Origin of the sequence: Neobacillus vireti (assembly GCF_036962345.1) — a bacterium.
In the GTDB taxonomy this organism is placed as follows: Bacteria; Bacillota; Bacilli; order Bacillales; family Cytobacillaceae; genus Neobacillus; species Neobacillus vireti_A.
This window is the reverse complement of the sequence record NZ_JBALNB010000014.1, coordinates 57,672-115,342: the sequence shown is the minus strand read 5'-3', so window position 1 is coordinate 115,342 and position 57,671 is coordinate 57,672. Positions and strand designations below refer to the sequence as shown.

Sequence of the window (57,671 nt, the reverse complement as noted above, 5' to 3'; positions counted from 1 at the left end):
TGATCGCTATTGTTCGATAGACGTTGTACGTGCCGTTTGTCATTCTCCTCGTAATGAAGAAATTGCCTTGTACACTGGTAATGACGATAACATCATAAATGACTTGCTTACAACTTTTCAATTCAATATTGGAAATCAAAAAGTGGAAAAGAAAATCGTCGGCGGTCTACTTGGACACTGGTCCGTTTGGACAAAACGAGTAGTTGAGATTTTTGATCAAGTAAAAGAAGTGCAAAATCACGATTTGATTCCAAAAGAGCTGCTAACTCTTGGTCAAGAGATTACAGATGCAAATGCAGCAATTTTTGATTCTAGAAATAGTTTTAAAGGAAGTATTGCTGGAATTAATGAAATTTTAGCAAGACAAGGATTGTTACAAGGGAATTGGTGTTTGCTTGATCGTGAAGTATTAAGTCCGGGGCAGGCAGAAGAGCTGAATCGGGTTTATGCTAGCTATCCACACTTGCACGATGATGATTTTGTGAAAGCAAATTTATCAAAGTGGTTCGCTAAATAATAGACGAAAGGCAGAGTTCAAATGAAAAGAATTGTAGCCCACAACAAGAAGGTTGAAATTATTGAAGACGAGTTACCGCAAATAGAAGGAAAGCCTTCTTATATATTAGTTAAAACGTTATATTCTGTCATTTCGCCAGGAACTGAACTTACGATTCTTTCAAATAGTGAAAATAAACAGATTCATCTTGGTTATAGTGCGATGGGTGAGGTTGTTGAATGCGGAAGTGAAATCACCGATGTGAAAAAAGGGGATTTGGTAGCGTGTTATGGAGCTCCATATGTTCATCATGATGAATATTTGTTAGTTCCGAAAACTTTATATGCGAAAGTTCCTGAATCAGTTGATCCAAAAGAAGCGGCTCTTGCTGGACTCGGTGCTATTGCCATTCATGGTCTGCGTATTGCGAATCTACATTTTGGTGAAACGGTGGTTATCGTAGGATTAGGCGTTCTCGGACAATTAATTGCCAAAATTGCTAATGCTGCTGCCTACAATGTCATCGCCTATGATCTTCACGAAAGCAGAGTTGAAATGCTGCAGGGAGAAAAAATTAAATCCTTTTCGACAATTGAAGAGATGGAAGAGGCCATTCGGGTTGAAACGAAATCCCATGGCGCTGATGCGGTTCTATTATGTGCGGGAGGCAAACGTTCACCACTAACACAGGAATGTTTGAAATGGATCCGCAATAAAGGAAAGGCTGTAATTGTTGGTGATATTGAACCAGATTTCCCGAGAGATTTAATGTTTGCTAAAGAAGCACAGCTGCTTATTTCTCGAGCAGGCGGACCTGGCAGATATGACAAAGTATATGAATATGAAGCAATTGACTATCCATATGAATATGTTCGCTGGACGGAAGGTAGAAACGTAGAAGAATATATTCGACTTGTCAAAGAAAAACGGATTGATGTTCGAGCATTTATTACTGAAGTAGTTGAATTTGATGAAGCACCACAAGAATTTGAAAAATTGTTTAATAAGGAATCTACGACACTTACTAAACTAATTCACTATAAGTAAATAAATAAAATTCACTTTTTGAAGGAATAGATTTGACCCATTGTATTTATGCAATGGGTTTTATCTACACCGTACTTACTGAAATTATGAAATTGGTGAAATGAGGTATGACCATATGCAAATAAATTTAATGGGCGAATCTAATTCGATTTTAACAGGATTACAGCTTTTATCGGATGAGTTGAACATTCAATTACATGAAAAAGGGTACCCGATTTCTGTCACACAAAGGGTCGGTCCTATTCAAGTTAGTAATAAAGGTGGCAAAGGTGAAATCATTTATCAGGAAAAAATTCATTTCTTTCGAGCCATTGGTTTATGGTTGGAAAACTACCGGAAGAATGGTGAATTTGAACTGAAAGAACACCCTCAATTTCAAACCAGTGGTGTGATGCTGGATGTTTCTAGAAATGCTGTTTTAAAAGTAGAGGAAGTAAACGGACTGCTTAGGAAAATGGCAGTAATGGGTTTAAATGTCGTTATGCTTTATACAGAGGATACATATGAAGTTCCAGATTATCCGTATTTTGGTTATATGCGTGGAAGATATACAGAAGCAGAACTGAAAGCTTGCGATGAATATGCTGATACCTTTGGCATTGAAATGATTCCTTGCATTCAAACCCTAGCCCATTTAATAATGGCTTTAAAGTGGGGCTATGCTTCAGATATAAGAGATACAGCTGATATATTACTAGTCGGTGAACCGAAAACCTATCAATTTATCGAAAGTATGATCGAAGCTGCCTCGAGACCATTTAAATCGAAACGAATTCATATTGGGATGGATGAAGCCCATCAGCTTGGGCTCGGGCGTTATTTAGACTTAAATGGTTATGAAAATCGTTTTGAGATTATGAACAAACATTTAAGTCAGGTTGTTTCCATCGCGGAACTTCATGGTTTAAAGCCAATGATTTGGAGTGATATGTACTTCCGATTAGGCTCAAAGCATGGGGAATATTATGATACAGATGTTAGTATTCCAAAAGAAGCGATTGAATCCATTCCAAAGAATGTTCAGCTTGTTTATTGGGACTACTATCATGATGATGAAGACTTTTACCGCGCTTATTTTGAGAAACATAGAGAGTTGGGAACAAATACTGTTTTTGCTGGCGGCGCATGGACGTGGAATGGGATATCACCTAATTATGGAAGAGCGTTTGCGACAACGGAAGCAGCTTTAACGGCATGTAAAAAAGAAGGTATTCAAGAAATTTTCACTACATTATGGGGTGACAATGGAGCAGAAACACCACTATCTACTGCATTACCCGTCATTCAGCTTTTTGCTGAACATACCTATCATGAAAAGGTTGGGAAAAATCAATTAGCAGACCGATTCCATTTCAGTACTGGTAATCATTTAGAGGATTTTCTTTTATTAAATCAATTAGATGAAACCCCAGGTGTAATGGAAAAAAATCTACATTCATCAAATGCTTCAAAATTTTTGCTGTGGCAGGATTTACTGTTAGGTTTATTTGATGAAAATATCCGCGGGCTGGGAATGAATGAGCATTTTCAAAAACTAGTTCCCCAATTAAATGCTGCCAAGGATAGAAACCCTAACGCATTGCTTTTATTTGAGTTCTATGAACAATTAGCTCGTGTTTTAAGTGTAAAGGCAGAAATGGGAATACAGTTAAAGTCTGCCTATGACCAAAAAGATAAGGAGAAAATGACATCTCTTTTAGAAGAAAGTAACGAACTGACCAAAGAGGCCGGGTTTCTTCGACACAAGCATAGAGAAGTATGGTTTTCCTTATATAAACCATTTGGATGGGAAGTATTGGAACTTCGCTATGGTGGTCTAATTGCGCGGATGGAAACTGCACAATTCCGTATACAGCAATGGCTAGAAGATAAGATTACAATCATTGAAGAATTAGAAGAAAAGAGATTAATACATGATGGTCCAAATGGTATTGAAGAAGGTTCTTTAGGAAACCACTTCTATCATCGGATTGTCACAGCGGGCAACTTAATTTAGGAGGTCAGACATATGCCAATTATTCAGTTTCCGAAAGATATGAAGTGGGGAAGTGCAACTGCTGCTTATCAAATAGAAGGGGCAGCATTCGAGGATGGGAGAGGGTTATCCATATGGGATACCTTTTCCCGTACCCCGGGAAACGTGAAAAATGGAGATAACGGTGATGTCGCATGTGATAGTTATCATCGTTATACAGAGGATATTGAACTATTGGACCAATTAGGGGCGAATGTGTATCGCTTTTCAGTTTCCTGGCCAAGGATATATCCAAACGGAAAAGGAGAACTCAATCCTAAAGGGTTGGAATATTACCATAACCTTGTTGATCATTTAGTGGAAAAAGGGATTGAACCAATGCTTACCCTTTACCATTGGGATCTCCCACAGGCTCTACAGGATAATGGAGGCTGGGCAAACCGAGAAACCGTTGAAGCCTATAGTCAATACGCTGAAACGATTTTTAAAGAATTTAATGGGAAAGTAAAGTATTGGCAAACAATTAATGAACCTTTGTGTGCAGCCTTTTTATCCAATTATCGAGGTGTTCATGCGCCCGGGTTTAAAGACCTGCAGCTAGCTGTTGATGTTTCCCATCATTTAGTTTTAGCACATGGAAGAGCAGTCAAGTTATTTAGAGATATGGAAATAGAAGGTCAAATTGGCACAGCAACCAATACAACGTGGAGAGAACCATTTAGCAATAAGCGGGAAGACATTGAAGCTTGCAGAAGAGAAATTGGACATAATATTGACTGGTTTCTAGACCCCATTTTAAAGGGGCGTTATCCAGACTATTTGGTGGAGTGGTTTAAAAAGAAAGGCGCAGAACTCCATATTGAAGAAGGGGATATGGAAATCATTCATCAGCCGATTGATTTTATAGGTGTTAACTATTATTCAGGAAATATTGCACGTTATAAAGAAAATGCTGGATTATTGGATATTGAAAACATTGAAATCGATTATGACCAGACCTATATTGAATGGCCAATCTATGCAGACGGCTTTTATAAAGTGTTTCAATATCTTGCAGAGCGCTATGGCAATGTTCCATTATTTATTACAGAAAACGGGGCATGTTGTATTGATGAACTTGTTAATGGAAAAGTGATAGACCTAGATAGGATCAAATATTATAAACAGCATTTAACAGCGGTAAGCAGAGCAATTGATTCAGGAATCAATATTATAGGTTATCTGGCATGGTCATTACTCGATAATTTTGAATGGGCAGAAGGATATGGAAAACGATTTGGTCTTGTTTATGTAGATTTCAATACAGCGGAACGGATAAAAAAAGATAGTTACTACTGGTATAAAAAAGTAATTTCTAATGGCTGGATGGAAATATAAATTGGCTGACAGAATCCTGAATATATCGAAAGAGGGATTAATCGTATGCAAAAGATAGTATTGATTGGTGCAGGAACGATGGGGATGGAACATGCCACTTCCTATTATTCTATGGAAGATGTTCATGTAGTCGGGATTGTTGATTTAAGGAAAGAACAAGCTGAACTAATTATTGGTCAACATGATACAAAGATTTTTCAAACCTTAGAGGAAGCAGTTGATAATCTAGATCATATTGATGTTATCGATGTTTGTGTTCCTACTTTTTTACATAAAGAATATGTGATGAAGGCAGCGGATTATGGAATTGATGTAATCTGTGAAAAACCGTTAGCGTATACACTTCAAGATGCACGAGAAATGATTGATTATTGTGAAAAGAAAGATGTGAGATTATTCGTTGGGCATGTTGTTCGGTTTTTCCCTCAATACTCAAAAACAAAAGAACTCGTATCGAATGGAACGATTGGAGATATAGGTGTCGTTCGAACGAAAAGGGGAGGGAACTTTCCTGCAGGATGGAGCGATTGGTATGCCGATCATACGAAAAGTGGAGGAGTGATTCTTGATTTAATTATTCATGATTTTGATTTCTTGCGCTGGACCTTTGGAGAGGTTGAGAGAGTGTTTGCAAAAGGCCTTTCTGAACGGAACATCGAACACCTTGATTATGCGTTAGTGACGGTAGTTTTTAAATCAGGAATTATTGCTCATGTAGAAGGAACATGGGCACATCAAACCTTTTCTTCACAATTTGAATTTGCAGGAAAAAGCGGCATTCTCGAATATGATAGTTTAAAAGAAGAGCCCGTTTTACTTTCAGTTAGAAAATCAAATGAGGAAAATAGCGGTGTACCCGTACCTCAAAGTCCTTTGAAAAAGTCACCGTATTATATTGAACTTGAACATTTCTTAAAATGTTTACAAACCAATGAAACGCCTATTGTAACAGCAGAAGATGCCTATAAAGCTATGGAAATCTCAGTGGCTGCACTAAAGTCTTTAAAAACAGGTTTACCTGTATCACTTGATACAGAAAGGGGCGATCTGAAATGAAAATTGGAATTATCAGTTTTGCCCATATGCATGCACATAGTTATGCATCCGTATTGAAAGGTATGGAAGGTGTGACACTGGCAGGAATAGCCGATGATAATGAAGAAAGAGGCAAAACGTATTCTCAGTTTTTTGACACGACCTATTATCAAAACTATCAAGATTTGCTAAAAAGCGATATTGAGGCTGTGATCGTTACATCAGAAAACAGTTTACATCATCAACATGTACTGGCAGCAGCCAAAGCTGGCAAACATGTTCTGTGTGAAAAACCATTAGCAACGAATTTAAACGATATGGAAGAAATGATTACTGTATGCGAAGAAAATCAAGTTTTGTTAGGGACAGCTTTTCCAGTTCGATTTAACACTCCCATTCAACAGGCTAAAAAGATGATTGAACAGGGCGTGCTAGGAGAAATTTTAGCGATTAAAGGAACCAATCGTGGAACTAATCCTGGAGGCTGGTTTATTGAAAAAGAGAAGTCGGGTGGTGGAGCTGTGCTTGACCATACTGTTCATGTTGTCGATATTATGAGATGGTTCACAGGTGCCGAAGTGACGGAAGTATATGCGGAAATTGGTAGTGTTTATACGAATCATCCCATTGATGATTGCGGAATTATTACGATGGAATTTACGAATGGGATGTTTGCCACTTTAGATTGCAGCTGGTCTAGGAATAGCTGCTATCCTACATGGGGCGATGTAACGCTAGAAATTATTGGAACGAATGGAACGTTAAAGGTGGATGCCTTTTCACAAAAGCTTGATTTATATTCTGATCACGATGGTGTCAAATGGATTGGCTGGGGTGATGATATGGATGCAGGGCTTATAGAAGATTTTGTTAACAGTGTAAGAGAAGGGAAGTCTCCGCTGGCAACTGGCTTTTCTGGTATGAAGGCAGTTGAGGTAGCACTTGCAGCCTATCAGTCTAATGAAAAAAAGACCCCAATAAAACTGAACTAATAATGATAGGAATCAAGGGGGTTACTTGATTCCTTGATTGCTTTTACATGAACAAAATGAAGGGGTGAATACATTGAAAGTTTCACAAGAAATATCTGCGGATCTTGTCATTATTGGCGGCAGTCTGGGAGGTTGTGCAGCTGCACTTGCTGCACTGCAGACTGGAAAAACGGTAATTTTAACTGAAGAAACAAAATGGATTGGTGGTCAAATTACCAACCAAGGGGTACCGCCAGATGAACATCCATGGATTGAAAGTTTCGGTGCAACAAGAAATTATCGAACATTCCGAAGAAAAATTAGAGACTACTATTTTACTAACTATCCAGTGAAGAATAACCAACGAAACAATCAGCAATTTAATCCTGGTAATGCATTAGTTAGTACTATTAGCCACGAACCAAGAGTGGCATTAACTGTTCTAAATGATATGTTGGCTCCTTTTTTAAGTAGTGGGAAGCTCACATTGTTAATCGAGTACAAAATAATTTGTGCTGAAACAGAAAAGGATCAGGTGCTTGCTTTAACCGTTAATAATCCAATAACAAAACATTTGCTTCTACTAAAGGGAAACTATTTTTTGGACGCAACGGAAACAGGTGATGTATTGCCTCTTGCGAATGTTGAGTATGTAACTGGAGCCGAATCACAAGCAGAAACCGGTGAAGACCATGCGGTTAGTATGGAAGCAGAACCTTTCAATATGCAGGCTTTTACGTATTGTTTTGCAGTTGATTATGTTGAGGGGGAAGACCATACAATCGAAAAACCTGCCCAATATGAGTTTTGGAAAGACTACCAGGCGCACTTTTGGCCTGCAAAGCAATTAAGCTGGTGGGGTCTAGTACCACATACATTGGAACCCATTGAGTATTCATTTTTTTACGAGCCAAACCGTTTTTCATTATGGAATTACCGGAGAATTATTGATCAAACAAATTTTGAACAAGGAACATTTCAAAGTGATATTACCATTGTAAACTGGCCGCAAAATGATTATTGGTTAGGTCCTATTATTGATGTATCGGATGAAGAAAGGGAAAAGCATATATTTAATGCAAAACAATTAAGTTTATCGTTACTATATTGGATGCAAACCGAAGCCCCGCGTCCAGATGGAGGCAGCGGGTATCCTGGTTTACGGTTAAGAAAAGATGTTTTAGGCACAGAAGATGGTTTGGCGATGTACCCATATATACGGGAATCAAGAAGAATTAAAGCAGAGTTCACGGTGAAAGAACAGCATATTAGTGGTGAAATCGATGGAAAGGATACTGCCACTTTTTTTGAAGATAGTGTAGGGATTGGTTGTTACCGTTTAGACCTTCATCCAAGCACAGGAATGAATAGTTACATTGATATAGCAGCCCATCCATTCCAGATTCCACTTGGCAGTTTAATTCCGATTCGAGTTCGAAATCTTTTGCCTGCTAGTAAAAATATCGGTACCACTCATCTAACCAATGGTTGTTACCGGCTTCATCCCGTTGAGTGGAATATCGGAGAAGCGGCGGGGCAATTAGCCTCTTATTGTATAGATAAAAACATAGTTCCACATGAAGTGAGAAATAAAGAATCATTTTTAAAGGATTTTCAGTCACGATTGGTACAAGCAGGAATTGAATTAGAATGGCCAAAAATTCATAAAGTCTGATTCCTATTTTAGAATGGAGTGGATAGCTTTGATCGCTCTTGTTGACAACAGTAAGCAAATGAAACCGTTTGTGGATGTTACAAACTACTTTTCAAGTATTGAAGAGTTACAAGAAAAAAATCTGTTAAAGTATGAGTTTATTATCATCAATGGTAACGACAATGGGATACCAATGAAATTGCCTTATGGAATGATAGAAAAGTTATGGGAATTTATAGAGCAGGGCGGGACCTTATATGGAGAATTAATTAATTGTGAGGAATTCCCAACATCAAGACTGTTTGGATTCAAACAAGATTTTGCTGTGACCAATCGCCGTCTTGAGAAATTAGTCATTTCCACCGATAACCTCTATTGTAAAAAAGGTCAGCTGCTCGAATGGCAAGGTCCCTTTTTAACTGGGTTTACATTTGATACGGAAAGATTATTGGATATCGGTCATTTTAAAGAAACCCATAGGACAGAAGAGGAAGGGGCATATCCTGGGATAATTGTAAAAAGTCATGGTAAAGGGAAAGCTATTTTTTCTACTTTTTCCTTTTTAGGAAATGAACAAATCTGGACGCTGCGACCTAATTGGTTATGGAATGATGTTATAAAATGGCTGATAAAGGATTATCAAATGCCACTGAAGATGATAAATCCGGTTATTCAGCTATCAAAACAAGGTGATTTTGAAAAAACCATTGAAAAGGGTGTGCAGTGGTTTTTACATTCAGGAATTTTGCCGAAGGCTGATGGAAGTCTCGGGGTTTATGAAAATGTTCATTCGATTCGAAGTGATATTAGCAATGATTTACGGCCTGATTGTCATGCTCATACCGCTTTAATGTTTTATTTGTATGGAGAATATACCAAGGATAGTAAATGGGAAAACATGTCTGCAAACTTGCTAACTTACTTATTCGAAGCAGGCTATCAGGACGTTGTCCCAAATTCGATAACTTATGGTTTTTGGAAGTGGTATCAAAGTCCTCGAAGCAAACCTGATCAAATCTTTTCAGATGATAATAGCTGGGTGGCACTTGTTCTATTATATCTTTATCGAAAAACGGGTATTGAAGAATACAAAAAAAGAGGTCTGTTAACAGCTTATGCTTTATTAAACACTCAAAATGTAAATGGTCTACGACCAGAATGTATCCGAGAACAAGAATTAGTAGATAACGGAAAGGCTTATTTTCAAACTTCAACGGAAGCCAGTATGAATCCGCATTTCGAAGCAATTGTTCATGCTGCATTTATACAAGCCTATCTTGTTTCAAATGATGGTGAATTTCTACAGACTGCCTCTAAGGGTACGTTAACTTTGTTGGAAAATAAAGAGAAACTGAAGTTTATGTATAGCAAAACAGCAGGATACAGCAGATTCCTATTATCATTAGCGCAATTGTATGCCATAACAAAAGATGAAGAAATCCGTAAAGGTCTATATGAAGTTACTGATTATTTAACTAGACACCAACATGAACTCGGAGCTATTGAGGAAGCGGATAATCCTGATCCAGAACGATATGGAACGGAAGATACCGGTGTTTTTCGTTTGAATCAAGAAGGTATTGCTGATCAGTTATATACTAATAATTTCTTATGTGTAAATGCCTGGGAAGCCGTGAAAGCAACTAGAAATTCTGATTTAAAAGATTTCCATGAAAAAATAGTCCATTTTATCTCTTCCATTCAAATCTCCGCTCCGAAATGCGAATTTGATGGCGGTTGGATGCGTTCTTTTCACCTGGAGCGTGGCGAGTATTATGGCAATAATGGCGATACAGGCTGGGGTGCTTATGTAATGGAGAGCGGTTGGACGAATGCTATCATTGTGTCAGGATTATTATTGAAAGAATTGGATCAGTCGCTACTAGATTTTTGATGTAAAGCTAAAGCAAGGAGATGTTTATATGTCTACCATTAACTGTACAATTTTAACGGATGAAACCCCTGTTAAATTTGCGAAAGAAGAGTTACACAAATATGCAGAAGAAGTTAAACAGCCCATCCATTATTCATTTGTATTAGGGGTGGAAAAAGATTTTCTTCAAATTGGCTTCATTGATCAACCATTATTTCAAGATGGCGCATCAATCGATGCATTTCAACTGATTCAAAAAGAAAGTGTAATTTATATTGTTGGTGCAAACCCACGTTCAGTCCTATTTGGTGTTTATCATCTTTGTAAAAATCTTTTTGGTTATAAGTGGGTTAGTTTTTTTCCAAATGAAAAAATCACATTTGATGATCAAAGAATCCTTGTTCCTGCTATATCTAAAGGAAAAATGAAACGGAGAGGGTTGGTTGTTGAAAACTATGATGAACCTGATTTTCTAGTACAGTTAATCGACTGGGCAGCCAAACATTATCTAAATGAACTATTTTTTACATTCATGTTATGGGATAAAGTGAAACATATTGTGGTAAAAGAGATTGAAAAACGTGGATTGTCAATCACTTTGGGCGGTCATAGTATGCACTACTTATTAAAGGAAACTTCTGTTATAGAAAAACAACAGATCAATTTTGCAGATGACAGTTGGAAGGACTTGATCATCAAAAAAATAAAGGATTATTGTGCTGAAACCAGCTCGATAGAAAGAGTATCATTATGGCCTGCTGATATTGGAGTAGAAGATGACCAACCGTTTTTAGCTCATTATATCGCGTTTACTGAACAAATCCAAAGTGAACTTCCCAAAATTCACGTTGAACATATTGCCTACAATGCGGGTCTATCGTGGAAAATGTTAGAGTTAACGGACGATGTGGAAAACTCAAAATCTGTGAATACATTATTCGCCTATTGGGGTAGAAACTATCAGCAATCTTTCAGAAATGAAGAAAGGGCAATGGATGTACTACAAAAATGGTGTGATGCAACAAAAGCATGGAATAAGGAATTAGCCGTTTTTGAATACTATAGTGATCATTTTATGCTTGGTGATTTATTTCCACCATTATTCAAACGGATTCATGAAGATATCGAGTCTTTTTATCAGCTAGGAATAGAAAATATTGTTAATTTGATTGTTCCTTATCTTCCAAAAGAACATGCAACTGAACTAGATTTTTTGTATCCATGGAAATCAACTCAGTTAATGAATGGTTATTACTTTGCTCGATTAAGTTGGGGAGATGTTTTTGAAGATGTAGAAACAGACTTTTTTTCCGTTTTTGATGAACATGAAGCTGAAGTCAAACATGCGTTAGGAAAGATTGAATCTATACTATCGGAAGTCTCTAAATGGAATGTGCCATTATTTCCAAATCGGATTATGGATCCAGAAAAAGTAGTAGGTCATAAAGACTTACAGTTAGTTTGTAATGATTTATTAAAATGGAAAAAGGATCTTGAACAATTGAAGGGCAATGCTGTACAAGAAATTGTCGATCCTTATAGTATGATTTGCTTTTATATACAGTACTTAAACGAAAAATTAGCAGAGTACCTATCTGAGTGGAATGATAAGTAAAAATGAGATATGGAACGGTGGGAGTAAGAATATGAAACAACGAATTGTCTTTATTGGGGATAGTATTACATGGTGGGGAATAAGTGAAGATGATCCAATAGGTACTGGCTATGTGCGTTTGCTTCATGATTATTTAAAGGTTACCTATCCAAATCGGAATTTGGCCATTTTTAATAAAGGTATCAGTGGGAATCGTGTGACAGATTTGGCCAATCGCTGGGAGAGTGATGTTATTTCCTTAAATCCGGATTTTGTTTCTATCTCAATCGGTATTAATGATGTATGGCGACAAGTCGATTCTCCTGAGATAGATCAAGTATATCCAGAGCAATTTGAAAAAATTTATGATTCTCTCCTTACAAGCATTACAACAAAAACAAAAGCCTCTATTGTACTAATGGAGCCAACGATTATTGAAGAAGATGTTCACTCTTTAGGAAATAAATTGCTCATCCCATATATTGAAGCTATTCATCGATTAGCAGATAAATATAATGCAACTGTCGTCCCAACACACCAAGCGTTTATTGGATTTTTGGAGTCTAGTAATGATAATCCTCTTACAATAGATGGTGTCCATATGAATTCGTTGGGGAATATGCTGATGGCAAAAGCATGGGTAAAAGCAACAAAGTTAGTATTAGGGTAGAGAAGGAAGACTTACTACTTCAACTTGAAACCTATTGCATTATGAAGGTAATGTTTATTTAAATGTACCAACCTCGTTTAGAAAATAAACGAGGTTTTTTATGCTATAAAAACAGGAAATCAACCTAAGATAAAGGTAGTCTCTCAGGATTCCATGTTTTTTATATACTTTTAGCTTACTAGTTATGGTATAGTACCAGTGTGAAAATATCGTATTTAAAGGGGCAATTATGAGAAAAGAATGGATTTGCCGCTGGTTTTTTTTATTTTTGGATTAATCGTATTTGGGTTGGGCATTGCCTTAACAGTCGGAGGAAAGTTAATAGGAATAGGTCCTTGGGATGTGTTTCACTATGGATTGTTTTTGCGAATCGGGCTAACAATCGGAACATGGAATATCATTATGGGCTTGCTATTATTAATGGTTTCCTTTATTGCAACGAAAAAGCTGCCTAAAATTGGTGCGTTTTTAAATATGCTGTTGATTGGCTTATTTACAGATTTCTTTATCTGGCTTTTGCCAAGTACCAATAGTTTAATAGGAGCTGTAATTTTCTTTAGCATAGGTGCAGTTCTCATGGGGGTTGGAACGGGAATCTACATGTCGGCTGATTTGGGCTCTGGACCGCGTGATGGAATCATGCTATTGATTATCGGAAAGACAGGCTGGAGTATTCAACGGGTTCGTAGTGAATGGAAGTACTCGTACTAATACTTGGTTGGGCATTAGGAGGTCCAGTTGGTGTCGGAACAGTAATTATTGCCTTCCTTTTAGGACCAATTGTAGGAATTTCTTTACCACAGTCTAAAAAACTGCTAAGGTTTTTACTCGAGGAAAAAGCAGATAATAAACTAGCAGTTTAACGGACATGTTTCCAGCGGAACCAGGATGATTAACTAACTATCAGTTAATCATCCTGGTTCCGCACTTTGTTGATAAAGATAACAAGAGTGTTAAAATAAAATAGGTATAGGATAATTTGAGTCCAGGAGGATCCATGGATGGTAACCATTAAAGAAATAGCCGAAAGGGCAAATGTTTCGCGTACTACCGTTTCAAGAATCATAAATAATACGGGGTATGTTAGTGAGGACGCGAAAAGAAGAGTATTAAAGGTAATTGAAGAAACCGGATATATCCCTAGTGAAAATGCTAAATCATTACGGACGAAAAAGACAAAGGTTATTGGTGTGATTCTCCCTAAAATCAGTACGGAAACATCGAGCCGGCTTGTAAGTGGATTGGACGAAATTTTCGCAAAAGAGGGTTATCAAATCCTATTAGCCAATACCAATCTCAATCCGGAAAAAGAGATTGAATACTTAAAGCTGTTAAAAAGCAGACATGTCGATGGCATGATCCTGTCGGCGACCAATATTAACCCGCCATTAGTGGAAGAGATTTATCAGTTAAAAATTCCATTTGTTACTGTTGGGCAGCCTATCTCCGGTTTGGCCAATGTCCTGTTTGATGATTATCAGGCATCTAAAGATATGATTTATTACTTGATTAAAAAAGGCTATAAAAATATTGCTTTTATCGGCGTAACGGAGGAAGACTATTCAGTTGGGTATTTACGGAAGTTGGGTTACCTGGATGCGATGAAAGAGAATCAGTTAGGTGTTGAGGAAAGCTGGGTGCAAACAGGAATTTTTAATGTCGATTCGGGTTATGATTGCATGAAGACCATCATGGAAACCTCCAAACGAACACCTAATGCGGTGGTGGCTGTGACGGACCGGCTTGCGATAGGTGCGTCCCATTACATTAAAGATAAAGGACTTTCCATCCCAACGGATATCGCTGTTACTGGAATGGGTGCCTCAGAGCTGGCAAGACATATTTCTCCTCCTTTGACCACAATTGATTTTTCAGTGGAAGAGGCAGGGCGCGAGGCTGCCAGTTTATTATTGGCGCAAATAAAAGGTGAAAATTATCATGAAACCGTTAAGACAATTAAGTATAGACTTCTGGAACGTTCCAGTATATAATTAGTGTGTAATCGATTCCACAACGGTTGCACTTTATTTTTTCAAAAAAGGGAATCGATTCCACAAGGTATAAATGTAGGATACATTCCACAAAATAAGAGAAATTTTTTTTTTACTATCTGGAATCGATTCCATACTAAAAACTGAGGTGAATACGATGTCAGAAAATCGCAAAATTGCGCAAGATGTGATCGAAGCTGTTGGGGGCGAGGAGAATATCCAATCAGTAGCCCATTGTGCAACACGACTAAGAATCATGGTCAATGATAAAGAAAAAATCAACCAAGAACAGGTAGAACAAATCAATAAAGTAAAGGGAGCTTTCTATAATTCCGGTCAATACCAAATTATCTTTGGCACCGGTACAGTAAATAAAATTTACGAAGAAGTATCCAACTTAGGACTCGATACAAAGTCCGCAACTGATCAGAAAAAAGAAGCAGTAAAAAGCGGAACAAAATTTCAAAGAGCAATCCGTACTTTTGGGGACGTATTTGTACCGATTATTCCGGTTCTAGTGGCAACAGGTCTCTTTATGGGTCTTCGCGGTTTGGTGATGCAGGACCAACTATTAGCTTTATTTGGAATGAAGCCGGAGGATGTATCACAAAACTTCTTGCTCTTTACACAGGTGTTAACGGATACAGCCTTTATCTTCCTGCCGGCTCTTGTTGCCTGGTCAACGTTTAGAGTATTTGGCGGAACTCCAATTATTGGATTGATTCTCGGACTCATGCTGGTTTCACCTGCCTTGCCTAATGCCTATGCAGTTGCAGGCGGCAGTGAAGAAGCGCTACGTTTCTTCGACTTTATTCCGGTAGTTGGTTATCAAGGTTCTGTGATCCCAGCCTTTATTGCCGGTATTATTGGAGCGAAGCTTGAAAGAGCGATTAGAAAACGTGTTCCTGAAGCATTGGATTTAATTGTTACTCCTTTTGTTACGCTACTTGTGATGAGTGCTCTTGCACTATTAGTCCTCGGCCCAATCTTCCATACAGTTGAGCAAGGTATCTTAAATGTTGCGACCAATGTCCTTTCATGGCCATTTGGATTGGCGGGTCTATTAATTGGCGGATTAAACCAGCTGATTGTAATCACAGGTGTTCACCATGTATTCAATATGTTAGAAATTCAACTGCTGGCTGAATTCAAAAACAACCCTTACAACGCGATTATAACGTGTTCGGTTGCGGCACAGGGCGGTGCTGCCCTGGCAGTAGGATTAAAAACAAAATCTGCAAAATTAAAAGCACTGGCTCTGCCTTCCTCATTCTCAGCATTTTTAGGAATCACTGAGCCAGCCATCTTCGGGGTAAATCTTCGTTACGGAAAACCATTTATTATGGCACTGATTGGCGGTGCTGCAGGAGGATTTTTAGCTTCCATTCTTGGACTAAAGGCAACAGGTATGGCGGTTACCGTTATTCCTGGAACCCTGCTTTATCTAAATGGGCAGATTTTACAATATATTTTAGTAAACGTCGTTGCAATCGCCGTAGCCTTCATTTTAACTTGGATGTTCGGCTATTCAGATAAAGAAGTGGAGAAATAGGCAAGGTTAACTTGCCTTTTCTTTTTAATTGGAGGTTCTGAAATGACAGAAATCCTTGTTCAAACAGCGTACAATGAAGTAGAAAAATATAAGAATAAGGTAATAAACGATCATTACCGGTTAGACTATCATCTCATGCCGCCTGTTGGATTGTTAAACGACCCTAATGGATTAATTCAATTTAAAGGGATTTATCATGTTTTTTACCAGTGGAATCCATTTGATACAACGCATGGTGCTAAGTTTTGGGGGCACTTTACGTCCGAGGATATGGTCCATTGGCGGGAGGAGCCGATTGCCTTGGCCCCAAGTGAGTGGTATGAAAGAAACGGCTGTTATTCTGGCAGCGCCGTAGAAGCGGATGGAAAACTGTATCTCTTTTATACAGGGAATGTGAAGCAAGAAGATGGAACTCGAGAAACGTATCAATGCCTTGCGGTGTCTGAAGATGGAATGCTTTTTGAAAAGCATGGCCCGGTATTACAGCTTCCAGAACAGTATACAGCCCATTTCCGCGATCCAAAGGTTTGGAAAAAAGATGATACCTGGTATATGGTAGTCGGGGCGCAAACCTTGGATGAAAAGGGTATAGCGGTATTGTTTCACTCAAAAGACTTGTATCATTGGGAGGAAGCGGGCCCGATTGCAGGCTCCGGTATGAATGGACTCGGGGACTTTGGCTATATGTGGGAATGTCCGGACTTGATTCATTTAAATGGTAAAGATGTCTTGTTGGTTTCGCCGCAGGGGCTTGAGCCAGAAGGGGATCTCTATCATAATTTGTTTCAATCTGGATATTTTATTGGAGAGTTAAATAATAAGAGCATAAAGTTCCAGCATGGCCCGTTTACCGAACTTGACCGCGGCTTTGACTTCTATGCACCGCAAACCTTTAAGGATGAGTCAGATAGAACGATTCTATATGCCTGGATGGGAATAACTGATGAGCAGGAAGCTTATCAGCCGACCATCGCGAATCATTGGGTCCATGCCCTAACCATCCCAAGAGAATTACAGCTTCATAACGGGAAAATTTTTCAAAAGCCAGTGGACGAATTAAAGAAGCTGCGAAAGACTCAAGAAGTTGTGGAAGGGAATACATGCGAAGGGACTTCAACAGAATTACTTGTGGACTTTGTAAAAGCCGGTCCATTTGAAATCTCATTTCGTAATGAAGCTTACCTAAGCTTTGATTCTGATAAGCTTACGTTAAAAAGAAGAAGTTTAAAGACAGGAGAATTCGAAAAAAGATCCTGTAAAATAGATTCAGTTTCTACGTTGCAAATTTTTATGGACCATTCCTCTCTGGAGATTTTCATCAATGACGGTGAAGAGGTATTTACGGCACGGTATTTTCCAAAACCGAAAGATACTATGATTAGCATTGAAGGGGAAGCAGAATTTAAATGGACCAAGTGGAATCTTGGTTAGACAGAGGTGACGATGATGAACGGAGTTTTATGTTTAGGCGAAGCCCTTATTGATTTTATCCCGCTTGATTCCGACAATTTAACATATCAAAAAGCTCCGGGCGGTGCACCGGCTAATGTTTCTGTTGGAATTGCAAAGCTTGGAGGGAAGGCAACTTTCCTTGGCAAGGTCGGAAATGATGTCCTAGGGCATTTCCTTAAGAAGACGTTGATAGATTACGGTGTCAATACACAATCGATGAAGTTTACAGATGAAGCCAGAACAGGGCTTACGTTTGTTACATTGGAGTCTTCCGGAGAGCGGAGTTTCAGTTTTTATATCAATCCGAGTGCGGACCGATTTTTAAGAAAAGAAGAATTGGATCCGTTACTATTTGAACAGCATCAGATTTTTCATTTCGGTTCAATCTCATTAATCAGCGAGCCGGCTAAATCAGCCACACTTCGGGCGATTGAGCTGGCGAAGGAAAAAGGTATGTTGATTTCGTATGATCCGAATCTTCGGTTGGGTTTGTGGGATTCTGAAGAACAGGCGAAGGGGACCATCCTTGCTACTCTTTCCCATGCAGATATCTTAAAAGTTTCCGAGGAAGAGCTTATCTTTTTAACAGGCTGCAGCCATTTAGAAGAAGGGATGGGGCAATTACCTGATTTGCCGCTGGTTTTGGTGACATTAGGCGGAGAGGGTTGTATGTACCGATTTAAAGGCCAGATTGGAAAGGTGCCTGCATTGGAATGCAAGGTGGTTGATACAACTGGGGCCGGTGATGCATTTGTTTCCGGAATTCTTTATTCGGTGAATGAAGCTGGAAAAGCCTTAGATAAGTTTTCGGAACAGGAAATAAGTGAAGTTATCCAATTTGCAAGTGTTTCCGGCGGTTTAGCCACGACCAAAAAAGGCGCCATGACGGGTCTGCCTGCACTAGAGGAAATCAAAGACAGATTAGCAAGGGAAAAAGCTTAATACATGGTATGGAAAAGGTGTGTACTTTTTATTAGTATGCACCTTTTTTGTTCTTGTTGAGTTCATTATGCCGATGATGAACAGAATTCCTAGGAAAGTCGTGGAGATGGTCATCATAACATCGCTTGAGGACTTATCACCAAGACAGGTCAGAAGGATTTGTCCTCAATGCGGGGTCTTGAGGACAAATCAGTAAGAGCAGCCGGAAGGATTAGTCCTCAATCCGGGGTCTTGAGGACTAATCAGTAAGAGGAGCCAGAAGGATTGGTCCTCAATCCGGGGTCTTGAGGACCAATCAGTAAGAGGAGCCAGAAGGATTAGTCCTCAATGCGGGGTCTTGAGGACAAAACGAAACGAGCAGCCAGAAGGATTAGTCCTCAATCCGGGGTCTTGAGGACCAATCAGTAAGAGGAGCCAGAAGGATTAGTCCTCAATGCGGGGTCTTGAGGACAAATCAGTAAGAGCAGCCAGAAGGATTAGTCCTCAATCTGGGGTCTTGGGGACAAAACAAAACGAGCAGCCAGAAGGATTAGTCCTCAATGAGGGGTCTTGAGGACAAATCAGTAAGAGTAGCCAGAAGGATTAGTCCTCAATCCGGGGTCTTGAGGACAAAACCAAACGAGCAGCCAGAAGGATTAGTCCTCAATGCGAGATCTTGAGGACAAAACGAAACGAGCAGCTAGAAGGATTAGTCCTTACTCTAATTTTCAAAAAAATAATTGGAAATATCCTACATAATATTCAATTAGATTAATAGATTTTTATAGGACATGAAAAAATAAGGAGGAGATAGCTTGAACAATGTTTATTTTGAAGGTAAGGAATTTGCAAGGTCCTACATACTGCCTTATACAGAAATGATTGACAAGGAGTCGATATTTCCTGAAGAGTCATTTAAAAAGCTAAATGAAAAGGGTTTTTTAAAACTGCTCATACCTAGACAATATGGCGGACACGGGAAAGGGCTTGAAGAGCATGCACAGGCCTGTCTGGCATTTGCAGAATCATGCGCCACTACAGCTCTTTGCTATATGATGCACAATGTTGCGGTGATGTGTGTTTTAGCTCATGGCAGTGAGGAGTTAAAGGAGAAAATTTTTACCGACATTATAGAAAATGGGAAATTCATGGCACTGGCATACAGCGAGTTTGGAACAGGGACAAACTTTTATATTTCAGGCATGACTACGGAAATTAACGGAGATTACACAACATTTAATGGAAGTAAGAGCATGGTAACCTCTGCTACATATGCTTCCTACTACCTCGTTCTTGCACCATCTGTGGAAGAAGGAAAAATTAATAACTGGGTATTTCCTCTGGAAACAAAAGGTCTATCGTTTGAAATGGCCAAATGGAATGGTCTTGGAATGAGAGGTAATTCATCCTGTCCAATGAACATTGATCATGTGACATTGGACTCATCCTTGCGGATCGGCGAAGAAGGTTCAGGCGAAGAGCAGGTATTTAACGTAGTAGCTCCATTTTTTGTTACAGGGCTTGGAGCAGTTTACAGCGGTACCGCATTGCATATGTTTGAAATCGCCAGCAATCATGTTGTTGATAGGCAATATCCTGATGGAAGGACACTTTCAAATATTGAAACAGTCCAGGTGCATATTGGAAACATTTATAAACATGCAGCTGCTGCCAAAGCTATCACGCTAGATGCTGCCAGAGCAGGTGCAAATGGGGAAGCCGACGCGCTCGCAAAGATCCTGGCTGCAAGAATCGTGGCATCAGAAGCTGCAATCGAATGTGGAAGACTTGCCATGAGAGTGGGAGGAGGGAAAGCATACAATAAGGCACTCCCTACAGAAAGACTTCTGAGAGATGCATATGCCGGTCAAATTATGGCCCCAAGTGCCGACGTTCTGGCTGTTTGGCTAGGAAAAGCACTAACTGGTCAGATGATTCCATAAGGAAAGGGTGAGCGCATTGAGTAATGATACAATAAAAGTCAGTGCAGTTATTTATGATCCGAGAGTTACAGTGATCTGGGGCATTATCGCAGATTTTTTCAAAGAGGAAGGGCTTGAAATCGAATGTATCTTCTATAAGGATTATGAAAAACAGGTTGACGGTCTAATGAACAGAGAGATTGATATCGCCTGGAATTCGCCCTTAGCATGGCTGGATGCGTATACGAGAACCAATGGCAAATGCCAGATGGGATCCATGAGAGATACGGACAGAGACAGAAAGTCCTGCTTTATTGTTAGAAAAGATAGCGGCGTCACCAATCTTGATGGACTTAGGGGCAGGACGATTGGTTTTGGAGCGATTGACTCTCCGCAAGCAAGATTGATCCCAATCAACCATTTGTATAAAAATGGACTTGAGTATGGAGAAGATTACACAGAGATAAGATTTGATATTGGCATCGGCCTCCATGGAGACCATATCGGAGGTGAGCTAGAGGCTATTAAAGCATTGTTGGAGGGAACAGTAGATGCTTCTGTCACGCTGGATTTGAACTGGGAAGCTTGGAAGAAGGATGGAAGTATTGATGAAAATCAATTGGTATGCATAGACACGACGGATTTGTATGACCACTGTATTTTCGTCGCTCATCCTGAGTTTTCACATGAAAGGTTTAAAGAATGGCAAAAGGTGCTCCATCGAATGGACTATTCCAATGAAGCCCATCAAAAGATGATGGATATGGAAGGGTTAAAGGAATGGGTTGAAGGCAGAATCACAGGATTTCAGCAATTATGTGAAGCTCATGACTATCTTAAAAGGGTGCTTACTAGATAAATAGAGGACTAATGAAATCGGTAATAAAAAAGAGAAGCGTGTGGTTTTTCCGCTGCTTCTCTTGTACTTTACATTGAGTTTTGGAGTTGAATGACATGATAAGGTCATTACCGCTATTTCCCACTTCGTTAATAGGAAGTATGCCAAGATCAAAAGAGGTTCTAAAAGCCCTTAGAATGAATAGAAGAGGAACGATTGGACGAAACGACTTCAACAAGCTTATTGAGAGTGAAACGCAAAAGGTCGTCAAGCTTCAGGAGAATTTAGGGATTGATATCATTACAAGTGGAGAGATCGGACGGGATAACTATGTGTCCTTTGTTTCCGATAAAATTGGCGGAGTAAGAATGATGAGCATGAGTGAAATGCTCGATTATATTGAGGATAAAAAAGCTTTTGAGAATATTTTAACCACGCTTGATGTTCCAGCAGTCAGTATTAAAAATGCTATTTGTGTTGGTAAGTTGAACTACAATGGTGATATTGTTGCAAATGAGCTTATGACGATGAAGAAGTTCACCAATAAACCCATTAAAATTACCATGCCGGGTCCCTATCTTCTTACCAGATCAATGTGGCTTCCTACTCTCTCTGGTAAGATTTATGGGAGCAAGGAAGAACTAGGGCAAGACGTAATAAAAATCATGAAGGAAGAGATAGACCATCTTATGGACATAGGGGTTGATGTGATTCAATTAGACGAACCAGTTTTGACTGAGGTTGTTTTCACAGAGGGAAAGCCAAGGTCATTTATGTGTGCTGCTCTTTCCGAGAGAAAGGATCCTAAAGAGGAGCTCGAATTTGCCTGCTCCTTGATTGGTCAAGTTATGGGGCATATAGATAGGACAAAGACAGTTGCTTCTTTACATGTCTGCAGAGGAAACTGGAGCAAGAATGAGAGCATTTTATTATCAGGATCCTATACTCCTTTGCTTGATTTATTTGCAGAGGTGAACCCGGACCTTTTAACACTTGAATTTTCAACACCAAGAGCAGGGGAGTTAAGCTCATTATTGACTGATTCAAGAATCAGAGAGCTCACAACACTTGGTTTAGGTGTGATAAACCCACGTACAGATGAAATTGAAACATTGGACTCCATCCTTACTAGAGCGGAAGAGGCAATAAATTATCTTCCAAGAGAAAAAGTGTGGCTGAATACGGATTGCGGTTTTGCAACCTTCTCAAATAGTCCCGTTAACATACTTGAGAATATCTCTAGAAAAATACGCTCATTAACAGAAGCAAGTTCCATACTCAGGAGCAAATATGAATAAAAAGTCGAAAGCTGAATTAAACACTTTATATGAGTCTAGGATTTTTGACATGAGCTTTAGGGGAACGTCAAATGACCTTTCAACTGTAAAAATTTTTACAAGTAAAAATAGCTTTGAAATCGAGAAGCAAATCAGCTTTGACTCAGAATACCAACAAATTAGTAGTATTGAATACTTTGCTGGTTCAGTTTTAAGCAGCATACTATTGACTCTACTGCAGCAGTCGGAAAAAAGGGGTTCCAAGATTGAAGAAATAGAAGGGGTTTTGAACCTAACACTGGAAAATCCTCTGTACTTGGTAGGTGTAAAAGGATATGATCAAGAACCGTTTATCAAAAAAATAACCGTTACCGTTTTTTTATTTTTAGATCTTGAGGACAAAGATTTTAATGACTTGTGCTTCAGGGCACTTAAAAATTCCCCTATTTACAATACGTTAAAAAAATCAATGGAACTTGAGGTCTTTTTTAAAAAGCTTTTATAAGTGCTCAATTCAAATGGTAAGCAGCCATTGAAATGGAATTATTCTGTTCCTGGAAGAACCGAAAAATTCAGGCAGGATATCTATTTTTATATTAAAATAGATAAACAATTTTACAATTTCAGGGTTTTTCTGGTGGATAGCTTGATATTCTTACAAAAAAGGCTGTCCCTAAATTATTCGAGACAGCTTCTTCACTCTAAAATCAATTTTTTTATTTGTTCTTCAATTTCCACTCCAGCAACAGGCTGTATATAGACTATTTTCACGCCTTCGACGGTTTCTGGAGTGGTGAGCCAAACACCGTTTTCACCGTGAATAAAACTTAAATCCGCGGTATCCCAGTTACCTCGTTGATCATCCCATGTGATGACCTCGACTTGTCCTGCTAATTTCCGTGTTTTCAAACTATAAAGGAATGCTTCTATTTCAGGGCCCATATCAACGGGCTGACTCTGTAACAATTGGTTAAAGGTATCCCTCGATAAATAAATGCTCCTAGAATCTACTTTTTCCACATGAGACAGAGAAAACCGCTCCACGATTTCTGTAAATGCCTCGAGAGGGGTTCCGATTAATTCAATCTTATGTATATCTGCATCGGGAGCTTTAGTTCTTTTTACTACAAGCTTAGGTGTAAAGTAATAATGGGTGTCCTCCTGCTGATGTTGCTCAATCCTACTCAATCGCAGGTAAACTGACTGTGGTCGCATCGCATTGATCAGAATCGCAACCCTTCGTTCGATTTCAAAGGTTTCTTTTTCAAAAAGAATTTCTTTTTCGATCAAATCCTCTTGTATTTGAAAAAGAGCTTCCTTTAACTCGCTTTGGGTATTTCCTGCAAAAGGATCCGTCATTCCTACAATTACTTCTATATGAAGCAGCTCACTCAAAAAATAAATTTCCTTTGATGATAACCTAATATCCATAAATAGTGACACTCCCTTTTTTGGGACGTTTATCTTTGAACCGAATAAGTTCGGATTCTTGTGTTAAACTCATACGTTAAATCCTTGGTAATCGTTTCGGTATCCGCTGTGACGCTTACGTTTATAGCAACGGTAATCATGCTGTTATCGGTGAGATTTAAATTTTTATTGCCGTTTATTTTTTCAAAAAGAACATTATCGCTTAGCTGGATAGATGGAAGTTCTTCATCCGCAGTAAACTCCAGAGGAAGTGCTAAATCCTTCGTTATTTCTTCGAAATTAACATCTTTAGTTCCAACGATTTTAATGCTATTTATCAAAATAGTATTCATATTATCCTGCTGTTTATAAGCGGCTAATTTCAGCGTGAAATTGGTATAATCATTGCCTTCCTCATCCTTTTCAAAGCCAGCATGTCTCATGTAGGGCATGAAGAGTACCTCTCCCACAACATAAGGCTTATAGGCATCGTCAGAGAAAACTTCTTCCGAAATCTTCATCTTTTCCGTGTCAGCATGAATCAGATCGATGATTGAGTCCTTTTGACAGCCGGCCAGACTAATAGAAAGCACACCTATACTCAGAATTTTAAGTAATCTCTTAAACACACTTCAGCCCCCTTAAGAAATTACTGTTGAACCGAATAGGTTCGGGATCTTGTTTCTAATTCAAAGGTTAAATCCTTTGTAATGGTTTCTCCATTTTCTTCTACACTTACGTTGACTAAAACCGTAATAATACTGTCGTCCGTTAGTTTCATATTTTCTTCGTTTATTTCTTCAAAAAGAAGATTGTCACTCTTTTGAATGGAGCCCTCCCAGTCGGAAAACTCCAAAGGAATGGACAAATCTTTAGAAAGCTCTTTAAAGGTTACATCTTTCGTTCCCTTCACTTTAACACTATTGATGGTAACCGGATTGCTATTTTCCACGAGTCTAAAGGCTTTAAGATATAAAGAATACTTGTAATAGACGGGATCGGTATCAGACTCATTTTGTACAGTATAAGGAGCAAAGAAAACAGTACCCACCCTATTGGGTTCATAGGCAGGATTTGAAAAAACAACTTCCGTTACTTGAAGCTTTTCTGTTTTGGCATGAAATAAATCGATAATGGTAGCTGTTTGACAGCCAGCAAGATTTATAGCAAGCATTCCAATCGTAAAAAATTTTACTAACCTCTTAAACATACTTAACCACCCCTAATCATTTAAAAATCTTTGTTGATCCCGTTCGTTCTTTTGTCCAACCATATAATAAGGGACAACATCTGTAGCAACATGGCCAATTCCAGTTTTACCGAACTCTATCCATTCTAGTAACTCCTCCTTGTTTGTCGGAAAACCTTCAGGTTGCAGGGATGGATTAATATAATTATAAGTTCCTATATACCGGGGGTCCGTTACAAGGCTATGATCGTCTCCATTAAACACAGCTTCTCTGCCATCAGGATGGATGAATTTCAGTTCAGGCTCGCCTTGATTATTATCATGATAAATCGACATCTCCACAGGGAGTCTGATCCATCCCGATGCAGGGTCTTTTACCTCTTCATAGATTGGAGGGGGGCCATTCATTTCTTTTCTCTGCTCATAATGGAAATACTCCAGCCGTTCCCTAAAATCCTGTCCACTCGGGGTGATATCAAGAGTCTTTCTCACTCCAGTTTCTAGCAGAGCATTAAAAATATCTGTTTTATTGTCTTTTGCAAATTCATAAGTAGTGATCATTTGCTTGCGTTTCGTTTCCACATAGTTCCAAGCATCGCCTGCCTGATTTTCAATATAGTTAGTGCTGCGATTCCAAGCATGGGTGGCTTGATTTCCGATATAGTTCGTCCCGCGGGTCCAAGCATTTGTTGTTTCACCAACAGCCTGATTCCATTTTTTTAATAAAAGTTGACCCCAGCTTATGTCCGCGTTCTTCGATACACTCGGGAATTTTCCATTTATGGAAGTGCTCCAAGCCGGTGCTCCTCTAAAAAGAGCAGCATTTTGAAAAGTTCCTAAACCTAATGCACTAAGTCCGTTATTCGATCGAAAAGTGGAATTCCCAAGTGCCAGATGGATTCCGATTGTAGTGGCCGCTTTCGAATCCGCACCTTGTAGTGATTGGGACTTTCGCTCTATAATTTGTTCGGCTTGTACATATTTTTCTATTGAAATACGAAGGAAGTTTTCGAGTGCTTTAAGTTTCATTTCCAATTCATTTGTTGCCTGTACCGTATGATTTAATCTGGCGCCAATTCCTCGGCGGTTTATTATTCTTGTATCGATACCCGACTTTAAACCGGTTAACTGATTTTTAATGTTAGAAAGTTTATTTGAACAAGTATGAACCTCGGGAATCGTTTGTTGAATACCTGTTAAATTCACCTTAATTGTAGACAATTCCATTCCACCTTCACCCTGGATCATTATGAAAAATCCCTATATTTTACCATAACGAATATTCGGCAGGTTTAAAATAGGAATTTAATACTATATAGGTGCCTATCACAGGAGTATGTAGAGAATGATTAAGGAAAGTCTTCTGGAAGTTTCAGGTCGTGAAGTCTCTATGTAACCACTACATAGAAATTTACGAATTGGATGGAGTAAAGCCAAAATCCAAGAGTTAACTTGGTTCGAGAAGGTGTCACACTTTGTAAGAACATAACATTAGCTTTATTTTCGTTTGTTTTTTAAACGGGTTATTTATCCATGGAAGTTGGGGGAATCAACCTTAAATATATTAGTCTTACACTGGATTCCATATATTAAATATACTTTTAGATTGCTAGTTATGGTATTATACGTAAGAGAAAATTTATGCATTTAAAGGAGCAGTTATGAGAAAAGAAAAGATTTGTCGCTGGTCTTTTTTTATTTTTGGATTAATCGTATTTGGGTTGGGCATTGCCTTAACAGTTGAAGGAAAAGTAATAGGAATAGGGCCTTGGGATGTGTTTCACTATGGACTGTTTTTGCGAATCGGACTGACGATTGGCACATGGAATATCATTATGGGCTTGCTATTATTAATGGTTACCTTCATTGCAACGAAAAAACTGCCTAAAATTGGTGCGTTTTTAAATATGCTGTTGATTGGCTTGTTTACGGATTTCTTTATCTGGCTTTTGCCAAGTACCAATAGTGTAATTGGTGCTGTCATATTCTTTAGCATAGGTGCAGTTCTTATGGGTGTTGGAACAGGAATCTATATGTCGGCTGGTTTGGGTTCTGGACCGCGTGATGGAATCATGCTATTGATTATAGGGAAAACAGGCTGGAGTATACAACGGGTTCGCAGTGGAATGGAAGTACTAGTACTTCTACTTGGTTGGGCATTAGGAGGGCCAGTGGGCATTGGAACAGTAATCATTGCATTCCTATTAGGACCAGTTGTAGGAATTTCCTTACCGAAGTCTAAAAATCTACTAAAGTTTTTACTCGATGAAAAAGCTGATAATAAACTAGCGGTTTAGTTCCGCAGTTCCATTACAGAAGGCGCAGATCACTAATCTGCGCCTTTGTTGATAGTAAGTTATTTTTAACCCTTTTCCACATCCATTTTAAGGTAGTCTATGAAATATGAGCCAGTGCCGTGTATGATTAATTCATAAAAAGATATTCCCCAGAACGGAAAAAGGGGCTTGACCCTTTTTCATAATAAAAGCATCCAAAAACTCTACCCCTTAAGATGTTTCCTGACCCTAAAAATACTACTGCCAAGTTCATTTAAAGCAATGGCTGCTAGAATAATAGCCGTGCCTAACCACTGAAGCGGAGTTATCTCCTCTGACAAAATAATGCTGGCAGATAGGATAGCGACTGGTAATTCAATCGATGTAAGTATATTGGCGATTCCACCTGAAACCAATGGTGCGCCAACAGCGAAAAATAGCGGGGGAAGGACTGCTCCAAATAGCGAAACACCAAGTGCAGTTGTTAGCAAATTTGCCTCGAATGGCAGTACGGATGGAATGTCACGCATGAATAGGACAAGTACTAAGATAGTTGACCCTGTTGCCATTAAAGAAGTCCGAGTCAATGGGTCTACATTTACAGCTACCTTTCCGCTGAAAAAAATAAATCCGGCATAAGTGAATGCGGATAAAATTCCAAAAAGGAAGCCTTTCAAAGGTAGTCCCTGTAGATCGCCATTTAATAAATTGGAAGCAAAAAAGACCCCGATCAAAATTAAAATGATGGACAATATGGTGATAGGAGCAGGTTTTATTTTACTAAAAATCCATTCTAAAATTATTCCTATCCAAACGAATTGGAACATTAAAATGATGGCCAATGAGGCCGGCAGATATTGCATCGCACCATAATAAAAGATACTTGTTAAGCCGATAAAACAACCAGTTACCATAATTTGGGGAATATTTTTCCTATTAAGTCCCTTAAAGCTGCTGCGTTTAAGTAGAGTCAAAGACCATAATAAAAATGAGGAAATGATCATTTGAACGATATTAATTTGGCCAAGAGAATAGCCGTAGTTAAATCCCAATTTAGCAAATATCGGTGTAAAACCAAAGCAGCCAGCACCTACTAATATAAATAAAATCCCTTTATTGCCTTTCATGATGATACCTCCTTGGAGCAAAAAACTATCAAATTATTATATCATAAATAGAAAAAAAGGTTGTTCCTAGTAACTCCTTTAAGTGAGGGGTTTAGATGAACCTTATCTGAAGTAACAATAATAAAATATATTGACAAAATAATAAACTACTATTAATATATAGAAAATATTCAAAAATAATTTCACTTTTAAAAATTTAATAATTAGCAGCTATGATTGCTATGGATCACACTATAGCAGGAGCAGCTTCTGGAGAGACCGCTGGATTTTCCACGGCGCCGAAGGGTTCACTATCTCAGGCAAAAGGACAGAAGAGTACTAAATATTTATTTGTGGTGCTGATATCCGTTAGCATTACAACTATTATTTGCTATTCTTATGACCTAAGAGATTGGAAAACTTCCAATCTCTTTTTTGATGGGTAAATTTATTGCTCATCGATTCACAGTGAAAATGGTTATAGGGAGGAATTTGGTATGGCACAGCAAGAATTAAAAAGGGATTTAAAAAATCGGCATGTTCAACTCATCGCCATTGGCGGGACTATCGGAACCGGATTATTTCTGGGATCAGGTAAAGCCATACAACTGGCGGGGCCATCTATTATATTTGCCTATTTACTTGTAGGTATCGCTATTTTTTTCGTCATGAGGGCACTGGGAGAACTTTTGTTGTCAAAAGCAGGGTATCAATCTTTTACTGACATTGCCGAAGATTATCTTGGACCTCGGGCAGCGTTCGTAACCGGGTGGACCTATTGGTTTTGCTGGATTATGGTGGCGATGGCGGATGTGATTGCGGTTGGTGTGTATGTCCAATATTGGTTTGATATTCCGCAATGGATACCTGCCATCATCTGCTTAATTATCTTATTAGGATTCAATTTACTAACGGTAAAGCTTTTCGGAGAATTAGAGTTTTGGTTTGCATTAATAAAAGTCATCACGATTCTCGTATTAATTGCCATTGGGGTTATTTTGCTGATAATGGGGTTCAAAACCGAAGCAGGAAGTGTTACAGTTCAAAATCTCTGGGACCATGGAGGGCTTTTTCCAAACGGCGTTACAGGTTTCTTACTTTCCTTCCAAATGGTCGTGTTCGCCTATGTCGGTGTGGAATTAGTTGGGGTATCGGCAGCGGAAACATCCGATCCTAAAAAAAGTATTCCATCGGCTATTAATAAAATTCCCTTAAGAATTCTATTTTTCTACGTGGGTGCACTGATTGTCCTATTATGCGTGAATCCTTGGACGGAGCTAAATGCAGGGGAAAGTCCGTTTGTTAAAACCTTCAGTTTAGTCGGGATTCCGATTGCTGCAGGCATTATTAATTTTGTCGTATTAACGTCAGCGGCTTCTGCTTGTAACAGCGGGATGTTCTCAACAAGCCGGATTCTTTTTAACTTAAGCAAAAATGACCAGGCACCATCCAATCTGGCAAAACTGAATAAAAATCATGTACCAAGTAATGCGCTATTTACATCCACGCTTGTCGTATCAGCGGGCGCACTTTTGAGTAAACTCATTCCAGAACAAGCCTTTGGAATTGTGACAACGATTAGTGCGATTTGTTTTATCTGGGTTTGGGGTGTCATTCTCGTTTGCCATATTAAATACAAGAAAACACAGCCGCAATTACATGCAAAATCAACATTTAAAGCACCATTCACACCATTTATCAATTATGCGGTCCTAACATTGTTTGCAATGGTTCTAATTATCATGCTGGTTGCGGAAGAAACACGTCCTGCGTTATTGCTGACACCGCTGTGGTTTATTCTATTATTTATGCTGTATTCAAATAGAAGAAAAAAGAATAAAAATATCAAGATATCAGCATAAGAGCATGGAATAAAAGCGCACTTCTCACTTTGAAAAGCAGTATTATTGAAAAACTAGACCGCGAGGATAACTCGATACTTCATTCAGATACGTCATGGTGGACGACTAAAGGCTTCTACAAAGAAGCCTTTTCAGTATGATTATTTAAATGACTTTTGTAATCCATTTATCTATTACAAGCAGGGACAACTTCTTTAGGAATTGGTCACTGATAGACATTTCCATGCAACGCGGTCCTTATGTTCTTTTTTGAATTTCATTTTAGCTACCCATCTTTTTATCAAGTAGAAATACACTATCATCGTTATCTCCTTATTACCTTAATTACTCCCTTTTTAATAAGCAATCAAAGCTTAGTTAAAGACATTTCCCTTGACATCCTTTTAAAAAGTATTTATGGTTATCTAAGGTAATAGTTACCCATGGTAACTAATTTGGTTGGAAGGGGAGAATGAATTGGAAGGTTTTTTTCAGCATTATTTAAGTCTTTATAGACCCTTGATAACCAAATTGAATGAACTTATGAGTACGTATGAGCTTTCTTATTCTCTTTGGCAGGTTATTTTTTATATAAAAACCAATGGGCCATCGACACTTGTAGATATTGCCAATAAATACAATGTAGAAAAACCAACCATTACAAGAAGGGTTCACCGTTTAGAAGAATTACAAATGGTGAAACAAATTCCTGGTATGGATAGGCGGGAAAAAGTTATTCAGTTGACAGAATTTGGAGAAGAGATTTACTTAGCATGTAGAAAAAATATTACGAATTTAGAAAATAGTGTGATGGAAAGTATTTCTTATGAAGATCAACTGATTACGTTTCAAACTCTTCCTAAAATACAGGAAAATATTACCGTAGGCGAGGGGAACAAACGTGAATAAACCTAAATTATGGACGAAGGATTTTATTATTGTTTCCGGCGTCAATTTTTTGTTATCGTTAATCTTTTATTTATTAATCGTGATTATAGGTGTTTATGCGGTAAATGAATATCATGCAACCACAAGCCAGGCGGGGTTGATTACTGGAATTTTTATTGTTGGGACATTAATAGGGCGTCTCCTAATTGGCCGCAGTATGGATTCAATTGGCTTAAAAAGAACGTTGTTCATCGGATTAATTCTTTTTGTTTTAACAACAGCGTTATATTTTATTCAATTGGGTATCACCTTCTTACTTATTACCCGTTTATTACATGGTTTTGCACTTGGTATTGCGAGTACCGCAGCAGGAACAATTGTGGCTCAGATTATACCGAAGAAACGAAAAGGAGAAGGTATCGGTTATTACAGTATGAGCTCGACACTGTCTACAGCAATCGGACCCTTCTTTGGTCTTTATATGATCCAACATGCAAGCATTCAATTCATATTTGGTCTTTGTCTAGCTTTAGGTATCTTCAGTTTAATAACAGCATTCTTTGTGAATGTGCCGGCATTGGAAGGCATCACAAACATAAATGGAATAAAGGGATTCAAACTCTCTCAACTTATTGAACCAAAGGCAATTCCCATTGCAATGATTACTTTAATATTAGGTTTCTGTTACTCTAGTGTTCTTTCTTTTATTAGTTTCTATGCCATTGAAATTGACCTGGTTCGTACAGCCAGTTTCTTCTTTCTTGTGTATTCCATAGCAGTATTGTTTTCACGCCCATTCACAGGACGTTTAATGGATGTAAAAGGGGCGAACTATGTGATGTATCCGTCCTTTGTCCTATTTGCAGCTGGAATGCTTCTATTAGGTACAGCCCATAGCAGTTTTACTTTGTTGTTAGCGGGAATCCTTATTGGCCTCGGATTTGGTAATATGCAGTCATGCTCTCAGGCAATCGCTATTAAGGTGACTCCTCCTCAACGTATGGGACTGGCCACATCGACTTTCTTTATCTTTCTTGATGCAGGGCTTGGATTCGGTCCTTATTTACTTGGATTCTTCCTGCCATTTTCGAGCTTTAGTACTCTTTATATGATTCTAGGAGTTGTCGTGTTGGGAACGTCTGGTCTTTACTTTTTTCTACACGGAAAGAAAGAAAAGGCTAGTATGAATGCTATGCTTTAACTTAATAAATTTGTTTACGTACAATCCTTCACAAGAAAAGCCGAACTTCCTATCTGGATCTCGGCTTTTTTCATATATAAATGTAATTTAATGAGCGATCGGCTGTTTTTCCAATTTAGCGGGATTTTGTTCGATGGAAAAAAGAGATTTCATATCCAATTTTTGTTATATTAAAAGTAGGTTAATATGTTTAAAGGGGGAACACACTTATGATCCCAGCAAAAATAGATTCCAATTCAATCGCACCGATAAGAGAAAGAGACGTGGAATCCATTATCGATTGGTTCGATCAGCATAAACAATCGTTCTATTTACTTGGTTTGTCCTATCTTAGCAATCAGCAGCAAATGGAAGAGCTTTTTTACCAGACTATTATTAAAGTACATAAGCAATTGCCCCGATTTAAAAGAGATACATCATTCGAAACGTGGGTTACATCCATTTTCATACATATTTACAGGGAGCTTTCTTATGATAGAAGTTTACTAGCTAGAGTAGAAACTGAACCTCGTCAGGATTTTTTCAAAGCACTAGATTGCTTAAAAGAGAACGAGAAAGATGCGGTGGTCCTTACATATGTTAAAGGAATGTCTAAGGAGGAAGTGGCACATCTTCTCCAAGTTTCAGAGAATAAGATAAAGGGGATTTTGTTTTCCGGAATCCAGTCACTTCGAATTGAGATGGGGTACGGACCAACCTTTAATGGTTGTAAGGAGTATCATAAGGATTACATCAATTACTTAGAAAGAACCCTGGATCGGCCCAGAAAGATAGATTTTGAAAAACATCTTTATCATTGTCAAGATTGTCAGGAGGATTTGGCCAGCTTTCAGGATGTCATGTTGACTATGTTAAATCTACCTGATAGGCTGGAAGATTTTCATGTGCCCGTTGATTTCATAGAGAACCTCGAAGCTAGGCTGGCAGAAAAGGAAAAGCACAGACAAAAGAGGAACAAGAAACGAATAAGAAAAGGATTTGTTTTTGCAGGTATATTCGTCTTATTAATAGGAATCGATTTTTTCACTGGGGCGTTTTCCAACCTCTACTATAATTGGACAGAAAAAAATCAGGAATTGCGTGCCTTTCTGCAACATGACCTGGGTGAAAGGCTGAACCTTGAGGATGAGAGCGACGGAGTGAAAATCAAGATTAAGGGTACGATTGCGGATGAGGTTCAGACGCTCGTTTTTTATGAAATAGAAGATACAAAAAAAGACTCCCAATATATGATGGATAATTTTGATGGTGTTTTTGTGGAGAACCAACATGAAATCATGGATGGTGAAGGGTACCAAGGGTTCTATCCCCCTGATCTTGAATCGGATATGAATAAAGAAGAGAAGAATGTGTATCATGGAAAAATTAGTCTGCAGCCAATCAATACTGATAACGGGACAATTAAACTGCAGATCTCCAAGCTTCAAAAAATAATTAGTGATTCCGCTGAACAGAATGGTGGGATGGGTTTCCAAATCATGGGGGATAAAATAGGGAAGTGGACCTTCGAAATCCCTGTAACCAAAAAGCCTTCCGTCGAATATGCATTGAAAGGAGAAACACAAGTCGAAGGAATACCGGTTCGATTTGATAAGCTAACCATTGCGCCAACAGCGACGGTTTTGCACTATGACATCAATATGGAACAACCCAATAAGCAGATTGACAATCTTAATTTTAATCATCTGCAAGTGAATGATAAAAAAGTGAAAGTAGATTTGTATGCCAGGTCCTTTTTCGATACACAACTAGATGTAAATTGGATTTCTTATCAAAGACACTTTTCCCCTCTTTTTGGAGAGAAGCCAAAGGAGGTTAACGTTCAACTCGAATCCGCTCAGTTAACGTTTGATGACCATCATATCATTGAGCTGGATTCTTCAAAGGATTATCCTCAAACCTTTGAATATGCTGGCAGTACAATTTCTATTGATAAGGTAGAAGCAGGGCAGCCGGCTAAAGTGGTCATAAGCGATCATGGAATTGAGAATCGTGCATATGAGACTCTTCATTTCCAAATTTTCGGTGAGGACGAAAATGCCATAAATTCAATGGAGATGTATACGGAAGGAGTGCTCATGGATAAAAACGGGGTCGTTTACGATTACAATAAAAACCCGGTCATATATGAAGAAATTGAGCAGCCCCGCCATTTTATTACCGTTCTTAGCGTGGAATTACAAAATGACAGAACTGGAGAAAAAGTAAATCCAAAAAGACTCGAGATTTATGGATATAATGCGATAAAATATTTGGATGATCTAGTAAAGATTTCGTTGAAATAAGGGATTTTGTTCATATTAGGAATCTTGCTTGTGGTCATTACCAAGCTGATGATGTTGATGATGACCAAAACTACTATTAGTCATGGTGATTTAATCGTGAAAGTTGCTTTTAATAATAGAACGAAGTAGGATTATGGAAGGCTAGATACATGGACAAATCAAAGGAGGCAAACTAATATGAAAGTCATTGTGACCAGTATATTTGTAGAAGACCAAGACAAGGCACTGAAGTTTTATTCTGAAACCCTGGGCTTTATAAAAAAGCATGACGTTCCAGTAGGAGAATATAGGTGGATAGCGCTTGTTTCTCCCGAGGATCAAGAAGGTACGGAGATTTTGCTCGAACCGAATAATCATCCCGCTGCCAAAGAGTATCAGAAGAGGCTATTTGCAGATGGCATCCCAGCAACTATGTTTGGGGTTGAAGATATACATAAAGAGTACGAACGATTAAAGAATCTTGGGGTGAAATTTAAGATGGAGCCGACAGATGCGGGACAAGTCACAATCGCTGTCTTCGACGATACCTGTGGCAACTATATACAGATCGCACAAAAGAATAAATAGAAGGAACCTTGGGAAGGGAGATTTAAATACCGTTAATAGTAGGAGAGATCATTCCGTTTAAACGGACTTTTACAGAAAGAGAAGTTGAATTATTTACGGAGATTTCATAATCTAAATGCCTAGTCCAATTAGGACTAGGCTATTTTTTATGAATTCCTATAGTTGCAAATAGGAAAAATTATGAAAACTATTTCTGTTTATATATTTACAGATGACATTTCATGATGTATTGTTATGTCATACGATATATCGTTATACATAATATCGCGTTACATACTATCTCTAAAAACGAAAGAAGTGAGGTAACAATGGCATATAATGGGGGACCGATGACCGAAGCAATGTATTATGTACTACTAGCTTTAATGCGTCCTAACCATGGGTATCAGCTAATGCACGCAATTACAGAGGTATCAAATGGCAGATTAAAAATGGGGCCGGGGACACTTTACGGGGTACTCTCACGGATGCAAAAAGACGGTCTTATATCACTAGCAGAAGATGATGGCAGAAGAAAAACCTACCGAATAACACCAGAAGGGGAACAAGCTCTTCATTTAGAGTATGGTCGATTGAAAGCCTTGATAAAAGATAGCAGCATTTTAGAGGAAGGTGATGAGGATGAATAAAACAGTCCATAAACTTCGGCCGAGTGATTATTGGCGGATTGGTAAGCATGAAAGCTGGTTTACAGACATGGCGGCTAATGGGCTGCATCTAAAAAAGATGGGGATACATTTTGCCAAGTTTACTAAGGGTACTCCGGAAAAAATGAGGTACAGAATAGAGGTATCTCCAAAGAAGAGGATTACACCAGAACAAACCCAGATGTATGCGGAAAGTGGCTGGGATTACATAACAAGCTATAGTTTTTTTCATGTATTTTCATCACCGGAAGAGCTCGATGCACCGGAGCTTCATACAGACCCCGCCGAACAGTCTTATACATTAAAGGAACTGGATAAGAAATTAGCTTCCAATGCTTTCATCGTAGTCATAGCAATGATATTAATAATCGGTATGTTATCTGCAATTTGGTTTCTTGATGGGGCACCCACATTCGTTATGGTGAAGGGCGTTGCTATTCAACAAACCATATTGGCTCTCTTCTTGGGATACTCTGCCTTTACTTCGCTGCAAGCATCTATTTCAATTCGTGCTTTGCGAAGAAATCTTATTGAGGGTAAACCGATTGATCATCATGCACCTTGGAAGAGGCACTACCGATTACATTCGACCATCGCATTTCTTTTTACAGCAGGGGTGGGATTGAGTGCGATCATTCCATTCGTTCAGCTTGTAAAAATGGAAACCAAAACCTTGCCTGCAGCAAGTCTTGACTTACCGATTGTTAGATTAACATATATAGAAAAGAATCCGGCAATGGTCCGAGTGGAACCTTCCTATGTAAGTGACAATGTGGATTGGGGCAACCGGTATACATATGAGTGGAGTCCATTAGCCCCTGTGCAATATGAAACAGATGAAGAGGGTGTAGTTCCAGGAAAGATGTGGAAGGACGGCAGCGGTGAATATTCACCGTCCATTCATACACAGTTTTATCAGCTGAGTATTCCTTCGCTGGCGGATAATCTGATTTATGATTTAATAGAAAGATATAGATATGAAGATAGTAAAGAAGATTTTGTTGAAACAGAACATCCAGGATTGGATCTCTTGATTGTTCGTGAGGAAGAAGAGAGGAAAGAGGTATTTGCATCTAAAGGAAAAAAAGTGATGTATGTACGCTATTTTGGCTATGCAGATATAAATTCAATAATTGAAAACTTGGTGGAGAAGCTGGATTGATCGATTGTAAAACTTCTTCTTATAGTAAACAGCTGGATAACAAAAAGGGGCGATTGCCCCTAGTTAATTTTATATCATTTAATCAATTTCAAAATGATAAAGCCGACAGCTAATCCTGGAATGACAAATAACATCGGAAGCCAAACAGGTCCAAAAAGTATCCCAAATATCCGTAAATTCGAGGAATAAATGCAACCAACGGTTACAAAGTATGCTGAAAATACAAACGGAAGGAAAGAATTCTTTTCTTTTCCACCGCCTGCATCTTTAAACGCATCCCACATTGCAAAGAAATACAAACAAGGATAAAACATTAACCATTGATAATCTGCATGTGCAATGGCTTTTTCAATCTCCCCATGAAAACTTAAAATAATCACTTCGTTAAAATTGGATTGAACATTGATTAGAAATTCTAAAAATATAAAAACAGTACCTTTAAAAAGTTTTCCATTTAAATATTGTCCAAACCCTGGCAGGGCAATACTCCACATTAATTTTTCTTTTGCATTTTTCACATTAATCCTACGATCCCTTATCAATTTTATTTTTTCCAAAAAGTAATCAATAAGCAATTTACCCATTAACACAAGCTGTAAAAAAGTAAGTTCGAGGTTGTGGGGATTTTTTCTATTAACTTTCTCTCCTGATTCCACTTTAAAATAGATTTCCCTTCATTTAGAAAAATATTTAGTGTTGAAAAAGTACTTTAGTAAAGGGGAGGAATTTATCTTTTCAGAAAGAAGTATTAAATGGGAAAATGGAATAAGGGTCTTTATCTCACTTAAAGAAAGTGATAATATATTAAAATCAGTATGTGTAGAGATATTGGTAGTCGTTTTGACTTTCAAAAATATATGTCGCATGATACGTCTACCATCTGAAATATTTATTTCGGAGGGTAAACATATGTATAAGGAAGATAGACTTCCTCAAAATGCAAAAGAAGGCATAGTCTTTTTGTTGATTACTTCCATTATTTCAGTAAACACGATTGCCCCGATTATTATGGGGATGGAACGCGGCTTTAGTAAGGAAATTTATTTAGAAACCCTAAAGATTATTCCGTTTATGTGGGTAATCGTTATTTTGTTAGTAAAATTGGTTGCGGGACCATTAGTTGGCAGGATAGTACCAAAATTCGCAGGAAAAACAGATGGATTTAATGCCCGAATTTTATTAACTACTTTACTAAATGTTTCGGTCTTATCCATTCTTTTAACGATAATAGGGAGTTGGGTTGGTTCGAAACAAATAAGCTAAGAACCATTTCAAAACTTCTTTCACAGTTGGTTTAGAAATTTTGGTATTGCATTTGGATCGAGCTATTGATTGCTCAGCCAATAGCAGGGTTTGCAATGAAAAAATACATGCTAGACAGGCTAACCAAGCAAATAGTATAACTTCGTAATACCTAAAATGGCGATACGCTGAAATAGTTGGTATTTATACGGATACACTGGCATATCATTAAACAAGAATGTCCAAATGGATATTTTTGTTTAATGATTTTTTTCGACAAAAAAATACAAAATCCTCTTGACCTTTAAGAAAAAACTATGTATTATAATAAACGTGTTTAAGTTCTTTGTTTTTTGTTCATAATTATTTTTGTGCGGGTGTAGTTTAGTGGTAAAACCTCAGCCTTCCAAGCTGATGTTGTGAGTTCGATTCTCATCACCCGCTCCATACATATTACCAAACGCAGTGTATCGTTACTTGAGAACGATGCATTGCGTTTTTTTAATTTTTTCCTTTGTTTAAGAAGGAGCTAATCGTTTCCTATTATATAGCAGGTAGCATCACCGCCATGTATTTGGGTGAACATTTTCATCAATGATTCCGTCAGCCTTTTCGCACTTTTCATTGATGTTGTAGGCTGTAAATAGATAATCTGCACCGCGTTTTTGGCTGCTTCCGTAACTGGTGCTCTATTGGAATCGACAAAAGGGCTTCCAAATGGTCCAAGTTGATCCGATGAAACAATCAGGTTTTCTAATGAATTCATCCGGCCATTTAAGCCTTCGTATTCATCTCCTGCCTTAGCCACCTCAATTGTGATAGGTCCCTCTAATCGGTCGATATCATAAATACCAATTGGGACTTGGTATTGCAAAGAGAAAAAGTTATTAATGTCGATGGCACTTTGAACAGAGATTAGATAATTCTGTTTCTGGACTCTGCGGTATAGCGCCTCTGCTGAATGCCGGTAACGGTTAGGATCCTTGCCGAATGTTTTAAAAATACGACGCCATTCATGAATTCCAGGCAGCTCAGTTAAATTTTTATTTTCTAAATCAAAGTAAATTGATTCCTGAAAAAGCTGCAGTCTTCCTTTAACCATTTGTGGGGAATCGCCTACAGTGATATTTTTATATTCAATGATTCCTAACTTAAAATGAGGAATCTTGCTAATGATTTCTGACGAAAGCTGAATTTCCAATGATTCCACCTCCAAAATTTAATAAAAATAGTTTATCATAATTAGATGTGTACCGAAAATTAACGGCTTACTGATTCGATTTTTACTATATTTTGATAAAAGGTTGGATGAAGGACAAATCGGAAGAGATTCCAGTGAGAAATGTCCTTCATAAGGTGGATGAAGGACAAATCGGGAGAGTTTCAAGTAAGATATGTCCTTCATAAGGTAGATGAAGGACAAATCGGAAGTGATTCCAGTGAGATATGTCCTTCATAAGGTGGATGAAGGACAAAACAGAAGAGTTTCAAGTAAGATATGTCCTTCATAAGGATTTTTTTAGATAAATCAACTTAGCCGAGAAGAAGGGAGGTTTCCAAATGAATGTTGATCAATTGAAAGAGGAAGTCATTGCTTATAGCAAAACAATAGGCATTGATAAGATTGGTTTTACCACGGCAGACCCTTTTACTGAGTTGAAAAATAGACTGATTCGCCAGAATGAGCTTGGGTATCAATCAGGTTTTGAAGAACCTGATATTGAAAAACGGGTGACACCTGCATTACTTCTTCCGGAACCGCGGTCAATTATCTCTATCGCTCTGGCCTATCCAGCGAAAATGAAGGTTCGTGTTGAAGGGAAAAAGGGCGAGCGGAGAGGCTTTTTTTCCCGTGCTTCCTGGGGATTGGATTATCATCATATATTACGTGATCGCCTTAAAAAACTGGAAGAATTTATCCTCACAAAAGTACCAGATGCTCGTCTAAAATCAATGGTCGATACCGGTGAGCTTTCTGACCGTAGTGTTGCCGTGAGGGCCGGAATTGGATGGAGCGGTAAAAACTGTGCCGTTATGACGCCGGAATATGGCTCCTACGTCTATCTAGGCGAAATGATTACGAGTATTCCTTTTGCTCCTGATTCTCCAATGGAGGATCAATGTGGTTCCTGTACAGCCTGTCTCGAAGCTTGTCCTACTGGAGCGTTGGTTCAAGGGGGACAAATTAATGCTCAGCGCTGTATCGCCTATTTGACACAGACAAAAACTGTGATTCCTGAGGAATACAGAGATAAAATCGGCAACCGGGTGTATGGGTGTGATTCCTGCCAAACGTCCTGCCCAGTCAATAAAGGGAAGGATTTTCACTTCCATGAGGAAATGGAGGCTGACCCTGAGATCGCGAAGCCATTACTTAGACCCTTGTTAAAAATGAGTAATCGTGAATTCAAGAATAAATTTGGCTCGGTAGCAGGATCGTGGCGAGGCAAAAAGCCGATTCAACGGAATGCTATCATCGCTCTTGCCCATTTCAGGGATGAAACCGCAGTTCCCGATTTACAAGGTGTTTTAGAAAATGAAACCAGCGCTGTTCTAAAGGAAACCGCTGCCTGGGCTCTAGGTAAAATTGGCAGTCCGGAAGCAGTAGAAGTACTAGAAAAAGCGGCAGCAAAAGAAATGGACTTAGAAGTAAAGAATATGATTGAAAAAAGCCTACTAAAGCGAAAGAACTAAATGAGCAATGGACATTCTGTCCTTGCTCATTTTTTTTGATTAATTTTCCCTTCTGCACATATGTATGAAACAGAAGGGGGAGATGAAGATGGATCAATCACTCCAAAAATTGTTTGAAGCGCGTATCGAACAATTTGTTTCAAAGAGTAAAAGACAATCTGGAAATTATGAAAAGGCAGAACGAAAGCTGGAGTCTTTTGCGAAGCGTTCTGCAGATATTGTAAAGGTAAAGGCACGGGGGGGTATCCTCAATCAATCTTTCGATGGGGATTATCAAACTACTATCTATCGGGTTCATTACCAATACCTGATAAAACAAAGAGGGACTCTCTATCAAGAAGAAGAAGTCGAAGTACGAATGTGCACGTTTTTTAACAATGATTTGATTATGGATGAAGAAGTAAATCCTTATGAAAATCAGCCTGAGTTAGAAATCGAAGTAGTTGGTGAACAGGAGGAACGGATTAGCTATCAATATAACCGCATAAAGGCGGTTCAATATGCGGAACGCTGGTGGAACAGTTACAATCCTGCTTATAAGTCGTTTGAAAACAACTGTACGAATTATATCTCGCAATGTCTTCACGCAGGCGGAGCACCGATGAGAGGATATCCAACCCGGGGAACAGGCTGGTGGCTTCGAAATAATAATTGGAGCTATAGCTGGACTGTGGCCCATTCGTTACGCTTGTATTTGGCTAATTCTAAGAGTGGCTTAAGGGCAAGGGAAATGAGCAGCCCGGATCAATTGTTATTGGGAGATGTCATTTGCTATGACTTCGAAGGGGATGGCAGGTTTAATCATAATACGATTGTTACAGGTAAGGATGCCTATGGAATGCCGCTTGTAAATGCAAATACGTACAATAGCCGTATGAGGTATTGGGCATATGAAGATTCATCCGCATATACACCTAACATGAAATATAAGTTTTTCACAATTGTGGATGGGTAGGAAAATTTGTTTGACTGGTGGTTAATGGTATAATGTTTAGAGAGTTTTTTTATGAGGTGAGTGACTTGGCAATACATGTTGTACTATATCAGCCGCAAATCCCTTCAAATACAGGAAACATCGCGAGAACCTGTGCTGGAACCGATACATCCTTACATTTGATTCGCCCATTAGGATTTTCTACGGATGATAAAATGTTAAAGAGAGCAGGATTGGATTATTGGGAGTTTGTAAACATTGTTTACTATGATTCTCTAGATGATTTTTATCAGAAGAATGAAGGCGGAGAGTTTTTCTATATCACGAAATTTGGTGAGAAGGCATATAGTTCCTTTGACTATAGCAGCCCAGATAAAGATTACTTTTTCATTTTTGGCCGTGAAACGACGGGGCTTCCAAAAGAAGTAATTGAAAAGAATAAGGATGTCAGCTTGAGAATTCCAATGAACGAAAATATTCGTTCCTTGAATTTATCCAATACCGCTGCGATTCTAATCTATGAAGCGTTGCGCCAGCAAGACTATCGTCATCTAAAATAAGACGTAAGGGGCCAAGCGAAGGGGCCTCTTTTTCGTAATGTGAAAGGAAGTATTTTAATGAATGAGACTATTACCACTATGTTAAACCACCGTTCCATCCGACATTTTAAGGACAAACCATTAAGTGATGAACAAATTAAAATGATTGTTGCTTCTGCACAAGCCGCGTCCACATCCAGCTTTATACAAGCCTATTCCATAATAGGTATTAAAGATATGGAAAAGAAGCGAAAGCTTGCTGAGATTGCAGGTAATCAAGAATATGTTGCCCAAAATGGTCATCTCTTTGTTTTCTGCGCCGATCTAAGCCGCCATGAATTGATTGGAGAATTAGAAGGGAAGGATGTACTGCCTTCAATTGAAAGTACAGAGAAATTTATGGTTGCCCTCATTGATGCCGCGTTAGCTGCACAAAATGCTGCAATTGCTGCCGAATCCATAGGGCTGGGTATTTGTTACATAGGTGGAATTCGAAATAAGCTCGATGAAGTGAAGGAATTATTAAAGACACCTGAAAGAGTAATACCGCTGTTTGGAATGACGGTTGGCTATCCAGATAAAATCAATGACCAAAAGCCGAGACTTCCCTTTGAACATATCTATCATGAAGAAGAATATGAGCAGGATAAGGACACTTATGTACGTCAGCTTCAAGAATACGACCAATTAATTTCCAGCTATTATGATGAAAGGACAGGCGGGAAACGGAAAGATCGCTGGTCCGAGCAGATGGCGAACATGCTAGAAAAACAAACCCGTATGTATATGAAGGAATTTGTTCAGAAAAATAAGATGAATCTGAGATAAGGTGTGCAGTTCCTGCGTAAAAGCGTACAGGTTTTATATATAACGGTACAGTTTCTACAAAAAACCATACAGTTTCAACAAAAAAATACCGTTCCTACAAAATAAAGGCTGCCTCGAAGGCAGCCTATTTATGCAGAAAATTATTTATTTGAACCTGGCTTATCATTATAACCTGCTGTAAAAATAGCTGATAGAAACGCCACCATAACTAAAATAATTATAAATGTTCCCATGCTTATGTAAAGCCTCCTTAATTTTAAGATATTTCTCTATTTAGTCACATATACATTTATTATAGCCTATCTTAAAAAAATGAAAAGAGCAATATTCCAATCTTTTTGTAAAACAAAAAAGATAGGCAGGAATCATTCATCGGTACGCATGTTCAAGTTATTTGGTGCATAGAGTATATTAATCGTCTCTGAAAACGCCACAGGGGGAGGGCCTTATGGATATTCTAAAAAAAATTGAGATGTTTCGAGAAGAGGAAGAAAAGCTCCGTTGGGAAGGTTCATTTGCTGATTATCTACAGTTGTTAAGAGAGAAGCCATGGGTAGCACAATCTGCACATTCACGCGTATATAATATGATCAAGGACTCTGGTATTGAGGACGTTAAAGGAACAAAGAATTATAATTTCTTTAGTAATCAATTATTTGGCCTTGAGGAGTCACTGGAAAGACTAGTTGAGGAGTACTTCCATCCTGCAGCAAAACGACTGGACGTAAGAAAAAGGATTTTACTATTAATGGGTCCGGTAAGCGGAGGGAAATCTACTCTTGTTACTATGCTTAAGCGGGGGTTAGAGGCATATTCTCATACGGATAGAGGCTCTGTATTTGCCATTAAAGGGTGCCCAATGCACGAGGATCCACTTCATTTAATCCCACATCATCTGCGCGCCGATTTTTATGAAGAATATGGAATTCGAATTGAAGGAAATCTTTCACCATTGAATATGATGCGCTTGGAGAAGGAATACGGTGGAAGAATTGAAGATGTATTAGTAGAAAGAATCTTTTTCTCAGAAGATAAGCGAACTGGAATCGGAACCTTTAGCCCATCCGATCCAAAGTCACAAGATATTGCCGACTTAACAGGAAGTATTGACTTTTCAACGATTGCTGAATTTGGTTCCGAATCAGATCCACGCGCCTACCGGTTTGATGGGGAACTTAATAAAGCAAACCGTGGGATGATGGAATTCCAAGAAATGTTAAAGTGTGATGAAAAATTCTTATGGCACCTGCTGTCATTAACGCAAGAAGGTAACTTTAAAGCAGGAAGGTTTGCCTTAATTTCAGCAGATGAGTTGATTGTAGCTCATACAAACGAAACGGAATATCGTTCCTTTATTTCAAATAAGAAGAATGAGGCATTACATTCTAGGATTATCGTGATGCCAATTCCTTATAATTTAAAAGTTTCTCAGGAAGAGAGAATCTATGAAAAGATGATCCGTGAAAGTGATGTTTCGGATGTGCATATTGCACCGCATACATTACGCGTTGCGGCAATGTTTACCATTCTAACTCGTCTAAAAGAGCCGAAAAAAGGCGATATTGATTTAGTAAAGAAAATGCGCCTATACGATGGTGAAAACGTAGAAGGTTTTAACGCCGTAGATGTAAGTGAACTTAAGAAAGAGTATCCAGATGAAGGTATGAGCGGAATTGATCCGCGTTATGTTATCAACCGAATTTCATCTACGATTATCCGGAAAGAAGTACCGTCCATTAATGCTTTAGATGTATTAAGGTCATTAAAAGACGGGCTGGATCAACATCCATCAATCACGGCTGAACTCCGTGAGCGCTATATGAATTACATTTCGGTTGCCCGAAAAGAGTATGACAATATCGCTAAGAATGAAGTTCAAAAAGCCTTTGTTTATTCCTATGAAGAGTCTGCTAAAACGTTAATGGACAATTATCTTGATAATGTTGAAGCATACTGCAACAAAGCAAAGCTTCGTGATCCTTTAACTGGTGAGGAAATCAATCCAGATGAAAAATTAATGCGTTCGATAGAAGAACAAATTGGTATTTCTGAGAATGCGAAAAAAGCGTTTAGGGAAGAAATCTTGATTCGTATCTCAGCCTTTGCAAGAAAAGGGAAGCGATTTGATTACAACTCACATGATCGTCTTCGTGAAGCAATTCAAAAGAAATTATTTGCTGACCTTAAAGACGTAGTGAAGATTACTACTTCTTCAAAAACACCTGATGAGCAGCAGTTAAAGAAGATTAATGATGTGGTTGCCAGACTTATTGACGAACATGGCTATAACTCAACATCCGCGAATGAACTATTAAGGTATGTAGGCAGCTTGTTAAACCGGTAAAAATAGTAGGGACTGGCGGAAGGATCTGCCAGTCTGTTTTTTTCAATAATTGGTTTAACTTATATAAATTATCACAAATGCTCGTCCATTTTTGTTTGCATGAGCCTAATTGTCATAATAATTTGTAAATAATTTGCGGTTTCTGCATAGGATAAAGTAATCAATATAATATGCATTTTTGCACTCGGGTTATTTTATGACATTTGAAAGAAAATGTGACTCAAGCAAACAAAAAATTCATAAGGAGGGGTTTACATTGTCTGACAATAACCATCAATTTGTGATTTCTAGAGAAGATTGGTCCCTCCACCGCAAAGGCCACGATGACCAGCAAAGGCATCAAGAAAAAGTTCAGGAGGCTATTCGAAACAATCTTCCTGACCTCATTACAGAGGAAAGCATTATTATGTCTAATGGACGCGATGTGGTGAAAATTCCAATACGCTCCTTGGACGAATATAAAATCCGCTATAATTATGATAAAAACAAACACGTGGGCCAAGGTGACGGTGAGAGTCAAGTAGGTGACGTTATTGCTCGTGATGGTTCCAATGCGCAAAAAGGTCCAGGAAAAGGGCAAGGTGCTGGGGATCAAGCCGGTGAGGATTACTTTGAAGCTGAAGTTTCATTAATGGAATTAGAAGAAGCTTTGTTTAAACAACTAGAACTGCCAAATCTGAAGAGAAAAGAAGAACAGGAGCATTTGGTTGAAAATATCGAGTTCAATGATATCCGTAAAACAGGCCTAATGGGTAATATTGATAAGAAGCGTACCATGATGTCGGCATTCAAGAGAAATGCTATGACGGGGAAACCTGCATTCCATCCGATTTACAAGGAAGATTTAAAATTTAAGACGTGGAATGAAGTGATTAAACCAGACTCCAAGGCGGTCGTTATTGCCATGATGGATACAAGTGGATCCATGGGAATATGGGAGAAGTATATGGCGAGAAGTTTCTTCTTCTGGATGACTCGTTTCTTGCGGACCAAATATGAAACTGTAGAAATTGAATTCATTGCCCATCATACAGAAGCTAAGGTTGTTCCTGAAGAGGATTTCTTCTCAAAGGGTGAAAGCGGTGGAACAATCTGTTCGTCTGCATACCGAAAGGCTTTAGAAATTATCGATGCTAAGTACAACCCGCGAAAATTCAACATTTATCCATTCCACTTTTCTGATGGTGATAATCTAACATCTGATAATGCTCGTTGCGTAAAGCTTGTTGAAGAACTAATGAAAGTTTCAAACATGTTTGGTTACGGAGAGGTTAATCAGTATAACCGTCATTCGACATTAATGTCTGCCTACAAGAATATCAAAGATGAGCAGTTCCGCTACTATATTCTCAAGCAAAAAGCGGATGTATTCCATGCGATGAAAAGCTTTTTCCAAAAAGAAGAAAATAAGATGTATGCTTAACGAAAATCGACAGGTACAATGCCTGTCGATTTTATCTTTTTTACTGTTCATTTTTATGAATAGATGTGATGGTTGGAAATTTTACGCGAAAGGTAGTACCTGCCCCCAATTCACTTTCCACTTTGATAAAACCATTCATAGCTCGTACAATACTATAAACCACCATCATGCCAAGCCCAGTCCCATTTTTGCCTTTTGTTGAATAATAGGGTTCGCCAAGTCGTTCAAGCTGTTCGGAAGTCATCCCCATTCCAGTATCTCTGACACATATGGTTACATAATCCTTGCTGAAAAAAGTTTCAATATAAAGATGACCGCCAGTTGGCATTGCCTCTAAAGCGTTCTTTAAAATATTTATAAAACATTGCCGAAATCTTTGGCGATCACCCTTAATAAATCCAATGACCGAAAAATCGGTGATAATTTCTACAGAATTTTGATTCGCCATCGGTGTTAAGATGTTAATGATTTGCTTTAGTTCATTTTTGACATTTAGTTCTTCAATTGAAACCAAGGAAGGTTTGGCAAATGTTAAATAATCTTGAATGACTCTTTCAGCAGAATTTAGTTCGTCTTTTACAATCGAGAGATATTCTCTTCTTTTATGTCTAGGAAGGTAGTCATCATTGAGTAACTGAACAAACCCATTTGCTGCAGTCAGTGGATTTCGAATCTCATGGGAAATGGCTGCACCCATTTGTTCTACAGCTTTTAATTTCTCCACTTTGATTAATTGAAGTTTAAGTTCCACACTTTTTTTGATATATTCTATCGAATATGCGATAAGTCCAATACCTAAAGGGGGAATCGTTAAATATGCTAACCATACATCATACCAGTTACTTCCGGTTTGATTGATAAATTCCATACCCCCGACAGTAAGGATTCCCAGGATGATTCCTAAAAAAATTGATATGGTAATTCGACGGTCTGAGGGTTGTTTCCAGAACCAGGGTGAAAGCCGGAAAAAAGCGATGGAGAGTGGAATATAAAGAATGATTGTCTCAATTAGACCTGCATCAAAACCGTAAAAGATTCTAATAATAAACATAGCAGCAATAAGAATGAGACCAATTCCAAAATATAAACCGCCTATGACAATGGGAATAATACGCAAATCATACCTTGCATATGGAACAGGACTATAGGCGAAATGAATACAAATCCATAACATTAAGATGGATATAAAGATAATAACAGTTTTTGATAATGATATATTGCTGCTTCGGTCAAGCCAAATTAAGAGAAAGAGGAGCAATATTATTAAAATGGAAAGATTCAAGAAAAGGTGTTTCGTTATTTCCATCTATTTCACCGTCCAATAGTCCTTTAGGAAAATTTTACAATCTTCTTCGACTTAATACAACTAAATTTACTAATTATTTAGAATAAATCCGTGAAAACAGATGGAAAATGTAGAAGATTGACATAAAAAAGGGTATGTATGCAACATCCCTTCAGTATTTTTATGAAATAGAAATGGTATTTCTCCCATTGTTTTTGGAAGTATATAAGGCCGTGTCTGCCAAATGAATTAATTGATTGGGTGTATTTACAGGAGACGGAGTTAGTGTGGCCATTCCTATACTAAGTGTTACAATTTTGGATATTTCCGAACTAATATGGGCGATTTTAAGTGATTCAACTTCCTCTTGAACCAGTTCGGCCAATTGCATTCCTTTTTTCTGTTCAGTGGAAGACAGAATCATCGCAAATTCCTCTCCGCCATATCGACAAAAGGTGATGTTTGGTTTGTCGATTACCAATTTATTTATGGCTTCAGCAATTCTTTGTAAACAATGGTCGCCTTCTAAATGACCATAAGTATCGTTGAACTTTTTAAAATAATCAATATCAAACATAATTAGTGTAATTGGTGTATTTCTTGGGGCTCCCATTGACCATTCCTTTGTTAAAGTTTCATCAAAATGTCTTCTATTACCAATGCCTGTAAGACCATCCATATATGAAAGGCGATTTAGCTTTTCATTTGCTCTATTGAGTTTTTGTTTACTTTCCTTTAATTTTATTAAGCTCAAATGTAATTCTCGTTCCGCAGCATTTGAATTGGCAATATACGCGGATAAGTGATAGGCCAAAAATCCACCAATGAATGAAACAAGATAGTGGGTAATGAGTACATATGTCAAGGTTGTTCGATCTTCAATAGATGTAACAAAAACAATTGAAATGAAAAATAAACCTATTAAGTTCATATAAAAGGCTTTCACTGCAGGATGGTAATCTAATTTCGAAAACATGCTACACGCAATCCCTGTTAAAAGTGCTCCGATAGCTGCAAGTAAAGCTGTTTCATTATAGCCAAAAAAGAATAATCTCCCTAAAGCAATGATCCCAGAGGCAATAATAGCGGGAATATATCCACCAAAGGCAGCAGCAATTACTATAGCCAAGTGGCGTAAATCTGCTATGGTCGTTGTATTAATTTGAAAGCTATATTGCATTAAGATATTTCCAAGAATCCCGTAACAAATCCCCCAATAAATTTTTGTTAGAGCACGTGAGGAGGAATGTAATGGCTTGTTTTTAAAAAGTTGACCCATCATTGTAAATGTGGCAATTAAAATTGTTGCATTAGATATTAAGTCTTTTATCATTCATAAACTCCTATATTTCTGGAACATTAGTCCACTCTATCATTACATAAACCATCAATTAATTATAGTAGAAAAACATACATCTGTGAATGAGCAGGTGCGAATATTTCCTATCGCTCGAATATTTAGGCGTGTATCCGAAAAACATATAAATGAAAACTTTTTGGGGAGGACCTAATGAAGAAGAGAAAAGCTATAGTCGTAATATTATTTGTTTTTGTTATGGTTTGTTCACCTTTTTTGGTGGATGCACATGTAAAATGGTTTACGGAAGTTACATCGGAAAAAGAGGAAGTCGAAAACATTCTATCGCCGATGTTCATATCTATTACCTTATTGATTGCCGCATTACTTGCTGTCTTAACGCAGCTATTGCCAATACTTGATAATATTCCAATCACCAAAAAAATTGATGGGTTCCTAGATAAATATCGTAAATCTTCTAGATATATTTTAAAATATGGTACTGCCCTTGCGTTCCTTATTCAGGTTTTGTCGGGTACCCTATTTGCACCAGAATTTGCGATTACTAACTCAATCATACGTATATTAATGTGGATAACAATCCTTCTATTACTTATTCCAAATCATTTTGCAACCAAAGCCGGAGCACTGATTATACTGATTTTATTCTTCTATCAGCTGGGGCAATCAGGACTATTTCATATGCTTGATTATGGATTTTACCTGGCCATTGTTGGAGTTTTATTAGTAGGAAGATCAAAACTAGAAGATTGGGGATTTCCATTTCTTTACTTAGGGACAGGTTTGTCGCTATGCTGGGTGGCTGTTGAAAAATGGGTCTATCCGGCTATGAGTATTGATATTATTCACCAGCACGCCGTTCCAACATTTGGGTTTGCGCCAGCAACCTTTGTGGTTCTTGCTGCGTTTATCGAATTTGTTGTAGGCTATTTGCTAATAGTAGGGATTCTGAATCGTCTCTTAGCTTTTGTTTTGACCTTAATCTTTATCACATCGACCATGCTATTTGGTGTAACGGAGATTATTGGTCATCTCATGGTTCACATCGTTTTGCTGATTTTTATTATAGAGGGTGTATCCTTTTATGACCCGCCTATTAATATCCATAGTACCAAAATTTCCCGTATGGTATTTGTATTTTTGAATTTTGTCTTTACCCTATCAACATTCCTTCTCATTTACTATCGTTTTGCATAAGAAAAGCTTCCTCTATAAGGAAGCTTTTTTCATGCTATGCTTGAGCGATTGGAGCTTTTATCATTTCCTTTGCTGCTCGAATGGCTGCTTCTTTCGCTTTTTCAATAATTTCTGGAACTTTTTGAGGATAGATGTCTAATGCTTCGGCAATAATCGTGTCCATTACTTCAATTCCTAGGAAGTTAAGTGCAATTCTTAAATAACGGTCTCCACATTCTAACTCACTCATTGGTGTACCAGTGTAGAGACCACCGCGGGTATTGATATGAATTGCCTTTTTACCAGTAAGAAGACCTTTTGGACCATTTGCCGTATGCGCAAAGGTTTTACCTGCAATAAATAGATTATCCAAATATGCTTTTAACACTGCTGGAGAGCTTAAATTCCATATAGGAGAGACGAAAACATAATAGTCATAAGACAGGAATTCCTCAGCTAGTGTATGCATTTTCAGGATTTTCTCTCTTTCTCCATCGGTTAATTGATCTAATGTATATCCATATCCTGCTAATTTTCCTCTTGCAGAAACTAATTCTGCATCCATATGAGCAATATCTAATGTAAAGAGGTCGATATGTTTGATTTCCATTTCCGGATTTTCCTCTTTAACTGTGGTAATAAAGGCTTCACCAATTTTTAACCCTTTTGATTTTTCAAGCCCTTTAGGATTAGCAGTGATATATAATAATTTCTCCACCTAACACACATCCAATCAATTTTTATGAGATCAATCATTACTATTATTATAAGGAAAAAAACTTGAACATTCTTGAACATAAAGTGAAGTTCTTGAACAATCAGTGTCTATTTCCTTGAAGGGAAAAATTTAAAATTTTCATTAAATTGTTAGAAATCTAATAGATAATGATTTAGAAATACAATATGATTAAGTTATTAAAGTAGCAGATATCAGACTAAAGGCGGAATTTATGATGATTCGGCAAAAATCGCATTTTAATGAGGAAAGTGAAATAGAAGAATTACGGAAAAGAGTAGAAGAGTTAGAAAATAGAGAGAAACATCTTATAAAGAGCCTGCGCTTAAACGAGTCCCTGCATCTAAAAATTCTTGATGCGTTACCTATTAATATTTTTTTAGAGGATCCGGAAGGTCGAACCATTTTTGTAAATGAACAGGTCTGTAAAGCACATGGTGTAAATGGGGAAGATCTTGTTGGAAAAACAGTATTTGACTTTTTTCCTAAATCTATAGCTGAGAGTTTGCGTGAAATTGATCTAGAGGTATGGAAAAAAGGGACACTTCAAACAAATGAGGTAAGCACAGAATTCAACGGAAAAAAAGGTCATATGCTTACTGGAAAAACAATTATAAATCTTGAGGAATCAAAGAAAGAGTATTTACTTGGTTTTGGTTTGGATATCACAGATTTAAAAAATGCAGAAGAGAAGATTTCACATATGGCCTATCATGATGCCCTAACTGGTTTACCGAATCGATGGTTTATTAAGTCCTGTCTAAATAAATATAACTCTGCGGCTGATAAAGGTATTCTATTGCTGGATTTAGACCATTTCAAAATAATTAATGACAGCTTGGGTCATGAAGCAGGAGACCAGTTATTGCAATCTGTTGCAAGGAGGCTAAGAGAAGTAATAAAAGAAGATAACGTCCTAGCCAGATTTGGCGGAGACGAATTTATTATCTTTATGCCCCAAATAACATCCGTAGATGAAGCATTTGAAGTGAGTGAAGAGATCATCAAGACTATGAAAGAACCATTTAGGATTTATGGACAAAAGTTTATCATTTCTCCTAGTATTGGAATTAGCTTGCATCCCATTCATGGTGAAGATATGGAAACCTTAATAATAAATGCGGACCTAGCTATGTATCACTCCAAGGAGAAAGGGAGAAACTGTTATTCATTGTTTACACCAATGCTGAAAGAAAAGGCAATTGACCGCATGCATATGTTGGCAAAATAAAAAGAATCGGCTTCACTTTTAAGTGGATTCCGATTCTTTTTTTACCATAAGATTAATAGATAAAAAACAGAACTACAAAATAAACTGCCATGGTTATTAGTCCAACGGGAACACCAAAACGTGCCCATTCTTTACTTGTAATGTTCAGTTTCCCAGCTGCAATAATATTAGGAATGTTACCAGGTATCAGCATACCGCCGCTGATAATTAGACCCATTAAAACAGCACGTATTGTTTCTTGGTCCATGGCTGGACTAATTTCTGCTGCTGCAAGGGTAGCATTATCTAAAATTGCTGAAATCATATTAATCCAGTATAACAACATTGGATGAAGTCCAAGAATATACTCATTTATTAATGGCTCAAATCCGTGTCCCAAGAAGGTTAGACCCATGACAAACAAGTAAATTTTTGCAGATCGAACCAAAATTTCTTTATAGCTTTCTACCTTTTGTTCTGACGCTAAACCATCAGAGCTTTCTTGGGGTTTAACCAAAAAGATTGTCAATAAACCAAACAGGACGACCGCAGGAATAACTTCTGGACCAATTAATTTTAGAAGATAAAAAAAGTCTTCATTTAACTTACTAATGGTGATCGTTGCTAATGGCTCGCCAATAGGGGTGAGGGCAGCGCCAAGCCCAATTGAAAAACAAGCTAAAACGGTAAAGCGAATTTCTGATTTACGGTCAAGTGGAAGGACGTTGATGATAATAACCAGGACAATCGCTGCGATAATCGCAGTAATAATACTGGATGCTAGTCCTAGAATAATGACGGTTAAGCCGAAGAAAATTCTTGGAGTTAATGCTTTGCTTAACCAAAGAATCGACTTTTCGAGTTGAACCTGCCCCCACTTACATACTAATCCAGCAATCAATACTGCAAGTGTAATGTTAATCGGATCAATAAGTGCCTTTTCGATTAAATGAAGGTTCATCATACCGCTAATCGTCGCAGCGGCAATCCCCATAACAAATAAGAAAATCTCCAAATTGTGTTCCACTTTTTTCACGGAAAAAGGTAGAAATAAAACTAAAATTAAAATGATTACTAATCCAATCAAACATACCAAATCCTTTATATTTTATTAAATGAAAAAACTATAAGTCTATTATAAACCTTTTTGGATGAAGTTTAACAGAATATTGAGATATTTATAAGTTATATTTATTAAATTTATAACTAGATTATCTTAAATATTTACACAAAAGACTAAAGATTCTCAATTAATTAAGAAAGGGTTTCCATATAAAATGAGGATAAGTAAATCTGCCTTTATTAAAAATTGGAGGGATTTGTATGAAAAAGTATGTAATCTGCGGCGTTAGCAATCGCGCATTGGAAATGTTTATTAAACCTCTTTTACATGAGTTTTCAAAAGAGAATGAAATTGTAGGATTACTAGATTCAGACACACTTCGATTTACGATTTGCAAGGAAAAGTATCCGCAGTTAGAGGGAGTTCCAATCTTTCTCCCAGAACAGTTTGAAACGATGGTCGATCAAACAAAGCCGGATTATGTTCTTGTAACAGGCAGAGATGATACTCATGTTGATTATATTTTAAGGGCCTTAAAGAAACAGGTGAATGTGATTACTGAAAAGCCAATGGTGACAAACGCAGATGATGCCTATAAGGTAATGCAAGCTGAGGCAGCCAGCAAAGGAAAGGTCCTTGTCACCTTTAATTACCGCTATAGTACCTTTCACAGAAAAATTAAAGAAATGATTCTTGAAGGGAAAGTTGGCAGGATCACTTCCATTGACCTAAATTGGTATATTGATACGTATCATGGGTCAAGTTACTTTAAAAGATGGAATCGGAATCGTAATACATCAGGAGGCTTATCAGTTCATAAGTCTACCCATCATTTTGATCTAATCAATTGGTGGTTAGACCAAAAGCCTGAAGAAGTGTTTGCATACGGAGCTTTAAATTACTTTGGTCATGAGAGTGAGTTGAATCCGCAAAAAGAGTCGGGACGTTTTTGTGGAACTTGTGATGTTCGGAACGATTGCAGTTATTTTAGGCGTTGGAACCCTCGAAGCGGGTCGACTACCGTAAGAGATGACCATCTTTTAGCAGGTGTTTATGAAAAGGATGTGCCTTATACGAATTATCGACCTGATGCTTGTATTTTTGATGAAGACATCTCGATTGAGGATACGTATGTGGCTGCAGTTAAATATGACGGCGGGAGTATGCTAAGTTACTCGATTAATTTTTCGGCTCCTTATGAGGGGTACCGCCTGGCGATCAATGGAACGAAAGGAAGAATTGAAACAACGGAATACCATGAACCTTCTCGAATTCCTTTTGAGTATCCTGAACAAAAGATCGAATATTTTCCTCTTTTTGGTGGAAAAGAAACGATTGAACTTGTCAAAGAGTCTGGCGGACATGGAGGGGGAGATCCTATTCTTCTAGCAGATCTATTCCTTGGTCCGGACCCAGCTAGAAAATATCAAATATTGGCAGGTGCGGATGCGGGTGCCTATTCCATCGCTGTTGGGGAAGCGGTATGGCGATCCGTAGCAGAAAAGAGACCTATTAACATAAAAGAAATTTTATTTCAGTCTGATCTCCTGCCAAATAAGTTTTAGGGAATGGATAGAAAAACATACTATCGTAATTTTAGACTGATAGTATGTTTTTTTCATTTTTCAATGAAATTAACTTTGCATGGTGGTTCAAAATGAGTAGAATGATTTTATACTTTAAGGAATTATCGGCTGTTCAAAGAGGAGAGTAAAGCATGCTTAGGAAGAAACGAACAACATCTGTGATGGCTCTAATCATGATCATTGGATTGCTGCTTACAGGGTGCAAAGGCAAATACTCCTTTTACCAACAGACAAACCAAGAAGAAGATAAATTGATTAAAATTATTTTTTGGGATGATAATACTGGACCACAGCGGACCCCTATTTGGGACGAATTAATTACTAGATTTGAAAAGGAGCATCCAACCATTGATGTTGTATACGTTGGTTTGCCTAAGGACTCAGCAAAGGCCATGTTTGATGCTGCTATTGCATCAGGAGAAATGCCTGATGTTGCTAGCGTTTATGCGAGCTGGCTGCCAGAGTTTTCGATGCGTGACGCATTAATGCCATTAGATACTAATTTTTCAAAATGGAGCGAAAAGGAAAAAATAAATAAAGCTGCAATCGAGTTTAATAAACGCATCGTGCATAATCAAAAGTTATATGGAATTCCCTATACACAAAACCTGGATATTCTCTGGGTTCGATCGGATTGGTTTAAAGAAGCCAATTTGAACACGCCTGACACATGGGATGATTTCTTTCAATCCGTTGAAAGGTTAACGGATAAAATGAATAATCGTTATGGATATTCCATTCGAGGAGGAGCAGGGGGCTCTTTCCAGTTACAACGGATGATGTATACCTACTCAGGCATTGAAACATACTTCAAAGATGGGAAAAGCACAATCAATGACCCCAAGCATGTGGAATTCTTAAAGAAATATTTTGCCTTGTATCAAACCTATACTCCTATTAGCGATATCACGAATGATTATAAGGCGATGATTGCTGGATTTGATTCAGGGAAGATTGCGATGGTTCAGCATAACATCGGATCTTTTGCGGAACATAGCGAAGCGTTGAATCCGGGTCAATTCCAAGCGATCCCCTTGCCAAAATCTATTAAAGGCCATTATGTAGCGGAAGACGGCAATACTATTGGCTTAAGTATGTTTAAAGGAACGGAACATCCAGAGGAAACATGGAAATTTATCACTTTTATTAATTCGCAGTGGGCACAAAGTTTTTGGAATCAAAGAGTTGGCCAAATTCCTACTTATACTGATGTTTTCGATGAAGAATGGGTCAAGACTTCACCGCATATTCAGACAGCTCTGAAAGTCTATAATGACTCGAATACTATTCTTTTTCAGCCGCCATTCTATCTCACGGGATATCGAACCATTCTTAATACCATCGTCGACACCGGTACACAATCAGTGTTAAGCGGTAAAATAACCGTGGAAGAGTTTCTAGATAATTGGGCAGAAGCAATGGAAGAAGCAGAGCGGCAATACGATGAATCATTAGCTAATTTAAGATAAACTTAGGCATTTGGTGCAAATAAGCATCGGTGCCTTTTTGTATTTTAAACTATATTTTGAAATATCTTAAAATTTTAATCAATCATCTTAAAATCTTTAATTATTTAAGTAACCGTTTTCATTTATTATAAAAAACAGAGAGGAGGAAACGAGATGAGTTTATCACAAGGTTTTACTGAAACGGTTATTAACAGCAAAAAGGCGGTGAATCGGAAGAAAATCAAAAAGGATAAATGGGTTCCCTACCTTTTTATACTGCCCTCTTTCCTGATAATCTTAGGTTTTCTATTTTATCCGATAGCGACTGTATTCTATTACAGTGTTCAACACTATGATGTGTCGGCACCATATTATAATGGCTTTGCTGGTTTAGAGAACTTTAAAGAAATATTTACAAATGACAAGATGTTCATACCTAGTTTAATAAATAGTTTGAAATGGGTTGTAACGGAAGTTGGACTACAATTAGTGTTTGGTATGATCCTAGCCCTACTATTGAACCAAACATTTAAGTTTAGAGGGGTAGTACGTGCGGTGGCTTTTATCCCTTGGGCTATATCAGGGGTGCTGGCATCGACTATGTGGTCATTGATGTTTAATGAGCATA

51 protein-coding genes, 1 tRNA gene and 1 riboswitch (2 of these 53 cut by a window edge) are annotated in these 57,671 nt (G+C 38.1%); of the genes, 41 read left to right on the top strand and 11 right to left on the bottom strand.

What is annotated here, in order from left to right:
* The 20 genes from V7108_RS17660 to V7108_RS17565 form a co-directional block, all read left to right on the top strand.
* Positions 1-517: the final stretch of a dihydrodipicolinate synthase family protein gene (locus tag V7108_RS17660; protein ID WP_335518231.1), read on the top strand. Its footprint begins 539 nt before the window's first position; the window shows 517 of its 1,056 coding nt (coding positions 540-1,056); its start codon lies off the left edge, out of view; its stop codon occupies positions 515-517.
* Positions 518-538: 21 nt separating this feature from the next.
* On the top strand, positions 539-1,543 hold the full coding sequence (locus V7108_RS17655; protein ID WP_335518228.1) for a zinc-binding dehydrogenase: 1,005 nt from the start codon (positions 539-541) through the stop codon (positions 1,541-1,543).
* 115 nt (positions 1,544-1,658) lie between these two features.
* On the top strand, positions 1,659-3,539 hold the full coding sequence (locus V7108_RS17650; RefSeq protein WP_335518225.1) for a beta-N-acetylhexosaminidase: 1,881 nt from the start codon (positions 1,659-1,661) through the stop codon (positions 3,537-3,539).
* Positions 3,540-3,551: 12 nt separating this feature from the next.
* Positions 3,552-4,895 (top strand): GH1 family beta-glucosidase, encoded by a 1,344-nt coding sequence (locus tag V7108_RS17645; RefSeq protein ID WP_335568967.1) that lies wholly within the window; start codon positions 3,552-3,554, stop codon positions 4,893-4,895.
* A 45-nt stretch (positions 4,896-4,940) separates the two neighbouring features.
* Positions 4,941-5,951, top strand: a complete 1,011-nt coding sequence (locus V7108_RS17640) for a Gfo/Idh/MocA family protein (RefSeq protein ID WP_335518219.1) — start codon at positions 4,941-4,943, stop codon at positions 5,949-5,951.
* The gene (locus V7108_RS17635) at positions 5,948-6,922 is read left to right on the top strand and encodes a Gfo/Idh/MocA family protein (RefSeq protein WP_335518216.1); all 975 of its coding nucleotides are present in this window, start codon (positions 5,948-5,950) and stop codon (positions 6,920-6,922) included. Before V7108_RS17640 ends, V7108_RS17635 begins: the two co-directional genes overlap by 4 nt.
* A 73-nt stretch (positions 6,923-6,995) precedes the next feature.
* Positions 6,996-8,576: an FAD-dependent oxidoreductase gene (locus V7108_RS17630; protein WP_335518213.1), complete on the top strand. Its 1,581-nt coding sequence runs from the start codon at positions 6,996-6,998 to the stop codon at positions 8,574-8,576.
* 28 nt (positions 8,577-8,604) lie between these two features.
* Complete coding sequence (locus V7108_RS17625; protein ID WP_335518211.1) at positions 8,605-10,449, top strand: hypothetical protein; 1,845 nt, start codon at positions 8,605-8,607, stop codon at positions 10,447-10,449.
* 28 nt (positions 10,450-10,477) lie between these two features.
* A complete protein-coding gene (locus V7108_RS17620) occupies positions 10,478-12,043 on the top strand; it encodes a hypothetical protein (protein ID WP_335518208.1) in 1,566 nt (521 codons plus the stop codon).
* A 31-nt stretch (positions 12,044-12,074) separates the two neighbouring features.
* The gene (locus tag V7108_RS17615) at positions 12,075-12,692 is read left to right on the top strand and encodes an SGNH/GDSL hydrolase family protein (RefSeq protein ID WP_335568966.1); all 618 of its coding nucleotides are present in this window, start codon (positions 12,075-12,077) and stop codon (positions 12,690-12,692) included.
* A 240-nt stretch (positions 12,693-12,932) separates the two neighbouring features.
* Positions 12,933-13,403 carry a YczE/YyaS/YitT family protein gene (locus V7108_RS17610; protein ID WP_335518202.1) on the top strand — a complete coding sequence of 157 codons (471 nt, stop codon included), beginning with the start codon at positions 12,933-12,935 and terminating at the stop codon, positions 13,401-13,403.
* Entirely contained in the window at positions 13,385-13,555 is a 171-nt protein-coding gene (locus V7108_RS17605) for a hypothetical protein (protein ID WP_335518200.1), read from the top strand. Before V7108_RS17610 ends, V7108_RS17605 begins: the two co-directional genes overlap by 19 nt.
* Before the next feature lie 138 nt (positions 13,556-13,693).
* Complete coding sequence (locus V7108_RS17600) at positions 13,694-14,683, top strand: LacI family DNA-binding transcriptional regulator (RefSeq protein WP_335518197.1); 990 nt, start codon at positions 13,694-13,696, stop codon at positions 14,681-14,683.
* Positions 14,684-14,840: 157 nt separating this feature from the next.
* Positions 14,841-16,235: a sucrose-specific PTS transporter subunit IIBC gene (locus tag V7108_RS17595; RefSeq protein WP_335518194.1), complete on the top strand. Its 1,395-nt coding sequence runs from the start codon at positions 14,841-14,843 to the stop codon at positions 16,233-16,235.
* A 42-nt stretch (positions 16,236-16,277) separates the two neighbouring features.
* Entirely contained in the window at positions 16,278-17,666 is a 1,389-nt protein-coding gene (locus V7108_RS17590; protein ID WP_335518191.1) for a sucrose-6-phosphate hydrolase, read from the top strand.
* Between the two features lie 12 nt (positions 17,667-17,678).
* Complete coding sequence (locus V7108_RS17585; RefSeq protein ID WP_335518188.1) at positions 17,679-18,629, top strand: aminoimidazole riboside kinase; 951 nt, start codon at positions 17,679-17,681, stop codon at positions 18,627-18,629.
* Positions 18,630-19,423: 794 nt separating this feature from the next.
* Complete coding sequence (locus V7108_RS17580) at positions 19,424-20,551, top strand: acyl-CoA dehydrogenase family protein (RefSeq protein ID WP_335568965.1); 1,128 nt, start codon at positions 19,424-19,426, stop codon at positions 20,549-20,551.
* Between the two features lie 16 nt (positions 20,552-20,567).
* A complete protein-coding gene (locus V7108_RS17575; RefSeq protein ID WP_335568964.1) occupies positions 20,568-21,389 on the top strand; it encodes a phosphate/phosphite/phosphonate ABC transporter substrate-binding protein in 822 nt (273 codons plus the stop codon).
* Between the two features lie 95 nt (positions 21,390-21,484).
* Positions 21,485-22,666: a cobalamin-independent methionine synthase II family protein gene (locus tag V7108_RS17570; RefSeq protein WP_335517755.1), complete on the top strand. Its 1,182-nt coding sequence runs from the start codon at positions 21,485-21,487 to the stop codon at positions 22,664-22,666.
* Positions 22,659-23,150, top strand: a complete 492-nt coding sequence (locus V7108_RS17565; protein WP_335568963.1) for an OsmC family protein — start codon at positions 22,659-22,661, stop codon at positions 23,148-23,150. Before V7108_RS17570 ends, V7108_RS17565 begins: the two co-directional genes overlap by 8 nt.
* A gap of 191 nt (positions 23,151-23,341) precedes the next feature.
* On the opposite strand, the gene V7108_RS17560 is transcribed toward V7108_RS17565, so the two are convergent.
* From V7108_RS17560 to V7108_RS17545, 4 genes are read right to left on the bottom strand one after another with little or no spacing between them, the layout of a single operon-like run.
* Entirely contained in the window at positions 23,342-24,076 is a 735-nt protein-coding gene (locus V7108_RS17560) for a hypothetical protein (protein ID WP_335568962.1), read from the bottom strand.
* 29 nt (positions 24,077-24,105) lie between these two features.
* Positions 24,106-24,684 carry a hypothetical protein gene (locus V7108_RS17555; RefSeq protein WP_335568961.1) on the bottom strand — a complete coding sequence of 193 codons (579 nt, stop codon included), beginning with the start codon at positions 24,682-24,684 and terminating at the stop codon, positions 24,106-24,108.
* Positions 24,685-24,704: 20 nt separating this feature from the next.
* Positions 24,705-25,265, bottom strand: coding sequence for a hypothetical protein (locus V7108_RS17550; RefSeq protein WP_335517742.1), 561 nt, complete (start codon positions 25,263-25,265; stop codon positions 24,705-24,707).
* A 12-nt stretch (positions 25,266-25,277) separates the two neighbouring features.
* Complete coding sequence (locus V7108_RS17545) at positions 25,278-26,465, bottom strand: hypothetical protein (RefSeq protein ID WP_335568960.1); 1,188 nt, start codon at positions 26,463-26,465, stop codon at positions 25,278-25,280.
* 440 nt (positions 26,466-26,905) lie between these two features.
* On the opposite strand from V7108_RS17545, the gene V7108_RS17540 reads away from it, so the two are divergent.
* Complete coding sequence (locus tag V7108_RS17540; RefSeq protein ID WP_335517735.1) at positions 26,906-27,541, top strand: YczE/YyaS/YitT family protein; 636 nt, start codon at positions 26,906-26,908, stop codon at positions 27,539-27,541.
* A gap of 203 nt (positions 27,542-27,744) precedes the next feature.
* Here V7108_RS17540 and V7108_RS17535 read toward each other — a convergent pair whose 3' ends face one another.
* Positions 27,745-28,647: an EamA family transporter gene (locus tag V7108_RS17535; RefSeq protein ID WP_335517732.1), complete on the bottom strand. Its 903-nt coding sequence runs from the start codon at positions 28,645-28,647 to the stop codon at positions 27,745-27,747.
* Between the two features lie 239 nt (positions 28,648-28,886).
* Positions 28,887-28,968: riboswitch (glycine riboswitch) on the top strand.
* A 155-nt stretch (positions 28,969-29,123) separates the two neighbouring features.
* On the opposite strand from V7108_RS17535, the gene V7108_RS17530 reads away from it, so the two are divergent.
* From V7108_RS17530 to V7108_RS17500, 7 genes are all read left to right on the top strand, one after another.
* Positions 29,124-30,488 (top strand): amino acid permease, encoded by a 1,365-nt coding sequence (locus V7108_RS17530; RefSeq protein ID WP_335517729.1) that lies wholly within the window; start codon positions 29,124-29,126, stop codon positions 30,486-30,488.
* A gap of 456 nt (positions 30,489-30,944) precedes the next feature.
* The gene (locus V7108_RS17525; protein WP_335517726.1) at positions 30,945-31,376 is read left to right on the top strand and encodes a MarR family winged helix-turn-helix transcriptional regulator; all 432 of its coding nucleotides are present in this window, start codon (positions 30,945-30,947) and stop codon (positions 31,374-31,376) included.
* Positions 31,369-32,556 (top strand): MFS transporter, encoded by a 1,188-nt coding sequence (locus V7108_RS17520; RefSeq protein WP_335517723.1) that lies wholly within the window; start codon positions 31,369-31,371, stop codon positions 32,554-32,556. The genes V7108_RS17525 and V7108_RS17520 overlap by 8 nt, the downstream gene beginning before the upstream one ends.
* Positions 32,557-32,765: 209 nt before the next feature.
* On the top strand, positions 32,766-34,841 hold the full coding sequence (locus tag V7108_RS17515) for a sigma-70 family RNA polymerase sigma factor (protein ID WP_335568959.1): 2,076 nt from the start codon (positions 32,766-32,768) through the stop codon (positions 34,839-34,841).
* A gap of 177 nt (positions 34,842-35,018) precedes the next feature.
* Positions 35,019-35,408 carry a VOC family protein gene (locus tag V7108_RS17510; RefSeq protein ID WP_335517717.1) on the top strand — a complete coding sequence of 130 codons (390 nt, stop codon included), beginning with the start codon at positions 35,019-35,021 and terminating at the stop codon, positions 35,406-35,408.
* A gap of 308 nt (positions 35,409-35,716) precedes the next feature.
* Positions 35,717-36,037 (top strand): PadR family transcriptional regulator, encoded by a 321-nt coding sequence (locus tag V7108_RS17505; RefSeq protein WP_335517714.1) that lies wholly within the window; start codon positions 35,717-35,719, stop codon positions 36,035-36,037.
* Positions 36,030-37,217, top strand: coding sequence for a DUF2812 domain-containing protein (locus V7108_RS17500; protein WP_335568958.1), 1,188 nt, complete (start codon positions 36,030-36,032; stop codon positions 37,215-37,217). Before V7108_RS17505 ends, V7108_RS17500 begins: the two co-directional genes overlap by 8 nt.
* 74 nt (positions 37,218-37,291) lie before the next feature.
* Here V7108_RS17500 and V7108_RS17495 read toward each other — a convergent pair whose 3' ends face one another.
* Complete coding sequence (locus V7108_RS17495; protein ID WP_335568974.1) at positions 37,292-37,711, bottom strand: hypothetical protein; 420 nt, start codon at positions 37,709-37,711, stop codon at positions 37,292-37,294.
* 415 nt (positions 37,712-38,126) lie between these two features.
* Here V7108_RS17495 and V7108_RS17490 point away from each other — a divergent pair, with 415 nt between their 5' ends.
* Entirely contained in the window at positions 38,127-38,480 is a 354-nt protein-coding gene (locus tag V7108_RS17490) for a hypothetical protein (protein ID WP_420489197.1), read from the top strand.
* Between the two features lie 352 nt (positions 38,481-38,832).
* Positions 38,833-38,906, top strand: a tRNA-Gly gene (locus V7108_RS17485).
* A gap of 82 nt (positions 38,907-38,988) precedes the next feature.
* Here the strand turns inward: V7108_RS17485 and V7108_RS17480 are convergent.
* Positions 38,989-39,660: a B3/B4 domain-containing protein gene (locus V7108_RS17480; protein ID WP_335568957.1), complete on the bottom strand. Its 672-nt coding sequence runs from the start codon at positions 39,658-39,660 to the stop codon at positions 38,989-38,991.
* Between the two features lie 359 nt (positions 39,661-40,019).
* On the opposite strand from V7108_RS17480, the gene queG reads away from it, so the two are divergent.
* From queG to yhbH, 6 genes are all read left to right on the top strand, one after another.
* Positions 40,020-41,153 carry a tRNA epoxyqueuosine(34) reductase QueG gene (queG, locus tag V7108_RS17475; protein WP_335509542.1) on the top strand — a complete coding sequence of 378 codons (1,134 nt, stop codon included), beginning with the start codon at positions 40,020-40,022 and terminating at the stop codon, positions 41,151-41,153.
* 88 nt (positions 41,154-41,241) lie between these two features.
* Positions 41,242-42,108, top strand: a complete 867-nt coding sequence (locus tag V7108_RS17470; protein WP_335568956.1) for an amidase domain-containing protein — start codon at positions 41,242-41,244, stop codon at positions 42,106-42,108.
* A gap of 65 nt (positions 42,109-42,173) precedes the next feature.
* Positions 42,174-42,647 (top strand): tRNA (uridine(34)/cytosine(34)/5-carboxymethylaminomethyluridine(34)-2'-O)-methyltransferase TrmL, encoded by a 474-nt coding sequence (trmL, locus tag V7108_RS17465; protein ID WP_335509637.1) that lies wholly within the window; start codon positions 42,174-42,176, stop codon positions 42,645-42,647.
* Positions 42,648-42,704: 57 nt separating this feature from the next.
* Positions 42,705-43,454, top strand: a complete 750-nt coding sequence (gene nfsA / locus V7108_RS17460; RefSeq protein WP_335568955.1) for an oxygen-insensitive NADPH nitroreductase — start codon at positions 42,705-42,707, stop codon at positions 43,452-43,454.
* Positions 43,455-43,902: 448 nt separating this feature from the next.
* A complete protein-coding gene (locus V7108_RS17455; RefSeq protein ID WP_335509549.1) occupies positions 43,903-45,798 on the top strand; it encodes a PrkA family serine protein kinase in 1,896 nt (631 codons plus the stop codon).
* A 256-nt stretch (positions 45,799-46,054) separates the two neighbouring features.
* The gene (gene yhbH / locus V7108_RS17450) at positions 46,055-47,221 is read left to right on the top strand and encodes a sporulation protein YhbH (protein ID WP_335509551.1); all 1,167 of its coding nucleotides are present in this window, start codon (positions 46,055-46,057) and stop codon (positions 47,219-47,221) included.
* Between the two features lie 40 nt (positions 47,222-47,261).
* Here yhbH and V7108_RS17445 read toward each other — a convergent pair whose 3' ends face one another.
* Entirely contained in the window at positions 47,262-48,527 is a 1,266-nt protein-coding gene (locus V7108_RS17445) for an ATP-binding protein (protein WP_335509552.1), read from the bottom strand.
* 160 nt (positions 48,528-48,687) lie between these two features.
* Complete coding sequence (locus V7108_RS17440; protein ID WP_335509554.1) at positions 48,688-49,839, bottom strand: diguanylate cyclase domain-containing protein; 1,152 nt, start codon at positions 49,837-49,839, stop codon at positions 48,688-48,690.
* A gap of 177 nt (positions 49,840-50,016) precedes the next feature.
* Between V7108_RS17440 and V7108_RS17435 the strand changes: the two genes are divergently transcribed.
* Positions 50,017-51,021 carry a DoxX family membrane protein gene (locus V7108_RS17435; RefSeq protein ID WP_335509556.1) on the top strand — a complete coding sequence of 335 codons (1,005 nt, stop codon included), beginning with the start codon at positions 50,017-50,019 and terminating at the stop codon, positions 51,019-51,021.
* A gap of 34 nt (positions 51,022-51,055) precedes the next feature.
* Here the strand turns inward: V7108_RS17435 and V7108_RS17430 are convergent, their stop codons facing one another.
* The gene (locus V7108_RS17430; protein WP_335509558.1) at positions 51,056-51,718 is read right to left on the bottom strand and encodes an FMN-dependent NADH-azoreductase; all 663 of its coding nucleotides are present in this window, start codon (positions 51,716-51,718) and stop codon (positions 51,056-51,058) included.
* 235 nt (positions 51,719-51,953) lie between these two features.
* On the opposite strand from V7108_RS17430, the gene V7108_RS17425 reads away from it, so the two are divergent.
* The gene (locus V7108_RS17425) at positions 51,954-52,967 is read left to right on the top strand and encodes a GGDEF domain-containing protein (protein WP_335509560.1); all 1,014 of its coding nucleotides are present in this window, start codon (positions 51,954-51,956) and stop codon (positions 52,965-52,967) included.
* A gap of 52 nt (positions 52,968-53,019) precedes the next feature.
* Here the strand turns inward: V7108_RS17425 and V7108_RS17420 are convergent, their stop codons facing one another.
* Positions 53,020-54,033, bottom strand: coding sequence for a DUF1646 family protein (locus V7108_RS17420; protein ID WP_335509562.1), 1,014 nt, complete (start codon positions 54,031-54,033; stop codon positions 53,020-53,022).
* A gap of 236 nt (positions 54,034-54,269) precedes the next feature.
* Here V7108_RS17420 and V7108_RS17415 point away from each other — a divergent pair, with 236 nt between their 5' ends.
* The 3 genes from V7108_RS17415 to V7108_RS17405 form a co-directional block, all read left to right on the top strand.
* Positions 54,270-55,574 carry a Gfo/Idh/MocA family protein gene (locus V7108_RS17415; protein ID WP_335509564.1) on the top strand — a complete coding sequence of 435 codons (1,305 nt, stop codon included), beginning with the start codon at positions 54,270-54,272 and terminating at the stop codon, positions 55,572-55,574.
* Positions 55,575-55,726: 152 nt separating this feature from the next.
* On the top strand, positions 55,727-57,064 hold the full coding sequence (locus V7108_RS17410; RefSeq protein ID WP_335568954.1) for an ABC transporter substrate-binding protein: 1,338 nt from the start codon (positions 55,727-55,729) through the stop codon (positions 57,062-57,064).
* A gap of 153 nt (positions 57,065-57,217) precedes the next feature.
* Positions 57,218-57,671: the beginning of a carbohydrate ABC transporter permease gene (locus tag V7108_RS17405; protein WP_335568953.1), read on the top strand. The gene runs 488 nt beyond the window's last position; the window shows 454 of its 942 coding nt (coding positions 1-454); the start codon lies at positions 57,218-57,220; the stop codon falls past the right edge of the window.

Bases quoted from the DNA above. Each gene is read 5' to 3' on its own strand.
- V7108_RS17655 (WP_335518228.1), top strand. From the start codon at position 539: ATGAAAAGAATTGTAGCCCACAACAAGAAGGTTGAAATTATTGAAGAC.
- V7108_RS17650 (WP_335518225.1), top strand. From the start codon at position 1,659: ATGCAAATAAATTTAATGGGCGAATCTAATTCGATTTTAACAGGATTA.
- V7108_RS17645 (WP_335568967.1), top strand. From the start codon at position 3,552: ATGCCAATTATTCAGTTTCCGAAAGATATGAAGTGGGGAAGTGCAACT.
- V7108_RS17640 (WP_335518219.1), top strand. From the start codon at position 4,941: ATGCAAAAGATAGTATTGATTGGTGCAGGAACGATGGGGATGGAACAT.
- V7108_RS17635 (WP_335518216.1), top strand. From the start codon at position 5,948: ATGAAAATTGGAATTATCAGTTTTGCCCATATGCATGCACATAGTTAT.
- V7108_RS17620 (WP_335518208.1), top strand. From the start codon at position 10,478: ATGTCTACCATTAACTGTACAATTTTAACGGATGAAACCCCTGTTAAA.
- V7108_RS17615 (WP_335568966.1), top strand. From the start codon at position 12,075: ATGAAACAACGAATTGTCTTTATTGGGGATAGTATTACATGGTGGGGA.
- V7108_RS17610 (WP_335518202.1), top strand. From the start codon at position 12,933: ATGGATTTGCCGCTGGTTTTTTTTATTTTTGGATTAATCGTATTTGGG.
- V7108_RS17605 (WP_335518200.1), top strand. From the start codon at position 13,385: ATGGAAGTACTCGTACTAATACTTGGTTGGGCATTAGGAGGTCCAGTT.
- V7108_RS17600 (WP_335518197.1), top strand. From the start codon at position 13,694: ATGGTAACCATTAAAGAAATAGCCGAAAGGGCAAATGTTTCGCGTACT.
- V7108_RS17595 (WP_335518194.1), top strand. From the start codon at position 14,841: ATGTCAGAAAATCGCAAAATTGCGCAAGATGTGATCGAAGCTGTTGGG.
- V7108_RS17590 (WP_335518191.1), top strand. From the start codon at position 16,278: ATGACAGAAATCCTTGTTCAAACAGCGTACAATGAAGTAGAAAAATAT.
- V7108_RS17585 (WP_335518188.1), top strand. From the start codon at position 17,679: ATGATGAACGGAGTTTTATGTTTAGGCGAAGCCCTTATTGATTTTATC.
- V7108_RS17570 (WP_335517755.1), top strand. From the start codon at position 21,485: ATGATAAGGTCATTACCGCTATTTCCCACTTCGTTAATAGGAAGTATG.
- V7108_RS17565 (WP_335568963.1), top strand. From the start codon at position 22,659: ATGAATAAAAAGTCGAAAGCTGAATTAAACACTTTATATGAGTCTAGG.
- V7108_RS17560 (WP_335568962.1), bottom strand. From the start codon at position 24,076: ATGGATATTAGGTTATCATCAAAGGAAATTTATTTTTTGAGTGAGCTG.
- V7108_RS17550 (WP_335517742.1), bottom strand. From the start codon at position 25,265: ATGTTTAAGAGGTTAGTAAAATTTTTTACGATTGGAATGCTTGCTATA.
- V7108_RS17540 (WP_335517735.1), top strand. From the start codon at position 26,906: ATGAGAAAAGAAAAGATTTGTCGCTGGTCTTTTTTTATTTTTGGATTA.
- V7108_RS17535 (WP_335517732.1), bottom strand. From the start codon at position 28,647: ATGAAAGGCAATAAAGGGATTTTATTTATATTAGTAGGTGCTGGCTGC.
- V7108_RS17530 (WP_335517729.1), top strand. From the start codon at position 29,124: ATGGCACAGCAAGAATTAAAAAGGGATTTAAAAAATCGGCATGTTCAA.
- V7108_RS17515 (WP_335568959.1), top strand. From the start codon at position 32,766: ATGATCCCAGCAAAAATAGATTCCAATTCAATCGCACCGATAAGAGAA.
- V7108_RS17510 (WP_335517717.1), top strand. From the start codon at position 35,019: ATGAAAGTCATTGTGACCAGTATATTTGTAGAAGACCAAGACAAGGCA.
- V7108_RS17505 (WP_335517714.1), top strand. From the start codon at position 35,717: ATGGCATATAATGGGGGACCGATGACCGAAGCAATGTATTATGTACTA.
- V7108_RS17500 (WP_335568958.1), top strand. From the start codon at position 36,030: ATGAATAAAACAGTCCATAAACTTCGGCCGAGTGATTATTGGCGGATT.
- V7108_RS17495 (WP_335568974.1), bottom strand. From the start codon at position 37,711: ATGTGGAGTATTGCCCTGCCAGGGTTTGGACAATATTTAAATGGAAAA.
- V7108_RS17490 (WP_420489197.1), top strand. From the start codon at position 38,127: ATGTATAAGGAAGATAGACTTCCTCAAAATGCAAAAGAAGGCATAGTC.
- queG (WP_335509542.1), top strand. From the start codon at position 40,020: ATGAATGTTGATCAATTGAAAGAGGAAGTCATTGCTTATAGCAAAACA.
- V7108_RS17470 (WP_335568956.1), top strand. From the start codon at position 41,242: ATGGATCAATCACTCCAAAAATTGTTTGAAGCGCGTATCGAACAATTT.
- nfsA (WP_335568955.1), top strand. From the start codon at position 42,705: ATGAATGAGACTATTACCACTATGTTAAACCACCGTTCCATCCGACAT.
- V7108_RS17455 (WP_335509549.1), top strand. From the start codon at position 43,903: ATGGATATTCTAAAAAAAATTGAGATGTTTCGAGAAGAGGAAGAAAAG.
- V7108_RS17445 (WP_335509552.1), bottom strand. From the start codon at position 48,527: ATGGAAATAACGAAACACCTTTTCTTGAATCTTTCCATTTTAATAATA.
- V7108_RS17440 (WP_335509554.1), bottom strand. From the start codon at position 49,839: ATGATAAAAGACTTAATATCTAATGCAACAATTTTAATTGCCACATTT.
- V7108_RS17435 (WP_335509556.1), top strand. From the start codon at position 50,017: ATGAAGAAGAGAAAAGCTATAGTCGTAATATTATTTGTTTTTGTTATG.
- V7108_RS17425 (WP_335509560.1), top strand. From the start codon at position 51,954: ATGATTCGGCAAAAATCGCATTTTAATGAGGAAAGTGAAATAGAAGAA.
- V7108_RS17415 (WP_335509564.1), top strand. From the start codon at position 54,270: ATGAAAAAGTATGTAATCTGCGGCGTTAGCAATCGCGCATTGGAAATG.
- V7108_RS17410 (WP_335568954.1), top strand. From the start codon at position 55,727: ATGCTTAGGAAGAAACGAACAACATCTGTGATGGCTCTAATCATGATC.